The following is a 57671-nucleotide window of genomic DNA, read 5'->3' as shown; positions in this document are numbered from 1 at the left end:
TACGAAAAAAGAAGAGAAAGATTATAGCAAATACTTTGAAAGTGTATATCAACCACCTTCCTTAAAGTTGGCGAAAAAGCGCGGGAAAGAAGAAGTTAAAATTGAACGGGATTTTGGCTTACCTGAAGAGTTTCGTAATTTTGGTGAGGGAAGAAAGTTTTATATTCGTACATACGGTTGTCAAATGAATGAGCATGATACTGAAGTAATGGCAGGTATTTTCACAGCACTTGGATATGAACCGACATTTTCAACTGAGGAAGCAGATGTCATTTTATTAAATACTTGTGCCATTCGTGAAAATGCCGAAAATAAAGTGTTTGGTGAACTAGGTCATTTAAAGTCACTAAAACGCAGAAATCCGGACCTTTTAATTGGTGTATGTGGTTGTATGTCTCAAGAGGAATCTGTTGTAAATAAAATTATGCAAAAAAATCAGCATGTAGATATGGTATTTGGCACGCATAATATTCATAGATTACCGTACATTCTGAAAGATGCAATGTTCTCGAAGGAGACGGTAGTTGAAGTGTGGTCAAAAGAAGGAGATGTAATTGAAAACCTTCCGAAAGTACGTCGTGGTGATATTAAAGCTTGGGTAAATATTATGTATGGCTGTGATAAGTTCTGTACGTATTGTATTGTACCGTATACACGCGGAAAAGAGCGAAGCAGACGTCCAGAAGATATTATCCAAGAGATTCGTCATTTAGCTGCGAGTGGTTATAAAGAAATTACGTTACTCGGACAGAACGTAAATGCATATGGTAAAGACTTTGAAGATTTTGAATACGGTCTTGGCGATTTAATGGACGAACTCCGTAAAGTTGATATTGCCCGTATTCGTTTCACAACGAGCCATCCACGTGATTTCGATGATCACTTAATTGAAGTGCTTGGAAAAGGTGGAAACCTAGTGGAACATATCCATTTGCCAGTTCAATCTGGAAGTACAGAGATGCTGAAAATTATGGCGCGTAAATATTCACGTGAGCATTATTTAGAGCTTGTAAGAAAAATTAAAGAAGCAATTCCAAACGCAGTATTAACAACTGATATTATCGTCGGTTTCCCAAATGAAACAGATGAACAATTTGAAGAAACGATGTCGTTATATCGTGAAGTAGGATTTGATACGGCTTTTACCTTTATTTATTCTCCGCGCGAAGGTACACCAGCTGCGAAAATGAAAGATAACGTACCGATGGAAGTGAAGAAAGAACGTCTTCAACGCCTAAATACACTAGTAAATACGTTGGCAATTGAAAAGAATAATCGTTATAAAGGTCAAATTGTAGAAGTGTTAGTTGATGGGGAAAGTAAAAATAACGCGGAAGTACTTGCCGGTTATACTCGTACGAATAAACTTGTAAACTTTGTTGCTCCAAAATCTTTGATTGGTCAGCTTGTGAAAGTAAAAGTAACGGATGCAAAAACTTGGTCTCTTAACGGAGAATTAGTTGAAGAGCCGATTGAGGTGGAATAATAGATGAAAGTATATACGAAAGATGAAATTGTTGAGCAAGCGAAAGAATTAGCAAAAATGATTTCTGAAACAGAAGAAGTTGATTTCTTTAAGCGAGCAGAGGCACAAATTCATAAAAATGAAAATGTAAAGCGCGCAATTGATGAAATTAAAGCACTTCAAAAACAAGCAGTAAACTTGCAACATTATGGGAAATGGGAAGCTTTGAAAAAAGTAGAAGCTGAAATTGATGCCTTGCAAGATAAGCTAGATAATATCCCAGTTGTCCAAGAATTTAAATCTTCACAAACATACGTAAACGACTTATTACAGTTAGTTGCTAGTACGATTTCTAACAACGTAACAGATGAAATATTAATTTCGACTGGTGGCGATGTATTGAAGGGTGAAACGGGAGCAGCAGTAGACAGTAAAAAAGGAAATTGTGGTTGTTAAAGAGATGTCATGTTGACATCTCTTTTTTTTAGTAGGTTAAACGTAAGTTCTTCTCAAAAAAAGAATGACACATTCCGCTATTGTCACGCATATGATTAAGTGAATAGTGATTGAGGAGGGTTACGAATGTCCGAATTTAGAGAGATTATTACAAAAGCAGTGGTTGGAAAAGGACGTAAGTATACAAAGTCAACGCATACATGTGAATCGAATAATGAGCCAACAAGTATTTTAGGGTGCTGGGTAATTAACCACTCGTACGAAGCAAGAAAGAATGGAAAGCATGTGGAAATTGAAGGTTTCTATGATGTGAACACTTGGTATTCATTTGATGGGAATACAAAGACTGAAGTTGTAACAGAACGTGTGAACTACACGGATGAAGTAAGTATTGGGTATCGTGATAAAAACTTTTCTGGTGACGATTTAGAAATTATTGCTCGTGTTATTCAGCCACCAAACTGTTTAGAAGCTCTTGTATCGCCAAATGGTAATAAAATTGTTGTAACTGTAGAACGTGAATTTGTAACGGAAGTAGTTGGCGAAACGAAAATTTGTGTAAGTGTAAATCCTGAAGGATGCGTGGAATCAGATGATGATTTCCAAATTGACGATGATGAGTTTGAAGAATTAGATCCGAACTTTATCGTTGATGCAGAAGAAGAGTAATAGAAAGCTAGGGAGAAGTTCTTCCTAGCTTTTTACTTTACATAAGTCACGCTTGAATAAACATGATTCCTTATGAAATGTGCTATAATGAGGACAGACTCCTGAAATAGGAGATATGGATGTCCGTGAAATGTGACATAAATGAATATAGATTATTCTGTAAGAATTATGGAGGAGAAGTATGACGCAATATACGCCTATGATACAGCAATATTTAAAGGTTAAGGCAGACTATCAAGATGCCTTTTTATTTTTTCGCTTAGGTGATTTTTATGAAATGTTCTTTGAAGATGCTGTTAAGGCAGCTCACGAACTTGAAATTACATTAACGAGCCGAGATGGTGGGAGTAGTGAGCGTATCCCGATGTGCGGTGTACCATACCATGCGGCTAAAAATTATATTGAACAACTTGTTGAAAAAGGATATAAAGTAGCTGTTTGTGAGCAAGTGGAAGATCCTAAAACGGCTAAAGGTGTAGTACGTCGTGAAGTAGTGCAATTAATTACGCCAGGAACGATGATGGAAGGGCGTACAATAGATGAGAAAGAGAATAATTTCTTAGCAGCATTAACACATTTTGAAGATGGATCGTATGCTTTAGCTTGTAATGATTTAACGACTGGACAAAATACAGTAACGTTATTGACAGGTTCAGTAGAAGATATTTTATTAGAAGTGTATGCAACTGGTTCAAAAGAAATTGTTGTAGATTCTACATTTTCAAAAGATGAATTAAATAAATTAACAGAAACATTAAAGATGACGATTTCGTATGAAGATACAACAACAATTCCTGAAGGATTAGAACACCTTGTGAAAAATGTTTCACAAGCAAAGTTAATTAAAGCAGTTGGGCGCTTATTTAACTATGTAATAAGAACGCAAAAACGTTCATTAGATCATTTACAACCAGTGGAAATTTATTATACGAATCAATTTATGAAAATTGATGTGCATTCAAAGCGCAATTTAGAACTGACAGAAACACTTCGAACGAAAGAAAAAACAGGATCATTATTATGGCTATTAGATAAGACGAAAACAGCTATGGGTGGTCGTATGTTAAAACAGTGGATGGAACGTCCACTTATACAGAAAGAACGAATTGAAGAACGTTTAGAAATGGTTGAAACGTTTGTAAATGATTACTTCTTACGTGAAGATTTAAAAGAAAAGTTAAAAGAAGTATATGATTTAGAACGTTTAGCAGGGAAAGTTGCATTTGGTAATGTAAATGCACGAGACTTATTACAATTAAGACGTTCATTACTTCAAGTACCAGCTATTTTAGAAGCGATTAGTTTGTTAGATAATGCTTATGCATCAAGGTTAATTCAAGGTGCAGATCCATGTGAAAGCTTAACAGAGTTATTAGGAAGAAGTATTCAAGAAAACCCACCGCTTTCGATTAAAGATGGCGATATTATTAAAGACGGTTATAATGACAAGCTTGATCAATACCGCTACGTGAGCAAAAACGGAAAAACGTGGATTGCTGAGCTTGAAAAACGAGAACGTGATATTACAGGTATTAAATCGTTAAAAATTGGTTACAATCGTATTTTCGGTTATTACATTGAAGTAACGAAAGCCAATCTTGCGGCACTTCCAGAAGGACGCTATGAGCGTAAACAAACGCTTGCTAATGCTGAACGTTTCATTACAGATGAACTGAAAGAAAAAGAAACGTTAATTCTAGAAGCAGAAGAAAAAATTGTACAACTAGAATACGATTTATTTACAGCACTTCGTGAAGAAGTAAAAGTATTCATTCCGAAATTACAGCATTTAGCGAAAGTAATTAGTGAATTAGATGTACTGCAAAGTTTTGCGACGGTTAGTGAAGAAGAACAGTTTGTAAAACCGGTTTTAACAACGCAGCGCGAAATCTTTATTAAAGATGGTCGTCATCCGGTCGTTGAAAAAGTATTGAACGGGAAATTGTATGTACCAAATGATTGTATTATGCCAGAGAGTATGGACGTCTTTTTAATTACAGGACCGAACATGTCTGGTAAAAGTACGTATATGAGACAGTTAGCACTTGTAACGGTTATGTCACAAATCGGTTGTTTCGTACCAGCGACAGAGGCAGTATTGCCTGTATTTGACCAAATTTTTACGAGAATTGGTGCAGCAGATGATTTAATTTCAGGTCAAAGTACATTTATGGTCGAAATGTTAGAAGCGAAAAATGCCATTGCAAACGCATCAGAAAGAAGTTTAATTTTATTCGATGAAATTGGGCGCGGTACATCTACGTATGATGGTATGGCCCTTGCACAAGCAATCATTGAACATATTCATGACCAAATTGGTGCGAAAACATTATTCTCTACACATTATCATGAATTAACGGTGTTAGAAGAAAGTTTAGACCAACTGAAAAATGTACACGTTTCAGCAATTGAAGAGAACGGAAAAGTAGTATTCCTTCATAAAATTCAAGATGGTGCAGCAGATAAAAGTTACGGAATTCACGTTGCGCAACTCGCGGAGCTTCCAGATAGCTTAATCGCTCGCGCGAAAGAAGTGCTAGCGCAGCTAGAAGGACAAGAAGAAATCATTATTCCAAAGCGTGCAGAAGTGAAAGTACAAGAAGTTGCTCCTGAACCAGTAGTTATAAAAGAAGAACCGGTAGAAGTGCAAGAAGAGAAAGAAGTGACTGAAGAAGAATCACAACTATCTTTCTTTAGTGCAGAACAGTCTTCGAAAAAACAAGACAAGCCAGTGTTAGATGCAAAAGAAACGGCAGTACTTGCGCAAATTAAAAAAATTGATTTACTTGATATGACACCTTTAGAAGCGATGAACGAACTGTATCGCTTGCAGAAAAAGTTAAAGAAAGGATGAGTAAGTAGATGGGGAAAATTCGCAAACTCGATGACCAGCTCTCTAACTTAATTGCGGCAGGGGAAGTAGTAGAACGCCCTGCCTCAGTCGTAAAGGAACTTGTGGAAAATTCTATCGATGCGAATAGTACATCTATTGAAATCCACTTAGAAGAAGCTGGATTATCGAAAATTCGCATCATTGATAATGGAGATGGTATTGCCGAAGAAGATTGCGTCGTTGCATTTGAACGCCATGCGACGAGTAAAATTAAAGATGAAAACGATTTGTTCCGTATAAGAACGCTCGGATTCAGGGGCGAGGCATTGCCGAGTATCGCTTCAGTTAGTGAATTAGAATTAATCACGAGCACGGGTGATGCACCTGGTACACACCTTATTATTAAAGGTGGAGACATTATAAAACAAGAGAAAACAGCGAGCCGAAAAGGAACAGATATTACAGTACAAAACTTATTTTTTAATACACCAGCGCGTCTTAAATATATGAAAACCATTCATACAGAACTTGGGAATATTACAGATATCGTGTATCGTATTGCAATGTCACATCCAGAAGTATCGCTAAAACTGTTTCATAATGAAAAGAAATTGCTTCATACGTCAGGAAATGGTGATGTAAGACAAGTACTTGCAGCCATTTACAGCATTCAAGTTGCGAAGAAGCTTATTCCAATTGAAGCCGAGTCTTTAGACTTCACAATTAAAGGTTATGTAACATTACCAGAAGTAACGAGAGCATCTCGTAATTATATGTCAACGATTGTAAATGGCCGTTACGTTCGAAATTTCGTATTAATGAAAGCCATTCAGCAAGGATACCATACGTTACTGCCAGTTGGACGATATCCAATCGGCTTCTTATCGATTGAAATGGATCCAATGCTTGTTGATGTTAACGTACATCCAGCGAAATTAGAAGTTCGTTTTAGTAAAGAACAAGAATTGCTAAAGCTTATTGAAGAAACGTTGCAAGCAGCATTCAAAAAAATACAGCTCATTCCAGATGCAGGGGTAACAACGAAGAAAAAAGAAAAAGATGAAAGTGTGCAAGGACAGTTCCAGTTTGAGCATACGAAGCCGAAAGAACCACTGATGCCGGACATCATTTTACCGACTGGTATGGATGAAAAACAAGAAGAACCACTGGCTGTGAAACAGCCAACGCAACTGTGGCAACCACCGAAGCAAGAATGGCAACCACCACAGTCGCTCGTAAGAGAAGAACAAAGTTGGCAGCCATCTACTAAACCGGTAATGGAAGAACCGATTCGAGAAGAGAAATCGTGGGATAGTAATGAAGAGGATTTTGAACTAGAAGAATTGGAAGAAGAAGTTCAGGAAATAAAAGAGATTGAAATGAACGGTAATGACTTACCGCCGCTTTATCCAATTGGACAAATGCATGGAACATATATTTTCGCTCAAAATGATAAAGGTTTATATATGATTGACCAGCATGCCGCGCAGGAACGTATTAACTATGAATACTTCCGTGATAAAGTAGGACGGGTAGCGCAAGAAGTACAAGAACTACTTGTACCGTACCGTATTGACTTATCTCTTACTGAATTTTTACGTGTCGAAGAGCAGCTAGAAGAACTAAAAAAAGTCGGCCTATTTTTAGAACAATTCGGCCATCAATCCTTTATCGTCCGCTCGCATCCAACGTGGTTTCCAAAAGGTCAAGAAACAGAAATTATCGACGAAATGATGGAGCAAGTTGTTAAACTAAAAAAAGTAGATATAAAAAAACTACGAGAAGAAGCAGCCATCATGATGAGCTGTAAAGCATCCATTAAAGCAAATCAATATTTAACGAACGATCAAATATTTGCTTTACTTGAAGAACTTCGTACAACAACAAACCCATACACATGCCCGCACGGAAGGCCGATTCTTGTACATCATTCTACCTATGAGTTGGAGAAGATGTTTAAGAGGGTTATGTAGGGGTACTGTCCAAAGGGAAAAAAGTCCGCTACTGAACATATAATAGAGAGTGGACCATCTTGTACTATTGAGATTATAGTATATAAAAGGGGAATTAATGCTTTAGTGCTTTATTATGTAAAAAAATAAAAGAGAAATCAAAAAGGAGCGATTGTAAAAATATGCTCCTTTTTGATTTCTCTAGGAATTTAAAGATGGTGTTGCTTTTAAGTTAACTGAATAATAAACCCTTCTTTGAAGAAGTTAGAACAATGTGTCGCTTTTAATTAAAGTCATGGTGTTTATAAAAAAGACGCGATGTTTTGAATAAAGTTGCGACGTTTTGCCACTTTGGATCTGTTTATCTAAAGGGGAGTTTTTATAGTGAAAAGAAAATCTGAACTGAAAGGCGGATTAAGGAACCGTTGAGTAGCAATAAAGTTACTCAACAGGTATCATCTTACTGTTAACAAAATAATGCCAGATTGACAGTGCTTCCATTTGAACAAATTTTCCTTCTCCTTACCAATCACGCCTTTTTTTAAAGTACTAGTATCAGTATGTCTAAGTTTACTAGATTTCCTGCACCAGAACCAAATAATTGACAATAAATTATCAAAGGGGCTATATTAGAATTAATTTTAAAAATTCAGTAATTTATTATAAGTAACAAGCCAAGAGGTGTTTTTTTATGGCAAGACTAAAAGATATTGCGGAATATGTAGGCGTTTCGATCGCTACTGTTTCGAGAGTCATTCAAAATGACAAAACACGAAATGTTAATCAGGAAACAAAGAATAAAATATGGAAGGCTGTGAAGGAGTTAGGATATGTCCCTAATCAGCATGCCCGAAATCTGGCGAATAATAGGCAGAAGAGAAGTGAAACAAGAACTATGAAAATTGGCTGGGTAGCCAACCCAAGGCAATCAGAAACAAACCCATATTTTGGTTGTATCTATACTGGTATTCGTGATACCTTGATGAAACATGATTACACGTTAATTACTATTACAAAGGATGAAATTGAAAACGAGGCGCTGTTGCTTAAGACAATCCATGACCTTGGTGTTGAAGGGCTTATTCTTATTGACAGGATTGAGGATAGCTTAATTGAGTATATTCAGCAAACGATTCCTCTTGTTGGATTAGACTTTTACTATACTGATAAGCACCTGACTATTGTCGATTACAATCGTGAGGTAGCAATTAAAACGGTGGTTCACCATTTAGTCGATCAAGGACATCGAGACATCGGATTTATCGGTGGAGGTGTTGGTGAAACCTTTGAAGATTTAGATGCGGAACATCGATTCAAAGGGTATCAAGCTGCTATGGAAGAAGCAGGACTTGATATTTACCCGGATTGGGTCATCAATGCAAAGTGGGAAATGAAAAATAGTTACGAGGAAATGAAGCAGCTCATTAAAAGAGACACGGCTTATTTGCCAACAGCCATGGTATGTGCTAGTGACGGGATGGCTATCCCTGCCATGAGGGCTGTGATTGAAAGTAATCTTAAAATTCCAGAAGACATCGCTTTCTTTGGTGTTGATAATATGGAAATGGGTAAATATTTTACACCGCCGCTTTCAACAGTGGAAACTCCTAAGTACGAAATGGGAAAGATGGCAGCCAAAAACATCATGGAAATGGTGGAAGGGAAAATTACTCTTCCTATCAAGATGATTTTGCCATTTGAATTAGTCATTCGTGAATCATCATCAATAAAACGGAACTAATCGGTTCTTTTTATCACCACTCGGAAAACGTTGATAAATATCGGAAAAATTCTAAGGAGACAACAAACGAATCATAATTAAGACTTCAGTGGGAGGAGAGCGTATTCACCATATGCTTTGCAATATCCCAATAAATTAATGATCGTTGGCGTACCAGAGCATTTTAAGCAATCTTGCTTATGCTCATCCTGCTTTTCAAAAGATAATTAATATGAGGTTACGGAATACAAACCTTAACCTCAGTTTTTATTGTTTGTTAATTTCTCCACGCTATTACTTGGAGTATAAAACAAGTAATTAGATAATGTGCTCAATAGACCCTAGGACTAACTGAAAATAGTTTAAGTTGATGGGTTGACAGAACGAAATACGAGTGTTATATTCTGATTAATCTAAAAATTAAATCTATGAATAAAATCCTTTATAACACTCTTGTACTAGCACCCGTTAACGACTCAAAGAAATGTGCTACTTCTACAAAACGAAAATTCCTCCCTCTTAGAAAACAAAAAAATCATAGAATATTTTTTAAATAGATTGAGATTGTGTCATGTGAATTAGACCTTCGTGAATGGTTGGATATAAAACGAACCAAAGTGGTTCTTTTTTAATCATCATTTGGAAAACGCTTTCCTTAAAATAGGGAAATTAACAAAATTACTAGTATATTTTGGGAGGTGAATCCGAAATAGCACTCTTGTATCACCACCACGTTAACGACTCAAAGAAATGTACTACTTCTACAAAACGAAAATTCCTCCCTCTTAAACAAAAAAATCATAGAATATTTCTTAAATAGATCGAGATTGTGTCATGTGAATTAGACCTTCGTGAATGGTTGGATATAAAACGAACCAAAGTGGTTCTTTTTTAATCATTATTCGGAAAGCGTTTTCCTTAAAGTAGGAAAACTAGTAAGTTTACCAGTATATTTGGGGAGGTGAATCTCAAGAGAGTTATTAATAAATTAAATTTTACTATAGGAGTGAACTACAAGTGGAAATGGTGAAAATTGGTATTATAGGTGCAGGACTTCGAAGTGGTATTGCAAAGTACGAGCATAATCCCAGTGAAAAGTTTTAGAAGTCAGTCAAGGACTGAGTATAGATAGCTTTCAATTTGAAAAGGAGGAGATCCAATGCGAATGAAAACCCCTTTAATTATTACATCGATAGCATTAATGGCACTAACGGCATGTACAAACAATGTTGAAAACGTAGATAGTAAAGCAGACAAAAAGGCACTGACAAATCTTAATGAAAAATCAGCTATGCCTATTGTTAAAGAACCTATTACTCTTAAATTTTTTGCTGGAAGAACAGCTCAATCCGCAAAAGACTGGAATAATGTATTGATCTTTAATAAGTATGAAAAAATGACCAATGTCGATATTAAGTGGGAAATGGTGCCGGATACATCACTAGAAGAAAAGAGAAATCTCGCCTTAGTGGGTGGAAATTTACCTGATGCCTTTCACACCGCCTCATTTCCAGCGACAGAAATACTGAAATATGGAGAACAGGGTGTCTTTATTAAGCTCAATGATTTGATTGATAAATACGCACCGAATTTAAAGAAAATTATGAAAGAAAACCCAGAAGTGAAAAATGCCATCACTTTTCCAAATGGTAACATCTATTCGTTTCCAACCATTATTTCAGAGGACTTTACTTCCATGCTACTTGGACCACGTCCTTGGATAAATAAAGAATGGCTTGAGAAATTAGGAATGAAAATGCCTGAGACAATTGAAGAGTATTATGAATATCTCAAAGCGGTAAAGGAAAAAGATCCGAATGGTAATGGTAAAGCAGACGAGATTCCTTTTGGTAGTTACTCAATCGGTATGTTGACTAGATGGTTAAATGGCTCCTTTGGATTGGTAAATAGAGGCTATGCCTCACCGTTCGTAGATATGAATCCAAAAGAGAATAAATTACGTTTTATTCAGACCTCTAAGGAGTATAAAGAAATGCTCCAATATGTGCATAAATTATACAAAGAAGGGCTTATTGAGAAAAATATTTTCTCAAAGGATACGAGTCAATTCCTTGCCAATGCTACACAAGGTTTATACGGAAGTACTGTTTCACATAGTCCGAAAGAATTATTTGGTGCAGATAAATATACCGGTGGTTCAGCTTTGGAAGGTCCGTTTGGAGATAAATTAATTACAGGAAGAATTCCTTCAGTAGCAAGTATGGATGGATTTGTTATTACAAGTGCAAATAAAAATCCTGAAGCTACAGTCAAATGGATGGATTATTTTTATAGCGATGAAGGTTCAAAATTATTTTTAATGGGTGTTGAAGGGGAAACGTTCGAAAAAGCTCCAAACGGCGAACTTCGGTATTTGGAAAAAATCACTCATAGTTCAGAAGGATTATCTTTTGAGCAAGAACTTGCAAAATATTTAACATGGCCTGGCGGCGGCTATCCAGGTATTGTAAAGGAAGAATTTTTTAAAGGACTTGAAAACGCACCTGATGCTAGAGAAGCGGCTAGGAAATTAGAACCTAATATAATAAAAGAAGTATGGCCACAATTTACTTATACTGTTGAAGAAAATAAGACGTTGACCACTGTTGGTGCTGATATTGAAAAGTATGTTACTGAAATGCGCGATAAATTTATTACAGGTGTTGTACCATTTTCAGAATGGGATAAATATGTAAAAACGATAGAAAAAATGGGCTTAAAAGATTATATGAAAGTAAAAGCAGAAGCTTTAAAGAGATATCAGAAAAATTAAACGACCCAATGAAAAAAACGTAACTAATTTTACAATGCTATTTATCTATTAAGTTCTTTAGGGAAACTATAAAATGGTTTCCCTAAAGAAACATTTACGAGGTAGGGGTGAGTCTGAAATGGATTTGAAAAGGAGTGAGGTTAGTACTTCTTTTACAACGAATAAAGGATTTAAATTAGTAAAAAAAGATATCTTAAAAAATTGGCAGCTTTATGTCTTTTTACTTCCAGCACTACTTTATTTTTTTATTTTCAATTATATTCCAATGTACGGAGTCCAAATTGCTTTTAAGGAATTTTATGCGAATCTAGGTATTTGGGGAAGTCCATGGGTGGGATTTGAACATTTCCAACGTTTCTTTGATTCTTATTATTTTTGGAGATTATTAAAAAATACATTGATTCTTAGCTTCTATCAGCTCATCTTGTTCCCACTGCCAATCATTTTTGCTCTTGCTTTAAATGAAGTAAAGGATGGAGCCTTTAAAAAGTTTTCTCAGACGTTTACCTATGCTCCTCATTTTATTTCGGTTGTTGTACTTGTTGGGATGGTTTTTGCTTTTCTAGATCCAATAACTGGCTTGGTGAATATTGCTATAGAAAAGCTGGGAGGGGAACCAATATCATTTTTAACTAGTCCCGGATGGTTTCGTCATATTTATGTCTGGTCAGGCCAATGGCAGTCACTAGGATGGGGAACAATCATCTATTTAGCCGCATTAGCGGGAGTAAACCCAGAACTGCATGAAGCGGCTAAAGTAGACGGAGCTTCAAGATTTCAACGGATTATTCATATCAATATTCCGACCATTCTGCCTACTGTTGTTGTTTTATTTATATTAAATATTGGTAGTTTTATGGCCGTTGGATTTGAAAAAGTATTACTTCTACAAAATACATTAAATTCTGAAACATCAGATGTTATTCAAACATTTGTTTATAACACGGGGTTATTGCAAGGTCAATATAGTTTCGCATCAGCTATTGGCTTATTCGAATCAGTAATCAATATCATTCTTTTAGTTACGGTTAATCATATTGCAAGAAAAACTAGTGACAACAGTTTATGGTAAGGAGTGTCAGACTATGAAGAGGACTGGTTTATCTGATAGAGTCTTTAATATTATAAATAACATCTTTGTATCTATTATTGTTCTGCTCATTTTATATCCCATCATTTTTGTGTTAAGTGCCTCTATAAGTGATCCATTAGCAGTTAGTTCGGGTAAAATGTGGCTTTGGCCAGTTGATATAACTTTTAAAGGGTTTAAAATGGTCTTTCAAAATGATGCAATTTGGCTGGGGTATCGTAATACCATCATATACACCGTGCTAGGAACATTACTTCATTTACTAGTTTTACTGCCTTGTTCCTATGCATTATCCAGGACAGAATTAAAAGGTAAAAAGATAATCTTGTGGTTTATTCTGTTCACAATGCTCTTTAACGGTGGTTTGGTTCCCACGTATTTAGTAGTTAAATCATTGGGGATGCTAAATACAGTGTGGGCAATGGTCATACCGGGTGTTGTTGGAGCGTGGTCTATTCTAGTGGCACGTACCTTTTTTCAACAAAATATACCAGTACAATTAGTTGAGGCATCAAAAATGGATGGAGCTTCTGATTTCACAATCTTTTGGCGAGTTGTACTTCCCCTATCCATACCAATCATTACTGTTATGGCGCTATTTCATGCTGTTGGATTATGGAATCAGTACTTTTCAGCATTAATTTATCTATCAGATGAAAAACTTTATCCATTACAATTGATCTTAAGAGAGATTCTTATTGTAAATGATGTTGGTAACGGTGGTGGAGAAGGGATGACTTCAGGACTCAGTGAAAACTTTATGGATCAAGTGAAAATTGCTGCGCAATTGAAATATGCAGTCATTATTGTTTCAGCTTTACCACTACTTATTATCTACCCCTTTATTCAAAAGTATTTGATTAAAGGTATGTTAATAGGATCTGTGAAGGAATAAACTAGTTTAACCAACTAACTACTATTATCTATATATGAATCTATCCTAGTAGGTGGAGGAATAGTTATGACGGGAATTACAAATGGAATCTATCGTGTATGTGAGTGGGTTTTTCGATTTGCCTATGTCAACTTATTATGGGCTGTGTTTACGTTAGTTGGATTGGGATTGTTTGGTTTCATGCCTGCCACAACCGCAATGTTTGTTGTTATAAGGAAATGGGTCCTGGGTGATAATGAAGTACCGATTTTTAGTACTTTTTGGGCATCTTATCGGAGGGAATTCGTTAAGGCAAATTTACTTGGAATAATATTATTTATTATTGGATATTTGATTACGATCGAATTTCAAATATTAATTAAAGCAACCGGTCCCTTTTATTATATTGCTAGGTTTGGAGTAATTGCTCAATTCATTTTATATATCATGGTTTTAATGTACTTCTTTCCTGTTTTTGTCCATTTTAAAATTAAAATAGGATATTACTTTAATTTACCATTTATGATGTGCTTCTTATACCCGGTCTTAACAATGTTTTTACTCGTTACCATTTTTTTAATACATTATTTAACTTTTATAATAATGCCTGGATTAATCTTCTTTTTTGGAGGAAGTGTGACAGCCTTTTTGTTAATGTGGGGATCTTGTAAAGTATTTCCACATTTTCAAATTAAAAGTTCACAGGCAATTGAAATGTAAAGGGGGGGCTATTTTGCAAAGAGCTTATATTGACTTGATGATCCGAGAATGTAAAACAGTAATTGATGTGACGGATTTCGGGGCGGATCCTTCGGGTCAAACAGATAGTACCAACGCCATTTGGGAGGCATTCGAATCAGCCAAGACGACCGAGGGACAGGTAGTGATAGACTTTCCGATGGGGACCTATCAACTCCATAAAGGTACAGCACAAAAAAGAGTTTATCATACATCCAACACAAATAGTATCGAATACCCTGAAAAACATGTGGCTTTATTACTAGAAGCACAGAATCAAGTAATTGTAAATGGTAATGGTTCTCTATTTATGATACACGGTGATTGTATGGCCATTGCGGTCATACAATCGAAAGAAATCTATCTTCACAATTTTTCTTGGGACTTTGTAGATCCTACAACCATTGAGATGACAGTAGTTGACATTGGGGAATGGGAAGGTGGAGAATTTACCGATTTCTATATTCCCGCTTGCTTTCATTTTTCCATAAGTGAAAATGAAAATGATGTTATCTGGTACAGTGAAATTAATCCAATTAGTGGGGAACATTATTGGATTGATAAAAATCACAAGGATGCATGGACACTTGTCGCTTACCATCCAGATATAAACATCACAAGGCGATATTCACTTGACTTAGGGCCTTTCGCCTCAAATAGAGCGAAGATTCTGCGAACTGGAAAATCAACGATTCGAGTTTTTTATGATAAAAAAAGACCATTTCTTCATAAAAAGGGCTTGGTATTTGAATTCTGTTCAACACCTAGAAGAGAAACAGCAGGCGCTTTTATTTGGGAAAGCGCAGATACAGTTGTTGATAAGGTAAATGTCCATTATATGCACGCATTTGGCTGGTTAACACAAATGTCGCATAATGTGTCTTATTACGATTGTACATTTAAAACAAGAGAAGAGAGTAACCGCTATACCTCTAGTTATGCCGATTTGATTCATGTGTCGGGTGCTAGTGGTCATATCCATATTGAAGGGTGTACGTTCAATCATGCTCACGATGACCCTATTAATGTTCACGGAACATTTACACAGGTCGAGAAAAAAATAGACAACTATACTTTATTACTTCGTTATATCCAAAGGCAGCAAGGTGGCTTTCCTCAATACTATTTAGGGGATGAAGTAGTATTTTATCTTAGAGAATCCTTAACTCACGGAAGGGATCAAGGAAGAAAGTATACAGTAGCAAATGTGGTGAATCCTGGTGAAAATAATACTGATCTAAGATCAATGATTGTTAAATTTGACCAACCTATTCCTTTTGAGCAATTAACAAATGATAGAGGAGAACCGCTATTTGTAGCTGAGAATGTTACCTATACACCATCGGTACATATTAAGAATAATCATTTTGAAACGATATCAACCAGAGGCATACTATGTACAACCAATAAAAAGATCATCATAGAACATAATACTTTCAAACATATGGCAATGGATTCTATCTATTTATCTAATGATTCCCAGTATTGGTATGAATCTGGCCCGATTTGTGACATGACTATCCGTTCGAATAAGTTTTATGTTATTAATCCGGGCAATGCTAACTGGCGAAATGCCGCAATACGCATAGATCCAATCACTCTAGGAGAAACGATGCCTCATTTTACAAATACTATTCACAGGAACATTAGAATTGAAGATAATGAATTTTTTATGGAACATGAGTCAGTATTAGCTGTAAATAGTGTGGATCAGCTTATCTTTACTAATAATAAAATTTTCAAGTACCAACCAAAAAGAGATAATACCCTTCATAGAACGGTAGTCGGGGAGAGAAAAAATTCAAATAGAATAACAAAAACATTTGAGTTTACTGCATGTAACAATGTCATCATTGAAAAAAATACCTTTGAAGAAGATTTTTATCCTGAACTATCATACTCTCAGATGCCTTTTACGAATATTCAAGTAACTGGAGTAGATAAATTAAACAAATATTAAATGAAAAGAACGGTTCTGGTACAAAAACTTAAGGACAATTTATAAAAATTCTTATTTTATGGATATTTTAGTTTTAATGCAATCCTTTTGTGAATAAAAAAGGCACTGTATATCAGCACTTTTAAAAAGGAAAGTTTGATAGTAAACTCTCCTTTTTAAAGGGGATATGAGCTGAATAATAAGAATTAATACTTAAAACGTAACTATGCATGGTTAAAATGAAGAACTATAGGATTATTTATTTTTATTATTATTAGTATTAATTTTTTCAGTATATAAAACTTGCTCTTTATAATGCTTTTTAATTGGAAAGTTATGTGTGCCTGTGCCGTTCTTGAATTTTTTATCAATGGGGTTTGTTAGGGGAACTGTTGTAGTTTCAGTAAATTCATATGGATAATTTATTTTAGATTTATCTTCAAACATGAAAGTGCCTCCTTTTAGGATTTCCTGAATTCTTTACTATAACATGATATGCATATAGATTTTTTTTGGACTAGTTATTTATATAGGTTAGAACAATTTAATTGCATAACTACTGAAAAATTTTAAAGGAAAACAATTCGAGAAAGATATTGTATGAATAGCTGTTGATTACTATTGTTGTTTTTTAGTTGTTTTGATGTATGGGCATATAGTTTCATCTAACAACGAATATGTGAGTTTTTTGTTTGTCAGTGAAGGTAGAAACGCATATATATTCGTTATAAGTTGTTTTTATAATATGATTTATATAGAGTTTTCCTGATAATATAATGTGGAATATTATAGTGTTATTAGGTTATTAGGAACATTTAATGCTGTTTCACAACTGAAAGGGAATTGAAAAAAAACTGAAACTTTTCTCATGAAAATTCAATCTTACTTGAAAAATGAAAGGAAAATGAAATTTTCCAAAAGATATTCTTTGTTAAGATAAAAAGCATACATAAAAAAAGTATTGACATATCTTAAAAGTGTGTTTTCAAGATATAGTGGGGGAAAAGATGAGATTAGAAAAACAATTAATAAAAAAGATGTATTATGAAACATTCCTAATGGAGAATGAGACACAACCACCTCTTCAAGTACTTGGAGAAGCTTATGTAAACGAAGAAAAAGATGAGGTTTCCGATGGATCTTATATTCGTTTTGCACAGGGTGAATATTATTACCATCATCAAGATTTTGAAGCAGCTATTTTTAAATGGGAGCAAGTTAGTAATGAACTAGCACCATGGGCACAAAAAAATATTGCGGATGCTTACTTTGAACTTAACCGACTATCAGTTGCTGAAAATGTATATACTTCCATTATTACTGATAACAAAATATTGATGACCGAAATTGGACTGCAATTACTTTCTCTTTACATCGAGCAAAATAATTTTGAAGCAGCTTTCACTGTTATTAAAGAAGCAGTTTCTTTAAATCCCGATTATCCAAATGTCACAATAATTGCCCGTTCCTTCTATGAGGAACAGCAAGATTTTGATAGTGCAGTAGAGCTTGCTGTGAATGAGCTAATTCGAATAGAATCTTATCCGTGGTTCGAGGTTCTAAAAGGATATATTGATAAAGGATTTACTAAACATATTTCACCAGACTATTTTTATAAAGTATTAGTTACATTAAATAATGTAGATCAAGTGCAATTTACGCAAATGGTTTCATCACTTTGGAGCAGTTATAAAAATGAACAAAATTACTTATTATGGCTTAACACAATAAATGAATTTTTCTTACATATCGAAATACATGCGTCCGATATATGGGACAAAATTTCTTCTCTTTATGAAGAAACGTACCTTGAATTAATTCAAGGTCAATATATGCTTAGACAATTGAATGATATCATTCCTAATCTGTTAACAAATTGGTTAAAGGTAGTTAATCCGTCTCAGGCTGTATTTCCATCTGCAGCGGTATTAGCATGGGATGAAATTTTCCCTTCCAAAATAGATTCAGTAAATATAGAACATGCGGAAAACTTACTGTTATATTCTATTAATCATGTGAATGGCTTAGAGGATAGTTTACATCTTTTTGAATCTATTACACAGTGGGCACAAAAGCATGATATAGAAATGGGTCACCGACTTAGATGGTTAGTGGGTGAGCTTGCAGATTTAAGAACAAATCGTATTTTAGTAACGGGAACTTCAGGAAACGGAAAAACTGCATTTATTAACTCTATATTAGGAGAGAATATATTAGAAAATTCAATCTCAAATGTAGTGGTTTTAAAAAATGATGCTCATACAGAAATTAATGCTATAACAGAATCGGCCATTACGACAACTGAAAATTTCTTTGAGTATCATGATATGATGTCTTTACACCGTCAAACATATAGAGATAGAGCATGTGTGGAGTTTAAATTACCATGTAGGTTTTTAAGTAAAAATAAACTTGCATTTGTAGTAACACCTGGCTTTAATAGGAATAACGACAAGAGAGATGAAATATTAGAATACTTAAATTCTGTAGATGAATTATTGTTCGTATTGAATGCGGATTCACCTTTTACTGACAAAGAACGTGACATTTTATTAAGTATTCAAGAACAAACACCAAATTTACAAATTCATTTCTTATTAAATAAAATCGATAACATTTATAGTGAAGCAGAAGTAAAAAGGGTATTACATGATACGCAAGCGAGAATAAACGCATATTTCCCGTATGCGAAAATTTTCCCTTACTCTTCGTTATATACAAGTAGTCAACAACTAAATGATTTGACGGAGTTTATTCGTTTTAACTTTAACCATAAAAATATCGATGCAGAACGTACTGAAAAGCTATTATTTTTCATTCGAAAAACAATTACATATCTTTTGGATAAACGCGTTGAGAAGGAAAATAATTTAGTGGATTCTATTAATTGGAATGAAGATATGTTAGTTAAATTAAATGGTTGTATGAATAACCTTACTGCTTTTGAGAAAGAAAAAATTCATTTCATTACAGAATCATATCGTACAATGAAAGCTGAAATTACGAATGATCTTACTGAACATATTCCGAAGCTATTACAGAGCTGTTCGGATTTAATTAGTGAAGAAAGCGATTTCGGGCACATTGATGTTGAACTAAATAAAGCGATGAACGAAAGAGTGCACAAATATTTAGAGCAAACTGTATTACCTAATCTTGCGCGTTCTATGCAAAATTGGATTGCAACTTCTAATAATGAGCTCCTTCAAAGCCAATCCTACTTAGAGGAACTTAGTGAAGGACTTAATTCTTTATTTGGAGAAAATAGAATACAGTTAGAATGTGATTTTAAAGTGCTTGATGATTGGCGTAGAGATACTGATAGAATGACGACTGGAATACAAATGGAAGAGGTAAATATTTTACGCCGATTTACGCCAGCACAATTTTTACTGAAAAGTGCCGGGAAATTATTTGGGGTTCTTCCAAAGAATAGAGCTATGCTATATAACAAATATAAACAGTATTTAGAAAACGAAGATTATACTGAGGCAACGGCTTCTATTATGAAGAAATTTTTCTTGCAATTTGAGCTGTTTGAAAACACGCAAGAGCGGGATATTAATATGTTCTTTAGGAATCCATTTAGCTCCTTAAAACAAGCTGTAGAAAATACTCATTTAGAAATACAAGACAAACAAGAGATATTACATAAAATGAAATCAAATCCTGAAGTATATCAGGACTCAATAAAGCTCTTTGAATTGAGATTACGTCAATGCGAAGTAATCTTACATATAGGTGAGGATCATGCTTATACAGATTTAACTTTAGAAACAACTATAGAATAAACGTAAAACAACTCCAAAATATACACTAAAAGTGGATTTTGGAGTTGTTTTTTGTTTACATTAATATAATATGTCATGTTTTTTATATAAATTATTTTTCAGTTTCTTTAATTTTAGTTTGTACTTCTCTGGTCTTAATTTTATTAATTTCTGAGAAACGTAATAAATCGACTTCAATAATTTTGTCAGATAAGTATTTTCCAACATACAGGCCACTTGCCGCTGCTTGAGATAAGGAATGAGTGACGCCAGAACAATCTCCAACTAAAAATAGCCCACTTATACTTGTTTCAAAATGGTTATTGATTTTTATCGTAGGGGCATAGAACTTGCCATCAATTCCATATAACAAAGTATCTTGATCGATAGGTTCTTGTATAAATTGTTCTAAACGTAATAAAAATTGTTTGAGGCCTTCAATATATAATGGAGGGATTTCTTTATTCAAATCTCCATAATCTCCGTACAGTGTAGGTTGTATACGATTATGCTTCATACTGTTTTCCGCTGTAGGTTGTTTCTTAATTAAGTCCTCTAAGCGCTGTAAAACAATTCGATCGCGTCCTTGGTTAATGCCTTTAATAATTGAGCTTGCGTATACATTTGCTTCTTTGAGAGTTGGAAAATAGCATGGTATAAATAAAGTGAAATTTAAGTTGGAAGTGTCAGTTGCTCGCTCTCGAAAATTTTGACCGTCAGGCATAACTAAACCTTCTTCGTACTTTCGAATAATTCGTCCTTTTGGATTCATACAGTAAGTAGTTGCTGTAAAATTTTCGCCTTGATAAGAAAGTTTCGTTTCAAAAGTATCTTTTAATATCGAACGTAATTGATGTTCTTTCATTTCTACTCTAATACCTAAATCTACACGTGTTTGCTCTTGAGAAATATGTAGAGAAGTGCACATTTCTTTTAACCAATCTGCCCCAGAGCGCCCGGTTGCAAATACTAGTTGCTTAGAATGTATGCTTCCTTGGTTTGTTTCTATTTTAAAATGATCGTTCTGTTTCATAATGTGTTGTACATCTATTTGAAATTTGATATTTATTTTCGTAAGTAAAAATTCATAAAGCTGCTGAAAAATGTTACTAGAAAGTGCGGTGCCAAGATGCCTTACTTCCGTCGATAGCATTTGTAAACCACACGCTTCAGCTCTCTTAGTGAGATTCAGATTTTCTGTAGAATATTTTGAAACAGAACCTCCGCCAAACTGACATAGAATTTCATCTACTTCAGTCATGAGTTGCATAAAACGTTCTTTACCGACTTTTTGTTCAAGTTCACCTCCAAATCCATTTGTATAATTAAATTTCCCCTCAGATTTTCCTAAACCACCAAAGCCGAAATATTTATCACATGTGTAACAGTTACATGTTTGTCCTTGGTCTAAAGGACAATTCCGATGTTCTAGCGGTTTACCTTTATCAAGAATTAAAACCTTTTTGTTACTTTTAGCTAGTGAATAAGCCATAAAAATGCTACTTACTCCAGCACCGATAATTGTAACATCATACATATTCTTTCACCTGCTAACGAATAGTTTGTTTGTTATTTTCTTAGTGTATAACAAATTATGAAAGGGAGGAACTAGCTATATTGATAGAGAGGGAAAATGGGTTTGTTTTCGTAAAGTACGTAATATTCAAGGGAGTAGTCTTTAAGGAATTACTGACTCACATAATGAGCGAAGGTTTAGTTGCATGCATAAAGTGGATGAGCAAAAAAACACAAAAGTGGTTGGTCCGTTTTTGACAAACATCAATTATGATAAGAGAAGAAAGGTAGTATTTTATCGAAATTTTAAAAAGGAAGCTCTTTATGAAAATAGACTGGCCTTAGAGAGGTGAAAAGACAATGAGTTTTGCAATTTCACTAGTGGTTATTATTGTAATTGTATCGCTATTTGGGACCGTACTAGTTGCGCGAAATGTGGAGGAGAATTATGGTAAGTCTACAAAAAAGAATGTGAAAAATTTATCCGCTATTTATATTCTCCTTCTTTTTGTTCTACTGGTGGGGGTAACATGGTATGCGGTAGTGATTTGATAGTATTCAGTGGTTAGAAAGAGAACCGTTTTGGATATATCCATTTAAGGATAAGAAAATGTGACTGATTAATCCTATTATTACAGTAAATACTGTTATAAGCGAAGGAAGAATCATTCGTTTTGAGAGGAGGGGACAGGGTGGAATGGAAACCAAATCGTGCAGATAAGACGCCATTATATAAGCAAATCGCTGATTATATTGAAAGAGGTATTTCTTCGGGTGAATTTCCTTCTGATAGTAAGTTACCTTCTGAGCGCGTATTAGCAAAGGAATTACAAGTAAACCGGAGTACAATAGTAGCTGCGTATGAAGAATTAAAATCACTTGGAGTAGTAGAACGGCAAAAAGGAAGCGGGACAAGAGTGAACACAGATATATGGGGTGTTTCACATAAACGAATACCGAACTGGGGTAGGTACGTTGAGGATGGATCGTTCTTACCTAATGTCCCACTCGTTCAACAAATTCGAATAGAAACGCAAAAAGATGACTTAATTAATTTAGCGAGTGGTGAATTGTCACCTGAATTAATTCCAAGTGATAGGTTTCGAACGATTATGTCAGAGAAAACATTTATGGAAAATCTCGGTTATGACCATCCGCTTGGAAATGAAATGTTGAGAAAAACAATCGCAGCACATGTTAAGCAATATAAACAAATTGAAGCGGAGTCAAGCTCTATCCTTATTACATCAGGAGCACAACAGGCACTTAATCTAATCGTGCAGTGCTTGTTAAAGCCTGGAGATGCAATTGCAATCGAGGATCCATCCTATTGTTTTTCACTTCCAATGTTTAAATCTGCCGGCTTAAAAATATTCCATTTACCTGTTGATCAGCACGGAATGAATCCAGATGACTTAATTGACTTGCATAAAAAACATCGCATACGCATGGTGTTTTTAAATCCAGATTATCAAAATCCGACTGGAACAGTGCTTTCATTAGCAAGGCGTAAAAGGATTTTAGAATTATCTTCTGAATATGGTATACCAATTGTAGAAGATGATCCGTATAGTTTAACGTCTTTTAATGGAGAAGTGAATCCGACATTAAAATCGATGGACCAAAATGGAAATGTTCTTTATATAAGTTCACTATCAAAAATTGTTGCATCAGGATTACGTATCGGCTGGGTAATTGGCCCTACGCGGGTAATAGAGCGTTTAGCAGATGCAAAGCAGCAAGTTGATTTTGGCCATAGCGTATTTACGCAGTGGGTAGCAAATCAATTTTTAGAATCAGAAGATTTCCATGCGCATATTACGATGCTTCGTGGACAATTGAAGCAAAGAAGAGATGTATTAATTGCAGAGCTTGAAGGCACATTGGGAGACCGAGTTGAATGTTTCGTTCCAGAGGGTGGAATACATGTATGGTGCAAGGTGCAAGGAACGTTTGATGAATACCACTTATTAGGTGAATCTATACGAAATGGTGTTGCATTTGTTCCGGGCAGTGTTTTAGGCTCTAAAAATGAATATATACGATTTACGTTTGGGAGAGCGAATATAGAACAAATCAAGCTTGGAATTACCCGGTTTGCTGACACGTTAAATGAGACTTCATAATATGGATGTGTGATAGTGAAATGAGGGAAAGAAATGAAGTACGTGACGCTTTTACTTCAAGTAGGCGTGCTATATGTATTTAGCTTAGTTGGTACGTGGATTCAGGGAATACTCCATCTATCAATGCCAGGAAGTTTAATAGGGATGTTAATACTGTTCTTGCTCCTTTCTACTCGGATTTTACCATTAAAATGGTTTGAGATGGGTGCGGAGAAGCTAATCGTATTTTTACCGTTATTTTTAATCCCTTCGACAACAGGGCTGATGGAATACGGGTCTTTCCTTTTAAGTAAGGGAAGTATGATATTCCTTTTAGTAGTTGCAAGTACGGTAGTAACTTTGATTGTTTCAGGGTATATAAGTCAATTAGTAGTAACATCGAAAAAATAAAATCGACAAGGTGCACGATTCAAATGTTCTTAATTATGATTACTGTAGTAATTTATTTATTGGCGACAAAGTTATATAAAAAATTTACACTTCCATTTACGTTACCGGTGTTAACAGTTACTGCAATTATGATTTGTTTATTTTTGATTTTTGGTATTTCTCATCATGAGTATAGGGTAAATGGGGGAGACATTCTTTCAAGCTTATTGAGCCCTGCAATCGTAGCGTTAGCGATACCTTTATTTAAAGAGCGCAAAATACTGATGAAAAACTTTTTATCGATACTAATCGGTGTATTGATAGGTATAGTAGCTTTAACGATTATGAATGTAGCACTCGGCAGAATTTTAAATATAGATAAGGAACTTATACTAACAACTCTCCTGCAATTAGCAACAATGCCAATTGCCATTTCATTAGCGGATCAAATTGGTGGTATTCCATCTATGACTGCTAGTTTTGTAGTTGTTGCAGGAATAACTGGTGCTATTATTGGACCGACAGTACTTAAGCTTTGCGGTATAACAAGTACAATTGGAAAAGGTGTTGGAATGGGCTGTGCATCACATATTATCGGTGTGAGTCGTCTAGTGAAAGAAGGCGAGAAAGAAGCCACTATTGGTTCAGTAACGATGATTGTAACAGGAATACTTATTAGTATATTAATACCTTATGGAATGAAATTTGTATTTTAAAATGTATGGAGATGATAAAAGTGACAACATGGTTTATAGTTACATTATTTATTTTTGGCGCTCTTAAAGTACTAGTTTCTAGTATGCCGACTTCTGTTGTAGAATCTATTATTAGTAGATTTGAATTACATCAAAAACTTGATGAAGAACATACGACTGTATCGCTAGATGGAAAGAATATAGAAGGGGAAAAGAAAACGCAAGTTATTCACGAATTTAACGAGGCTTTATTTTTAGATAAACATTATTTTCCACCACGCGGTGAGGGGATACCGATAATCATTGAAACGAAGAAAGGGAAAAGAACAATTACATTATCAATATATAGCTATGAGGAACATGTTGATGTAATAAAACAATACAAGAAGAACGTTGTTGCCTATCGTTTACGTTCTAAAAGTCTTCAAACTGTGGCACCATTAGCAATAACTGAAGATTATGCTTAAGGAGAGACCAATAATGGTCTCTTTATTTTTGTATCCATTTGTATACTATCCAGATGAAAGAAAGGAAAATCATATACCCAAACAAAGAATAAGTATGATACCAATCTGAACTATGAATAAATAAGCCTAGTTTCTCAGCGACTTGTTCAAACATACTAGCACAAATACCTATTGAGATAATCAATAGAGTTCTAGAAATTGCAGATAATGTTTTTGAAATTTGTATGAAAGTGGCTGTTAAAATTGGTAGTACAAGCAACGTGAAGCCTATGTTAATTGAGAATATGGATGGGAACGGTCTAACTGGAAAGGAATATATTTGTTTCGTGACAAAGAAAGCATCTAAGCACGTTCCGATAACAGTAGAGAGAAAGATTGTAACTGCTAATGCTAGAAAATCATTCTTCTTCTCTAAGGAGGACATTTTTCTTTGCGAGAATTGCCAATTCAATTTTTTCGAGTGTTTTGCAGTAGTCTTCTGTAATTTGCCCAAGTATATGTTCCTCCTTATCAGTTAAATAATGTATCACTTGCCAGTCATTAAACCAATCTTCATGTTTTGTTTCTTCGTTTTTTACATTTTTCCATGCGTACATAAGTGCAGGACTATATATACGATAGGAATCATTTCTTAATTGGCAATTTTTTATTCTTCGTTTATAAAACTCTCTTGAAAAAGATTCGTTTACACTTGAAAATAAATGTGGCCAGTAATCTTTTCTTGAGCCTGTATGAGGGGTATTGTCTGCCCAATGTTTAACTTGAGATAAAATATGTTCATTATGAAATAACAATGTGTATAATCTTTTTCCAAGTAAAATTCGTTCATGTAGTGAAGTGAAGTGCTTCATTGTATCACCAATGAGTAATGTTTTCGCATTCATTTTACTTTCGTAAAAAGGGAAGAGGATATGATTGAACTGAAAGAAATCAAATAGTTTAAATCCAATACTGTTCAGAACATTTTTTTTGAAGTGTTCATTTTGAATGACTCTTTTTTCTAAGTAATTTTGCTCATTAATAATAGTTGCGATTGCTAATGTTTTTTTGTCGCCAGTTTTCCAAAAGGAATTCCATATCGTTTCCATAAAGGTGGAAACATGGAGGTGAGAGAGAAGATGGAAAAGGTTTGTAGATTTTTTTACACTTTGTTCATATAGTAAAAATTGTGGATATACATCTTGAAAAATAAGCCAATTTCCGCGCTCTAAAAAAGAAAAGAAAGTAAATTGATCTTTTTCAGATAATAACTTTGTATATAAATCTCCTTTTAAATCAGTCATGTTCCAACCACCGTTACGTGACACCATATGTCCGAGCAGTGCCCACTGTATTTCAGGATACTTTTTGTGAAACTGAAAGTAAGCACGAGTCCTTGTTACATTATTTTGATTTAATAATTTTGTTTGTTCTTTAATTGTATGTATTAATATTTCTTCCTCTTTCGAAAGAGTGTAAAGGGGGCTATTTGTAGTGGTACATTTTTGTTTTAGCTCATTTTTTATAGAGAAGAGGGAAAGAGGGGTATTTTTGTAACGTTTATTATGTGGATTGTCGTGGTGCATATAAATCCCCCCTATTCAAGTCTGTTATCATAAATGTATTAGTAACTACTTAAATAAATGATATGTGAAGGAAATGAAAAGTTGCAACATATAGAAAAAGGAAAGAGGAGAATGATTCTTCTTTCCTTTTTTAAAATTATTACATAAACCTATAAAGAATGAGTACCCTTTTCCAGCAGAGTAGAAAATGAATCGGCATGGATAGGTTTACTGTAATAGTAACCTTGAATAAACTGACATTTATTTTTTTGAAGGAAATTCACGTGTTCTTTCGTTTCGACACCTTCAGCAATAATAGACATCTCTAATGTATGTGCTAATGTGATGATTGTTTTAATGATTTCCTTTCCATCTTCACACGTTTCGGACATTGTAATAAATTCTCTCGGGATTTTTAAAGTATCGATTGGATATAAGGGTAAGTATGCTAATGAAGAATAGCCTGTACCGAAGTCATCGATTGATATGTGAATCCCTAAACCCTTGAGTGTTCGCAGCTTTAATAATGTTTCTTTCTCATCCATCATTGCAATGCGTTCCGTTAATTCTAGGTCAAGAGAACTTGCTGGTAAGCCAGTCGTTGCTAAAGTAGAGGAAACGGATTGTATAAAATCTTCTTGCTCAAATTCTTTAGCCGATAAATTGACGCCTATTTTTAAATGAGAGTATCCTAGTGTGTGCCAACGTTTCATTTGCTGACATGCTTGTTGTAAAGTCCATTTTCCAATTGAAATGATTTGCATTGTTTCCTCAGCGATTGATATAAATTCATTTGGAGAAATGATCCCTAGATCTGGATGATTCCAGCGAATTAAAGCTTCAGCTCCAACAATTTTATTACAATTGCTATCAACTTGAGGTTGATATAAAAGGAACAATTCTTCATTTTGAATTGCGTTCGGTAAATCTTTCTCTAATCGTAATCGTCTCTCAATCTTTCTAGCAATTATATCATCATAAATAGAGACAGAGTTAAGCTCTTTTTCCTTTGCGTCATACATTGCAACATTCGCGTTTTTCAATAGTGTAGTGATATCGATTCCATAATGTGGATAAATAGCAATCCCGATGCTAAGAGATAAAGTCAGCTTATGTTCGTGTATGACAAACGGTTTTTTCATGCTTTTAAATAATTGGTTACATAACGATAATAAGGAATCTTGGTCAGTATAGTTTTCAATTAAGATTGTAAACTCATCCCCACCAATTCTTGAAACATAAGTATGTGATGAAAGGCATGATTGAAAACGTTTTGCTACTTCTTCTAATATGTAATCACCTGTAGAGTGTCCAAGTGTATCGTTAATAACTTTAAAGCGGTCTAAATCTAAATATAACAGTGCAAATTCACTTTGTTTTGCTTGTGCATTTCTTATAACTGTTCTCAATTTTTTTTGGAAAAAGGCCCGATTCCCAATTTTTGTTACAGTATCATGGAATGCTAAATATTTTATTTCTTCTTGCTGTTTTTTAAAGGCGGTAATATCTTTCACCAAAATGTAGCTTCCTGAAATTTGTTCATCTACCATAATAGGAACGATAGTAACGTATAAAAAATAAGTAAAGCCGTTCTTATATTGAGAGCGTAGTTGTAAAGAAGTAGATTTTTGTTTTTTTGCTTTTTCTAATGCAGACATAAGTTTATGCTTATCTTCGTCTAAAATAACAGAAAGACAAGTCTCACCAAGTAATTCACTAGAGGCGGCTCCAAGTAGAATGTTTCCTGCTTTATTTACATTTAAGAACGTCCCGTTTAAATCAATCGTAAAAATAGGATCTGGATGATATTCATATAACGATTTGAATGTTTGCTGCTTTTGAGATAAAGCTATTGATTTTTTGACTAAATCAGTAGTCCGTAAAGTAACTTTTTCTTCTAATTGAGTATTAAATAGTTGTAAGCGTTGTGTTAATTTTTTATTTTGCATATGTACAATGGAATGACGAATCAATACGAATACAAAAGTAATACAATTTCCTGTAATAAGGGTTGATGATGATGTTTGCTCTTTGAGTGTAAATCCGATTAAGATTGCAACAGCAAGATAGGGAAATACGACTAAAACTTTTTCACCTAGAATAGGATTTATAATAAAATAGCTTGTAGCGCTATTTTGAGATTTTGGAATAGAACCAGCTATCGCAATAAGTAATATAGGTATTCTATATAAAAGACGTAATAATGTGATCGTCTCCGGTGATAAATGGCTGTTTAAGTAAAAATAAATATAATTAAAAGTTGCAGAACTTATTAATACAAAAATAAAAATATACATTTTCCGCTTGGAATTAAAAATTGTTGGGCGGAAAAAGATACTAACACCTAGTAGAAGAAATAATAAATCTGCAATTGGATATAGAAATGAAAGGAAAATTTCTCCCAGTGAAAGAGAGAATATATTTAAATCTGGCTCATTAAATAAATACCATTCTAATGTGAATATAGAAGTAAGTACGATGCATATATCACAAATAAAGAACAATTTTCCCCATTTATTGCACTCTTTTAAGATTTTATAGCAGAAAGCGATAAGGAAGAAAAGTAGAAAAAACATGTAAAACACATCAGAAATAGTAAAACGATGTATTGTAGGTTCAAAAAAGGTATTTTGATATGTATATACAACTTTTCCTAATAGAAAATTTCCAATGGCAATGGTGATACATATCCAAAACGGATTTGAACGGACTTTTTTTGAATATATAGAGTAAATGAGTGATACAAATGTTATGGCTTCAATGATGAGTGAAGCGAAGCGTACGCTGAAATTTGAAAAATGAGTAGGGAAAAGAAAGAAAAACATTGAATAGATGGAATAGCCTATTAATGTTGTGATTAATATACATATTTGCAAATTTTTATTTGGCTTCAATTAAATCACCTTCTTTAAGTATGTACTATATTCGTAATATCTAAACGTAATAATATTACTTAAGGATTGTATCAGATTTCCTTATAAAAATCATGTTTATAAGGAAAGAATTAAAGAGTGTAATACTTCTTAAAATTGAAAAAGTATTACACTTGATAGCTTGTACTGTATTAAAATTTTAGATGGGAATTGTATATTTAGTCATCCTTTGAATTTTAAAGTTTTTTTAGTGATTTGTAAGTAAATATGTAAGGTTGCATATAAAATGATGAGAACTTTCTTTCTAGATGAGTTTTTGGTCGTTATAGGTTGCTTTAAGTAAGACGTTTGTATGTATCTATCCTCATACTAATGAGGGATTTCAAAAATGTTTTACGTATATACAATAATACGTAATCATGTATGAAATTTTTAGTATGGGAGGAAGAACATGAAAAACTGGGTGAAGTTTCGAATAGCACGTCCAACAGATAAGTTTGAAGAGGTTACATCTTTTTATGAAAAAGGGTTAGGATTAAAACGTATAGGTGAGTTCTATGATCATGAAGGCTATGATGGAGTTATGCTTGGTCTACCTGATGAAGAATATCATCTGGAGTTTACAAGACATGAAAATGGAAGTCCCTGTCCAGCACCAACGAAAGATAATTTATTAGTATTTTATATGCAAGAAGATAGTGAAATGAAAAAAGTGAGCAAAAGGCTGCATGCAATGGGATACGATGAAGTAGAACCAGAGAATCCATATTGGAAAGAAAAAGGGATAACGATAGAAGATCCAGATGGTTGGAGAATTGTATTGATGAAAATATAAGAACAAGGTTTCAAATTATGATAGGGTAAAAATAAATTAGCTTCCTTCTAGGAAATAAAAATAGAAGGAAGTTAATTCATTTGTAGTCTGAAAATTTTAATTTGACAATCAATTGTAGAGGGATGTAAATTGAGAACGTGTATTCTTATAAGTTTGATAGTGTTGCCATTCAAAAGGAATGTATAAATAGGGAGGGCTTTTTATGTTATTTCGAATTGAAGATGCAGAAATATACTATGAAATCGTTGGAGAAGGAAAACCAGTCATTATCATACATGGCTGCGCTCCTGATCATAGGTTAATGATGAAATGTATGGAAGGAGTATTTCAGAAATATGAAGGGTATAAGCGAATATATATTGATTTACCTGGAATGGGAAAATCGAATGCTCCAGATGGGATAAATAGTTCAGATCGTATAGTAGAAGTGCTTATCACATTTATTGAGAAAATCATTTCTACTGAAGAATTTTTATTGGTAGGAGAGTCATACGGAGGCTATTTAGCTAGAGGAATACTCACAAAGCTGTTTGAAAGAGTTAACGGATTACTATTAGTATGTCCTGTTGTTGTAGCGGATCCAGAAAAAAGGACTCTTCCAGATAAACAGGTAATTTTACAAGATGATGAATTTTTAAATAAGCTCACTTCTACGGAAAGAGAGGGTTTTTGTGAGTTAGCGGTGGTAGCAAATGAATATACATATAAGCGATTTAATGAAGAAATTAAGCCAGGACTAGATATTGCTAATTATGAATTTATTGAAAGGTTGCAAAATAATTACTCTCTTACTATGGATTTTCATCATAAAAAATATGAGAAACCTGTTCTTTTATTAGCCGGAAGACAAGATATATCGGTAGGGTATCAAGATATTATAGAAATTATTGAAGATTATCCAAGAGCAACATTATCAGTTTTGGATATGGCAGGGCATAATTTACAAATTGAACAGCCTGAATTATTCGAGAGCTTAGTAGGAGAATGGATTAGACGAACAAATCAGCAAAGTTTATAAAAGACGAATGAACAATTTCAAGGAGGAAGTATGAATACATATATCTATATGGTTAGGCATGGTGAATCGCCAAAATTAGAAGGGAATGAAAGAACACGTGGATTAACTGAAAAGGGAAGTTTAGACGCTCATAGAGTAACGGACATATTAAAAACAGAGGAAATTGATACTTTCATTTCAAGTCCGTATAACAGGGCTGTGTTAACGATAGAAAAAACAGCGGATTTCTATGAAAAAGAAATATTAATATATGAAAATCTCAAAGAGTGTATGTTTTTAAGTGAGGATCAGATTATATCAGATAAAGAGGTGTATCCACTTGTAAAGAAGATGTTTTCTAATCCGGATTTTGCACTAACGGAAGGGGAGTCATATAAGGATTGTCAGAGAAGGGTAGTGAAAGTGTTAAAGGAAATATTAATGGATTTTCAAAATGTACAAATATTATGACTCCTGTTGATTTGTTTTAAATCTTTAAAAATGTAAATGGAATATATACTTTCACAGTCAAAAAAGTTAAAAAATTTTGTCTTAAGGATTATAATGAAGAAAGAAATATAAAAGGAGTGAACGAATTTGAAACAAGAACTTATTGAAAGATTTACGAGATATGTAAAAATTGATACACAATCAAATGAAGAAAGTCATACAGTACCAACAACACCTGGACAAATCGAATTTGGTAAGTTATTAGTGGAAGAGCTAAAAGAAATTGGGTTAACAGAAGTGACGATGGATGAGAATGGATATGTAATGGCAACACTTCCTGCTAATACGGATAAGGATGTTCCTGTAATTGGCTTTTTAGCACACTTAGATACAGCAACAGACTTTACGGGGAAAAACGTAAAGCCACAAATTCATGAAAACTTTGATGGTAATGCGATTACGTTAAATGAAGAGCTAAATGTTGTGTTAACGCCGGAACAGTTTCCAGAATTACCATCTTATAAAGGGCATACGATTATTACAACTGATGGTACAACACTGCTAGGAGCAGATGATAAAGCTGGTCTTACAGAAATTATGGTTGCAATGAATTATTTAATACATAATCCGCAAATTAAGCATGGGAAAATTAGAGTGGCATTTACGCCAGATGAAGAAATCGGCCGTGGACCATCGCATTTTGATGTAGAAGCGTTTGGTGCATCATTTGCTTATACGATGGATGGAGGCCCATTAGGTGGTTTGGAATATGAAAGCTTTAATGCTGCAGGTGCTAAGTTAACATTTAACGGAACAAATACACATCCTGGAACAGCGAAAAATAAAATGCGTAACGCAACTAAACTGGCTATGGAGTTTAACGGGCATTTACCAGTAGAAGAGGCACCGGAATATACAGAAGGATATGAAGGATTTTATCATTTACTTTCTTTAAATGGTGATGTTGAGCAAAGTAAAGCGTATTATATTATTCGAGATTTTGATCGTGAAAATTTTGAAGAGCGTAAACATAACGTTGAAAATATTGTGAAGCAAATGCAAGAGAAATATGGACAAGATGCAGTCGTTTTAGAAATGAATGATCAATACTATAACATGCTTGAAAAGATTGAACCAGTGAGGGAAATTGTTGATATTGCATATGAGGCAATGAAAAGTTTAAATATCGAACCGAATATCCATCCAATTCGCGGTGGAACAGATGGATCACAGTTATCATATATGGGATTACCGACGCCGAACATTTTCACTGGTGGTGAAAACTATCACGGAAAATTTGAGTATGTTTCGGTAGATACGATGGAAAAAGCTGTTCAAGTTATTGTAGAAATTGCAAGAAGATTTGAAGAGCAAGCTTAAAAAAGAACCAAGTAGTGATGTGCTACTTGGTTTTTTAGTATAGTACTCGCCATAAATAAAAAGTGGCGTAAGACTCCCAATTGATCCAATTTGCTGCAAAATCTTTTATTTCATGTTTAGTCGGTTTACTTTCGGAATCTGTTATACATTTAATTGCATTGTGCAAACCAACATCATCAATTGGAAAAGCGGAAGGAAATCGTAAACAGCGCATTAAAACATAGTTGGCAGTCCACGGTCCTATACCATGGATAGCAGTTAATTGTTTTTCAGCAAGCTTTACATCTTTTGTTTGTAATAACACTTCTTTTGATAGTTTTCCGTCTGTAATAAGCTTGGCAATACCGATTAAATATTCACATTTTCTCGTCGTCATTTTTAAGTCTTTAAGATCCTCTACATGTAAATTTGCAATTATTTCAGGTGAGGGGAATATCCAATGTTTTCTATCGTTCCATTCTACATAACTTCCAAATGTCTCAACTAATCTTCTTTTTAGCGTATAGGCATATGTGAGATTAATTTGCTGACCGATAATTCCCCAGGAAAGTGCTTCAAATAAATCTGGAATACCTAAAGTTCGAAGACCATAAAACTTTTGAATAGGACCTTGAAGGAGCGGATCCAGTTTAGCTAATTTATAAAAGGGAGCTAAATCAGTAGTTAAATCCAACCACTCTGTTACATAGTTAGCTACAGCATCGCATATCCATTTCTCAGAGATATATGATTCTCCTACAAAACGTATTTCCAAATTGCCATCAGTGTTCATACTAATTTCAACCAAAGGGTTTATATGTTGAATAGGGATAACTTTATAAATTTTGTTATCTTCAATGTGAAACATACATTCATTGTTAGAACGGGATAGATAGCGTAAGTTTTCTTTGAAACTAAATTCTGTTGGAACTATTAAAGTTAATGCGCTAGTATATTCTGCTGTCATATGCATTCTACCTGCGACTTTTCTAATATAAGCAATTCTTTCTTCATTTCTAATCCACCTCTAAAGCCGGTTAGTTTCCCATTCTTTCCAATAACACGATGGCAAGGAATTGTAATGAGAAGAGGGTTGGCAGCGATAGCAGAAGCAACGGCACGCACAGCCTTAGGTTTTTGTATTCTTTCTGCAATTTCTGAATAAGAATATGTCTTCCCATAAGGAATTTCACGTACCGTATTCCAAATAGATAATTGAAAGGCGGTACCGTAAGCATCGATAGGGAATGTAAAAGTTTCCCGCTTGTTTTCTAAATACTCGATAACTTCTTTCGTATATGTGTACAAGTAATCTGGATTGCGGGTCAATTTATATTGCGGCAGTTTTTTTCTAGCCCATATAGTTAGTTCTTCGAAGTTTTCGTCTTGTGATCCAATGAAACATAGTCCATTTTCAGTTGCGGCAATATGAAAGCGCCAATTTCCATGTGTAAGGAGCGTCCAATATATAGATTTATTTTTGTAGGAATTCATTATTGTATCCCTCTTTCATTTCATTCTTTTTTCGATATTCAGTCGGAGTAAAGCCGGTTTTCTTTTTAAATAAAGTTGCGAAATACTCTGGGTTTTCTATCCCGACAGCAGTACTAATTTCTTTAATAGATTGATTTGTATGTGAAAGATATTCTGCAGCTTTAACAATCCTGAATTGCTGTATATATTCTATTGGACTTATTCCTAGCAGTCTTTTGAAAGTACGTTGTAAATGAAATAGGCTACCATGGCACATTTCTGCGAGTATGTCGAGAGTTAATTCTTCGTCATAATGCTTTTCAATATAGTCTTTAATTTGTTCTACCCACTCTTCGTTAGGTAAAGTAATCCCATTTGGTTTACAACGTTTGCACGGACGAAAGTTTTCATGCAATGCTTGCTCTGCATCTAGAAAAATTCGTACGTTGTTTTTATTCGGTATTCTCGATTTGCACGATGGGCGGCAAAAGATCCCAGTCGATTTCACAGCATAAAAGAATTTTGTATCATAAGAAGAATCATTATGAATAATGGCTTGCCAATGCTCATTTGTTAACGTAACTCCTTCATTGTGCAAAGAACATCACCTCTGAAATTAGTATAACCTGAATCATGTGCATATGTACGTATTCACAAATGTAAGAGCAAGATTACAAAGATGAAAATATGATTGTTTTTCTATTTTGTGATAGCATGAACTTTGAAAATGAACAGCAAGAGGAGGACGAAATGTGAAGTTAATTTCATGGAATGTAAATGGTTTACGTGCAGTTATCGCAAAAGGTGGGTTTTTAGAATATCTTGAAGAATCCGATGCGGATATATTTTGTTTACAAGAAATTAAATTACAAGATGGGCAAATTGATTTAAATCTAGAGGGATATTATACATACTGGAATTATGCTGTAAAAAAAGGATATTCAGGGACGGCTATTTTTTCGAAAAAAGAACCGCTTTCTGTTACATACGGTTTAGGAATTGAAGAGCATGATCAAGAAGGACGAGTTGTTACTTTAGAGTTCGAAGATTTTTACATGATAACGTTATATACACCAAATTCAAAACGTGGATTAGAACGATTAGATTACAGAATGAAATGGGAAGATGATTTCAGAGCGTATATTAAACGATTAGATGAGAAGAAACCAGTTGTTTTTTGCGGAGATTTAAACGTTGCTCATAAAGAAATCGATTTAAAAAATCCAAAAAGTAATCGTAAAAACCCTGGATTCTCTGATGAGGAACGAGAGAAGTTTACATGTATTTTAGAAGAAGGATTTATAGATACGTATCGTTATCTATATCCTTATCAGGAAGGTGCATATTCGTGGTGGTCGTATCGTATGGGAGCGAGAGCGAAAAATATTGGATGGCGTTTAGATTATTTCGTTGTTTCTGAAAGAGTGAAAGGCCAAATAAAGGATGCAAAAATTAACAGTGAAGTAATGGGATCAGACCATTGCCCAGTTGAATTACATATAAATTTATAAAAAAGAAGTATCTTCCTGAGTATAGGGGATACTTCTTTTTTTAGTCAGTTTGTTAAAGTTTTTCAGATCATTCTTGAAATAATCTGACATTAACTATATACTTAATAACGATAATCATTATCAATGAGAATGATTATTAATTGATGGAGTCATAAAAGAATTATAGTTTAGGGGAAGTGAACGAGCATGCGTTTTGGATAGAATTATTAATCTAATGAAATATATATAGAATAAGTTTCACATAGTTAATTTTTGTTGTGAATATAATTCTAAACAATTCGAGAGGAGAAATATAAAGATGAACAAGAAATTATTTACATTAGGGATGGTTACTGTTTTAAGTGTAGGTTTAGCAGCATGTAATAGTGCGGATAAGACTTCAGGGGAGCAAAAGCAACAGACAAAAGCTGCGGAAACGAAAAAAGATGAAAAACGAAAAATTACATATTTAGGTAAAGAATATACAGTGCCAACAAAAGTAGATAAAATTGCGACAGCTAGTTTAGAGTCAATGGAAGATGCGGCAGTACTTGGAATTAAACCAGTTGGTGCAATTACTGTAGGCGGTAAATTACCAAAGTATCTTGAAAAAGAGTTAGAGGGTGCAAAATCTGTAGGTGAAAAAATGCAACCAAATTTCGAAACATTACTTCAATTAAAACCAGATGTTATTACATCGAGTACGAAGTTCCCAGCAGAAACAGCTGAAAAGTTTACGAAAATAGCACCAACATTCCCTGTATCACACGTTTCAACAAATTGGGAAGATAACTTGAAATTGATGGGAGAACTAACTGATAAAAAAGATAAAGCAGAAAAAATTATTAAAGATTACAATACGGACGCTGAGAAAGCAAAAGCAAAACTAGGAGATAAGTTAAAAGACAAAAAGGTTCTTGTAATTAGACTAAGAGCAAACGAATTATTCCTATATCCAGAAGGAGTATACTTTAACCCTGTCATTTATAAAGATCTTGGATTAACAGCTCCAGAACAATTGAAAACTGTAAAAGCACAAGAGAAAATTTCATTTGAAAAACTTGCTGAACTTAACCCGGATTATATTTTCTTACAATATGAGGCAAGTGAAAATAAAAACCCGAAAGCACTAGAAGAAATTAAAAGCAATCCAATTTGGCAAAGTATGAATGCTGCGAAGGAAAAGAAAGTATTTGTAAACGTTGTAGATCCAATGGCGCAAGGTGGTACAGCTTGGAGTAAAACAGCATTCTTAAAAGAAGCAGTGAAAAATTTATCTAAATAATACGATAAGTAAGGTGCGTTGAATGATATGCAGAAAACAAATGCAGTGCCAGTAACCATTTTATGTATAGCACCCATATTGATTTTATTTACAGTCATACTTTCTGTTTTATATGGTGCGAAAAACATTGATGCTGAAACAGTGTGGAATGCATTATTTCATTTTGATTCAAGCGATGTAAATCATAATATTATTATTACTTCACGTTTACCAAGGGTGGTTGCAGCTCTTTTAGTCGGAGCATTTCTAGCCATATCAGGAGCACTTATGCAGGGGATGACAAGAAACTATCTTGCATCCCCTTCTATTATGGGTGTGACGGATGGGGCAGCTTTTGTTATTACACTTTGCATGATTTTTCTTCCGGGAATGTCATCGATCGGTATGGTTTTATGTTCAATGATTGGTTCTGCGCTAGGAGCCAGTATCGTGTTTGGTTTTGGTTCACTCCTTCAAAATGGCTTATCCCCAGTTAGGTTAGCGATTATAGGAACAGTTATTGGAACATTTTTAAGTAGTGTATCGGCAGCGATGGCTTCGTATTTCCAAATCTCTCAAAATGTTAGTTTTTGGTTTAATGCAAAGTTAGATCAAGTGGATCCTAATATCATTAAAATCACGATACCCTTTGGGATAATTGGGATAATTTTAGCACTGTTCATATCAAAATCGATTACAATTCTTTCCTTAGGAGAAGAAGTTTCTATTAATCTAGGACAGCGTACAAAACTAGTTAAAGCGATGGCAATTTTATCAGTTATTTTTTTGACAGGAACAGCAGTTGCTTTAGTAGGTAAAGTAGGTTTTGTAGGTTTAATTATTCCACACATTACTCGCTTTTTAATTGGGGTAGATTATAAGTGGATCTTGCCATGTGCAGGTGTTATTGGTGGAGTTTTTTTAGCACTATGTGATGTTTTAAGTAGGTTTGTAAATTATCCATTTGAAACGCCAATTGGGGTCGTTACATCTTTAATTGGAATTCCTTTCTTCCTTTATTTAATCCGTACAAGAGGAGGAGAGAGACATGCTTAAAAGTTCAAGTCAACGTTTTGGAATGACGATGGGGATTATTATATTTCTAATACTATGTGCTATTTATATTAGTTTAACGAATGGTACGTTTGATATTACGATTACAGATGTATTTAAAACACTCTTTAGAATTGATCCAGTACCAGATCATGATTTAGTTATATTTGAATTTCGTCTTCCGCGCATTGTAATTGCTGGATTAGTAGGATTAGGTCTCGGCGTTGCGGGTGCTGTAATTCAAGGAATTACGAGAAATGGATTGGCGGACCCAGGTATTTTAGGAGTAAATGCAGGGGCAGGAACAGCAATTGTAATTTTTATGTTTTTCTTTCAAGGGCAATTAAAGAGCACAGATTGGGTTTCTATAATGATGATGCCGATGTTTGGTTTAGTCGGTGGACTAGGAGCGGCTATCATCATTTATCTGTTTTCTTGGAAAAACGGTAAGTTAGATTCGCAGCGACTTTTATTAACAGGGATTGCAATTGGATCAGGATTTGGGGCCTTTTCTATGTACTTATCACTCAAAATGAAGTCAACTGATTTTGAAATGGCTGCAGTTTGGGTATCTGGAAGTATATATAGCGCGAACTGGAAGTATATTGTGGCAATGTTACCGTGGCTGATTATATTAATTCCTCTTATACAAAAGAAAGCTTATTTATTAGATTTATTTCAATTGGAAGAAACAAGTATTACAAGTTTAGGTGTTTCGGTAGAAAGAGAGAAATCTATTTTACTATTAAGTAGTATCGGACTTGTAAGTGCGTGCGTGGCTGTTTCAGGAAGTATTGGTTTTATCGGATTAATGGCGCCGCACATAGCGAAAAGACTTGTCGGTATTCAGCATAAGCATATCATTCCTACTTGCGGAGTAATAGGAATGTTTCTTGTGATTACCTCAGACTTTATTGCAAAAACAGTTTTCACACCTGTAGAGTTACCAGTTGGAATCGTTATTTCTATTGTCGGTGTACCGTATTTCTTATATTTACTTTATAAGGCGAAAGCGTAAGAGGAGGAATAGAAATGAGTATTTTAAGTGCAAAAAATTTAGAAACAAGTTATGAAAAGCTTACAGTGTTTCGCGATTTAAATGTGGAGATACAAGAAGGGAAAGTAACGACAATTATAGGTCCGAATGGGTGCGGAAAATCAACGTTGTTAAAGACAATGGGACGAATGTTAAAACAAAAAAGCGGTAAAGTGTATTTGCAAGGACAAGATTTAAACACAATTCCAACGAAAGAAATTGCTAAGCAGTTAGCTTTACTTCCACAAACTCCGATTGCACCAGGAGAGCTGAAAGTAGAAGAATTAATTTCTTATGGACGCTATCCGCATCGAAATAACGTAAATAAGTTAACTTCAAAAGATAAAGAGATGATTGATTGGGCACTAGATATAACGAAAACATCTGCATTTCGAACGAGACAAATTGCAAACTTATCAGGTGGTCAAAGACAAAAGGTATGGCTAGCGATGGCTTTAGCACAAGAGACAGAAGTGTTGCTATTAGATGAACCGACTACATACCTTGATATGTCTCACCAATTAGATGTATTGCAAATTGTGGAGAAGTTAAATAAAGAACATAATTGTACAGTCGTAATGGTACTACATGATATTAACCATGCAGCGAGGTTTTCAGATGAAATTATTGCAATGAAGGAAGGGGAAATTGTAACAACGGGTAGCCCAGAAGAAATCATTACAAATGAAGTGTTAAAAGAAGTATTTCATATTGATGCGCGTGTCATGATTGATCCGTATAACGGGTCTCCTGTTTGTTTCGGTTATGATAGCGTTATATCGCAAGAAGAAAAAGTAGAAATGTATGTAACAAGTTAAAAAGGGGGGATTTACAATGAATGCTACTATTGAAAAACGGCAAATTATTACATCTAATACAGAACAGTGGAAAATTTATTCAAAATTAGAAGGTAAGGAATATCAAATTCATATTTCAAAGCCGAAGCAGCTAGCACCAGAGTCAGGATATCCAGTCATATACGTCTTAGATGGTAATGCCTTTTTTCAAACATTCCACGAAGCGATTAAAATACAATCGGTTAGAGCGGAAAAAACAGGTGTTTCACCAGCCATTATAGTTGGTATTGGTTATCCAATTGAAGGGGCATTTTCTGGTGAAGAAAGATGCTATGATTTTACGCCTAGCGTAATTTCAAAAGATGCGCCTTTAAAGCCAGACGGCAAACCGTGGTCTAAAACAGGTGGAGCACATAGCTTCTTTACTTTTATTGAAGAAGAATTGAAACCACAAATTGAAAATAAATTTGAAATTGATAAAGGAAAGCAAACGTTATTTGGACATTCTTTAGGTGGTCTGTTTGCTTTACATATATTATTCACAAACATAAAGGCCTTTCAAAATTATTTTATTAGTAGTCCATCTATTTGGTGGAATAACGAGTCCGTGCTTGAAAAAGAAGAGAATCTTATAAATGAATTAAACAATGCTCAGTTTGAAACAGGTGTATTTCTTACAGTGGGGTCATTAGAACGAGAGCATATGGTTGTAGGTGCAAATGAATTATCAGAACGCCTTCTCCAAGTCAACCACGACAAATTTAAATTTAAGTTTTATGAAGCTGAAGGAGAAAATCATGCATCTGTTGTGCCGACTTCTTTAAGTAAGGGATTAAGATTTATTAGTCAAGTGTAGCAGGAGTCTAGAAAAAGGTAAGCGAATAGCTTACTTTTTTTATTGTTTTTTCAACCAAGTACTAATAGAGAAAGAGTTCAATTTATTCCGTCTTGATGTTCGGCTTACTTACATAATTACTATTATTGGTAGTTGTATTTAAGAAGACAGGTTGTCCATTATGGGGATAAGACAGTAGACCCTCTTGTCACGTTAGTCTCATGGAAAACGAGCACGAATGCACTAACCTTCGTCAATGGAGACGTCACACGGACGAGGAGAGTCTTGTCTTCTAGAGATATGCTTACTAAACTGTGGGTTCTAATCTTTCAATTAACAATAGTGATACAAAAATTACATCTTCTACACCAGGTTCCTTAAACACAGCTACACCATCCCAGACGTCAATCACCTTTACCCGGGTTATCGATTGTAAGCCAACTGAATAAACATTTAATAATTGGTTATTTTCCTTGTGTAATTTTAAGCGTTTGCGTATGGATATTATACAGGAATCTACTATACAACGACAATTATTGCATGTTGGCGGAACACATGTTGACGGAACGCATGTTGAAGAATTTACTAATGGTCTATAGGAAAAAATAAAACATATTGCAAAATCTAATTGTCCACCATCATTAGGAAGATTTGCTGTAACACTTCCACAGGAAACGTTTGAAAAATTCAACACACTATTGCTTCTATTAATAAATTGAATGTTACCAGGTGAATTTCTAAAATTATATAAGACTTCCCTCATGTCCCTAATACTAATATTTTCTCTACACTCGCAATCTTGTTTTTTGTTCATGGCCTCACTCATCCTTTCGATTATCTTTAATATCATATGCATAAATACTAGATTGTGAAAGGGAAGATGACCTAAGCCATTAACCGAAATTCGAAAGCGGAATTTGCCTCACGCTTGTAATCTAATTATTTGTTTTATACTAATCTAAACACAAACAACTTTAACCAAATGGTATGATTTGAATAACCATCCTTTTTCATTTCAATTACTTTCCACTTTATTTCTTCAGGGTAATGAACTCTTGTTTTCAAACGAAAACCACCTCCTGAATTTTCATACTTAGTATGCGAATTCAGGAGGTGGTTTTTATGTATCATTATTCGGATTCATTTCAATTTCTCCATAGCCTTTTATTTTTGTAAGTAGAATTGTCCTTTTTGAAAGTTTTGTTTCAACTTTTCGTCTAAAGAGACAAAAAGTTGTCACAATTCAGTCACAATTAGCATAAACATAAAATAGACGAAATGAACTGATCCCTATAAAGATTCGATTGAATCAAGTATTAGTAGGGGAAAGAAACTTATTAAAAGTTCATATTATTATCAAGGAGGTATATCGTATGAAAGCAATTCTCGCTATCGCTGGGCTTATTTGGGTTTTATCACATGGTATTCCAATTTATGAAGGAGAACAAATTCGCAGTGCTCTGAATAAAAATTTTAACGAATATCATATCATTGATCGGCAAGATAATGTTGTGACAGTTCGAGTAAATGACTGTTTTCATACGGTAACCGTTGAAGGAACTTCAGTAGTGAATGATACAAAAGTATGTGATCAGCAATAATTATATATAGGAAGAAAAAAGTCTCGATTTACATATTTGAAAATTGAGACTTTTATATTTTGGGACGAACAATAAGTGGGGAAGGACAATCCCCACTTATTGATGTTTTTTTGAAAAAAGGAAAGGGTATAATGGAAATTGAGACCGAGAAACTAATAATTTGTTATGAATAATCATAGCGTGTAAATATACTCATATGGGGTATCATACATAGATATTTAATGCTATAATTGGTATACTCGTAAAAGTAATTGTTTTATTGGATGAAGAGAAACTTTGAGAAGGTGATAATATGGATCATAAAGAGCATGAAGCAACTACACATAGATCAGAAAAAGAAAAAGAACAAATTATAAATAGATTAAAGAGAATTGAAGGACAAGTCCGTGGTATTCAAAATATGATTGAAAATGATCGTTATTGCGTTGATATTTTAGTGCAAATTTCAGCGATTAATGCAGCTATGAAAAAAGTAGGAATGGGTGTCTTAAAAAATCATACGAGTCATTGTGTTTCAGGAGCTATTAAAGATGGAAATGGTGACGAAGCAATTGAGGAATTAATGACAGTATTTGAGCGTTTTTCAAAAGCGTAAAAACCAAGCTAGCTTTAGACTAGCTTGGTTTTTTGTTTATATAGGAAAGACATTACAAATTCATAATTGAGGCAAAGAAATAAAGATTTTAGAAAAAATTTAAAATCATGATATAAAACCATTGATTACCTTAGGGGGGTATGGTAAGATGTAGTTGTGATTAACAAACAATGAAGAAACAAGAGGAGGATTTTAAATGGAACAGTTAACATTAAAAGTTGAAGGTATGTCTTGTGGACATTGTGTAAATGCTATCGAAAGCAGTGTGAAAGAGCTAAACGGTATTGAACAAGTGAAAGTTCAATTAGCAGAAGGAACTGTTGAAGTTACTATTGATTCATCAGTCGTAACGTTAAAAGATATCGTTGCTGTAATCGAAGATCAAGGATACGATGTTCAATAATTATTTTTAAATACGGAAATAAATCGTACTTTAAATGAAGTACGATTTATTTTGCTAATAATTATACCTCATAAGGGTATATAGAGGTGAGAGACATGAATGAACAAAAAGAGGCCAATCTTCAAATATCAGGAATGACATGTGCAGCATGTGCAAATAGAATTGAAAAAGGTCTGAAAAAAGTAGAAGGTGTCCACGATGCAAATGTAAATTTTGCACTTGAAAAGACAAAAATAATGTACGATCCAGCGAAAACGAATCCACAACAATTTAAAGAAAAAGTTGAATCGTTAGGATATGGTATCGTAAGCGATAAAGCGGAGTTTACAGTTTCAGGAATGACATGTGCAGCATGTGCGAATAGAGTTGAAAAGCGTTTAAATAAGTTAGATGGTGTGAACAAAGCGACAGTTAACTTCGCTTTAGAGTCGGCAACGGTAGACTTTAATCCGGATCAAATTAATGTAAGTGAAATGAAGAGTATAATTACAAAGTTAGGATATAAATTAGAAGTAAAATCAGAAGAGCAAGAGGGAGTGGCAGATCATCGCTTACAAGAAATTGAGCGACAAAAGAAGAAGTTTATTATTTCATTTATTTTATCATTCCCGTTACTATGGGCAATGGTGAGCCATTTCTCATTTACATCGTTTATTTATTTACCTGATATGCTTATGAACCCTTGGATACAACTCGCTCTTGCAACGCCAGTTCAATTTATCATTGGTGGACAGTTTTATGTTGGAGCTTATAAAGCGTTACGTAATAAAAGTGCTAACATGGATGTTCTTGTGGCACTTGGAACGTCGGCCGCCTATTTCTATAGTGTATATTTAAGCATTCAATCTATCGGTTCTTCGGAACATATGACAGATTTATATTTTGAAACGAGCGCGGTACTTATTACACTCATTCTTTTAGGTAAATTATTTGAAGCAAAAGCAAAGGGACGTTCCTCAGAAGCAATTAAAAAGTTGATGGGTTTACAAGCAAAGACAGCGACAGTTGTGCGAGATGGAACGGAAATGAAAATTTTAATCGAAGAAGTAGTAGCAGGTGATATCGTTTATGTAAAACCGGGTGAAAAAATACCAGTTGATGGAGAAATTATAGAAGGAAAATCAGCAATTGATGAATCGATGTTAACGGGTGAAAGTATTCCAGTTGACAAAACAATTGGGGATGTAGTCATCGGTTCTACAATGAATAAAAATGGATTTTTAAAAGTTAAGGCAACTAAAGTAGGCAGAGATACTGCATTAGCTCAAATTATTAAAGTAGTAGAAGAAGCGCAAGGATCAAAAGCACCTATTCAAAGGGTAGCAGATCAAATTTCAGGTATTTTCGTACCGGTTGTAGTTGGAATTGCAATTATTACATTTGTTGTGTGGATGGTATTTGTTACACCTGGTGATTTTGGAGGAGCACTTGAGAAGATGATAGCAGTACTTGTTATCGCATGTCCATGTGCATTAGGTCTTGCAACGCCTACATCTATTATGGCTGGATCAGGAAGATCGGCTGAGTATGGTATTTTATTTAAAGGCGGGGAGCATTTAGAAGCAACGCATCGATTAGATACAGTTATTTTAGATAAAACAGGCACTGTGACAAATGGGAAGCCAGTGTTAACTGATGTAATTGTAGCAGATGGATTCCGCGAAGAAGAAATACTACGTTTAGTAGCTGCGGCAGAAAAGAATTCTGAACACCCACTTGCAGAAGCGATTGTAGAAGGAATTAAAGAAAAGAAAATTGGTATCCCAAGTTCAGAAACGTTTGAAGCGATTCCTGGATTTGGTATCGAATCAGTTGTAGAAGGGAAAACACTATTAATTGGTACACGTCGATTAATGAAGAAATTCGATATTGATATTGAAGAAGTTTCTAAATCGATGGAAGAGCTAGAACGAGAAGGTAAAACAGCAATGCTTATTGCGATTAATAAAGAATATGCTGGTATAGTAGCGGTTGCAGATACTGTAAAAGATACTTCAAAAGCGGCTATCGCAAGACTTAAGAAAATGGGTCTAGACGTTGTTATGATTACAGGAGATAATACCCAAACTGCTCAGGCAATTGCTAAGCAAGTTGGTATTGATCACATAATCGCAGAAGTATTACCAGAAGGAAAAGCAGAAGAAGTGAAAAAACTTCAAGCGCAAGGTAAGAAAGTAGCAATGGTTGGGGATGGAATAAATGATGCTCCGGCACTTGCTACGGCGGATATCGGTATGGCAATTGGAACAGGCACGGATGTAGCGATGGAAGCGGCAGATATTACGTTAATCCGTGGTGATTTAAATAGTATTGCTGATGCAATCTTTATGAGTAAAATGACGATAAGAAATATTAAGCAAAATTTATTCTGGGCATTAGCTTATAACGCCTTAGGAATACCAATTGCGGCATTAGGTTTCCTAGCACCTTGGGTAGCTGGAGCTGCGATGGCATTTAGTTCTGTTTCGGTTGTATTAAATGCATTACGATTACAAAGAGTGAAATTAAAGTAATAAAAATGTAAATCTATAGAGTAATTGCGTATGCTTTTAAAACAAAAAACAATACTTTAAAATAAGTATTGTTTTTTTGTTCGTATAGAAAGAAAAAAGATATAATAAAGCAGAAATATTGAATCGTAGATGGTAGAAAAGTTAAATAATAGTTTAGTAAGGAGGCTTTAATATGTTAAAAGATACGATTATTAGAACATTTCATAAAGAGGATTTAGAACAAGTATTACAGCTGTTCTATGAGACAGTTCATACAATTAATGCAAAAGATTATAACGAATTACAACTACAGGCATGGGCGCCAGATCGAATAGATAGAGAAAGCTGGTTAAAGTCTTTAGAGAAAAATATTAGTTATGTAGCGGAGCATAACGGTATGATAGTAGGATTTGGGGATTATAATGAGAATTATTGCGTAGATCGTTTATTTACACATAAAGATTATCAAGGGAAAAGAATAGCTTCATACATACTACAGAAGTTAGAAAAAGAAGCAGTGAACCTAGGACATAGGGATATATATACAGAGGCGAGTATTACAGCTAAACCTTTTTTTGAAAGTAAAGGTTATATTTGCATAAAGGAACAAAAGAAACAGCACAATGGTCAGGTATTTATTAATTATGTAATGAAAAAAATAGCCTTCTCATAAATGAGAAGGCTATTTTTCATTATTTTACAGCTTCTTTTAGTTCTTTACCAGCTTTGAAAGCAGGTACTTTAGAAGCGGCGATTTGCATTTCTTCACCAGTTTGTGGGTTACGGCCTGTACGAGCAGCTCTTTCGCGAACTTCGAATGTACCGAATCCGATAAGTTGTACTTTTTCACCAGCAGCTAAAGTGTTAGTGATTGATTCTACTACAGTTTGTACAACTACAGTAGCTTCTTTTTGAGAAATCTCAGCATTTTGTGCTACGTTTTTGATTAATTCTGTTTTATTCATGTTTTTCACCTCATATGTAAATAATGCTATTTAAGTTGTTATTATAACGTATAAAACATTCGAGAACAAGTGTACGTACATATATTCACGAAAAAAATGAAATTTGTAATATTTTTACAACCCCTCCGTACTATTGTGAATGAAGAATCTGTACAATAGTAATTTCATTTTTTGCGAAGAAAGTCAAATCCAATCATTACTAGAAAAGCTTCATATATAAGTAAAAGAAAGGATAATTACTATTGTCATAGTGGTTATAAACTTTTTTCTTGACTTTTTATATAAAGGCGAGCAAAATGGTAAAAAAGGAAGGGGGATGATGATGGAAGAGTACGTATTAGAGCTGTATAACCTGTTATATACGACAGAATGGCAAGATATTGTTTCGTTTCTAGGAATATTATTTTGCATGAAGATTGTAATCGTATATGTGGAAGAGCAAGGTATGTTCTATTCCTTCTCATCTCCGTTCGATTTGCAACGCGAGTCGTTGCTAAACTATGCCAATATAAATTACGAACAAATTCCTTTTGTTATCTTCTTTATGATTCGATTTATAACAGCGATTGTAAAGAGAAAAGAAAGTGATGATGAAGAGTGCCACTCAACTTGTAATATAGCCAATGCTTTTTAAGCTAAATACAAGGAGGAGATTTATATGTGGATTCGATTTTTTATGATTGGTTTCTTTTCATTAACAGCAATTTCATTAATGGGATATCAAGTGTCTGAAATATTTCAAGCATATAGCAGTACGTTTTTTAACAAAAACTAAGTACATTGCTATTTGAATAATAAAGCGATAAAATCCTTCTTAAGAGATTTCGTTAAGAGGGATTTTTTCTTTGCCTTGTCTTACTGTGTCAAACTATTGTCACATTTACACCGTGAATAATATGTTAAAATAGTGAGGTTACGTATACATATTTGAAGGAAGAGGGAGTGACCATTTTGGTGGATCAATCAACAAATCAGAAAAGCTATGCTCCTATTGTGATAACGCTTTCTGTAGTTGTAAATGCGATTATTTTATTTTTGTTCTTTGGACCTGTTGGCTATGAAGGAGAATTACATTTTGATGTAACAATTTTACCAATGTTAAATGCAATCTTTAATAGCTTTACGTTCGTATTCTTATTAGCAGCATTATTCTCTATTATTAAAAAGAATGTAAAAATGCATCGTGGTTTCATCCTCGCAGCATTTACAACGACTTTGCTATTTTGCGTTTCTTATTTATCGTATCATTACTTGGCGCCAGCAACACATTATGGCGGAGAAGGATTCATTAAATATGTGTATTTCATCATTTTAATTACACATATTATCCTTGCAGCAATTATTGTACCACTTGCATTGTTTGCACTTGTATTTGGTTTTACGAATCAATTAACACGTCACCGTAAAATTGTACGTTGGACGATGCCAATTTGGTTATATGTAAGTTTATCTGGTGTTATTGTTTACTTAATGATCTCACCTTATTATCAATAAAAAGTCTCAGCCTTTAGGGCTGGGATTTTTTTGTTAAGCAAATATTTTTGTGAAATGAAAAAAATATGGTATACAAAAGTATAGTTGCTTTTTATATAGAAGGGATGGTAAAGGAATATGCAAAATTTTGTATTTCGTAATCCGACGAAACTTATTTTTGGTAAAGGACAATTAGAACAGTTAAAAACTGAAATTCCACAGTTTGGTAAAAAAGTTCTTCTCGTATATGGAGGAGGCAGTATTAAAAGAAATGGTATTTATGATAATGTAATTTCTATGTTAAAGGATATAAATGCAGAAGTGTTTGAATTGACAGGTGTTGAACCGAATCCTCGTTTATCAACAGTAAAGAAAGGGATTCAAATTTGTAAAGACAATGGAGTCGAATTTATTTTAGCAGTGGGTGGAGGAAGTGTAATCGACTGTACGAAAGCGATTGCAGCTGGTAGTAAATATGATGGTGATGTATGGGATATTGTAACGAAAAAAGCATTTGCTAGCGAAGCATTACCATTTGGTACTGTACTCACTCTTGCAGCGACAGGTTCTGAAATGAATGCGGGATCTGTAATTACAAATTGGGAAACGAATGAAAAGTATGGATGGGGTAGTCCAGTTACTTTCCCGCAGTTTTCAATTCTAGATCCAGTTCATACTGCGTCTGTACCGAAAGATCAAACAATTTACGGTATGGTAGATATTATGTCACACGTATTAGAACAGTATTTCCATCATGGAACAAATACAGAACTACAAGATCGTTATTGTGAATCTGTCTTAAGAACGGTAATTGACACAGCTCCTAAGCTTTTAAATGATCTAGAAAATTATGCGCATAGAGAAACAATTTTGTATTGCGGCACGATGGCGTTAAATGGCATTTTAGCGATGGGAGTAAAAGGAGACTGGGCAACTCATAATATTGAGCATGCGGTTTCTGCTGTTCATGACATACCGCATGGAGGAGGCCTTGCGATATTATTCCCGAACTGGATGAATCATGTTGTTGATGAAAATGTAAGTCGTTTTAAACAGTTCGCTATTCGTGTGTTTGATGTAGAAACAGACGGCAAAACAGATAAAGAGGTGGCGTTAGAAGGGATTGAGTCATTACGTCAATTTTGGACTTCAATTGAAGCGCCAGTAACATTAGCTGATTATGCTATTGGTGAAAATGAGATTAACTTAATGGCTGATAAAGCGATGGCTTATGGTGAATTTGGCAACTTTAAAAAATTAAATAAAGATGATGTTCTAAATATATATAAAGCTTCTTTATAAATGAATCGAGAGAAGAAACCTATTTGATTGTAGTATCAAATAGGTTTCTTTTTTGTTATTTTTAATCGTTTTTGATTGTTACTGGCTATTTTTGATTGTTTGTGATTGATTTTTGTGATCGTTTTCATTATACTGTAATCAAAGAAGAGGTGAAGAAAATGTTAACTCCTGAACGTCATCAAATGATATTGCAACTTGTAAAAGAACAGAAAGTTGTTAAATTACAGCAGTTAGTTGAAAGAACAGAAAGCTCTGAATCAACAATTCGTCGTGATTTAGCACAATTGGAAAAACAAAGGTTATTAAAAAGAGTTCATGGTGGTGCCTCTGTTTTAACAGGAAAAGGGCAGGAGCCGACGATGATTGAAAAATCATCCAAAAACATTCAAATAAAACAACAAATTGCCAAGTATGCAGCTAGTATTGTTGAACAAGGTGATTGTATTTATTTAGATGCAGGGAGTACAACATTTGAAATGATTCCATTTTTAATAAATAAAGATGTTACTGTCGTTACGAATGGACTTATGCATATTGAAGCTTTAGTTGAAAGTAATATTCGTGCGTATTTACTAGGTGGGATGATGAAGAGTAGGACGAAAGCTTTAATTGGTGCGATGGCGCAGGAAAGTATGCAGAAATATCGCTTTGATAAATGTTTCTTAGGAGCGAATGGTGTACATGAACAGTTAGGGTATACAACACCAGATCCAGAGGAGGCACTTTTGAAACAAATGGCATTAACGTTAGCGAACGAAGGATATTTCTTAATCGATGAAAGTAAGTTTTCGGAAGTTGCGTTTGCGAAAATTGCAGATGTTGAAGATGCAAACATTATTACAAATTATCTAGAAATTGATTTAGAAAAATATAAAAAACAAACCAATGTAATTGAGGTTGATAAACAATGATTTATACAGTTACTTTAAACCCATCTATTGATTATGTAGTACAAGTTCATTCTTTCGATTTAGGAACAGTAAATCGTGCGGAGAAAGATATGAAGTTTCCTGGAGGAAAAGGCATTAATGTTTCTCGTGTTCTTCATCGTTTAGGTGTTGCCAATATAGCGCTCGGATTTACTGGTGGATTTACCGGCCAATTTATTAAAGAGGTATTACACGATGAAGGTATGACAACAAACTTCGTACAAGTAGACGGAGATTCACGAATTAATGTGAAAATAAAAGGGCAAGAAGAAACAGAGTTAAATGGACAAGGTCCTAGTGTGACAAATGAGCAATTTGAAAAATTAATGAAACAAATTGAAAGTATGCAACATGGGGATTGTGTTGTTCTAGCTGGAAGTGTACCAGCGTCTATACCAACTACCTTTTACGAAAAAATCGCAGCATTTGGAGCAGAAAAAGGAATTCGTGTAGTAGTAGATGCAAGTGGAAGTGCGCTGCAGCATGTAATTAAAAATAAGCCATTTTTAATAAAACCAAATCATCATGAACTTGGCGAATTGTTCGGAGTAGAACTTTCAACAGTAGAAGACATTTTACCATATGGAAGGAAATTAATCGAACAAGGTGTAGAGCACGTTATCGTATCAATGGCTGAAGATGGAGCTTTATTATTTACGGCAGAAGGAATATATGAAGCAACTGTTCCAAAAGGTGTTGTTATTAATTCGGTTGGGGCCGGAGATTCTCTTGTTGCAGGATTTGTAGGTAAATATGAACAGACAAAAGATATTGAAAAGGCATTTCAATATGGCGTTGCAACAGGGAGTGCAACAGCATTTTCGGCAGATTTGTGTACAAAGGAAAATGTAGAAGAATTATTGTCGCAAGTAATTGTAGCTAAGCGATAGGGGGAAGTAACATATGAAAATTACAGAACTATTAAAAAGGGATACAGTCATTATGAATTTGACAGCTTCAAATAAAGAAGCTGTCATAGATGAATTAGTTGAGAAATTAAACAGGGCAAATCGTTTGAATAGTACAGCTGAATTTAAAGAAGCTATTTTAAAGCGGGAGTCCCAAAGTACGACTGGAATTGGGGAAGGTATTGCAATACCTCATGCGAAGACGAAGGCTGTTAAACAACCATCGATTTGTTTTGGTAGAAGTGTAAGCGGTATCAACTATGAATCACTCGACGGGCAGTCTGCACATTTATTCTTTATGATTGCTGCAAGTGAAGGGGCGAATAATACTCATTTAGAAACGTTATCACGCCTATCTACACTATTAATGGATGAAGGGTTTCGTAAGCAATTATTAGAAGCAAAGGATGAAGAGGAACTTCTTCGTTTATTTGATGAAAAAGAAAATGAAAAAGAAGAAGAAGCTGGCATTGAGGTTGCGAAACCAGAAGGAAATGAACCGTACGTATTAGCTGTTACGGCTTGCCCGACTGGAATCGCTCACACATATATGGCTGCGGATAGCTTAAAAGCAAAAGCAGCAGAGCTAGGAATAGCGATTAAAGTTGAAACGAACGGATCAACAGGTATAAAAAACGGTTTAACGAAAGAGGATATTGAACGTGCTACTGCTATTATCGTTGCCGCAGATAAACAAGTAGAAATGAACCGTTTTGCTGGGAAACATGTTATTCAAGTGCCGGTTGCTGATGGGATTAGAAAAACTGAAAATCTTCTGAATCGAGCTGTAAAACAAGATGCACCAATCTTTAAAGGAATAAAAGAAGATGGGAAGACAGAAAGTGCAGAGAAAGAAAAAGGGTTAGGAATTTATAAGCATTTAATGAGCGGTGTAAGTAATATGCTTCCATTCGTTGTTGGTGGCGGGATTTTAATCGCATTAGCATTTATGTTCGGTGGAATTAAGGCGGAAGGTCCTATTGCTGAAATGTTAATGACCATTGGTGGTGGAGAAAAAGGAGCCTTTTTATTCCTTGTACCAATTTTAGCTGGATTTATTGCAAGTTCTATTGCTGATCGACCTGGTTTTATGCCTGGTGTTGTTGGAGGATTTTTGGCGGCACAAGCAAACGCTGGCTTTTTAGGTGGATTAATTGCTGGTTTCTTAGCGGGATATGTTGTTGTTGGGTTGAAAAAGTTATTTTCTAGTTTACCAGCGCAGTTAGAAGGGATTAAACCAGTCTTGCTTTACCCAGTATTGGGGTTATTAATTACAGGTGTTATCATGTTAAAAGTAGTTAATCCACCTGTAGTTGCGTTAAACGAAATGTTAACGAGTTGGTTAAATAGTTTAGGTGGTACAAATGCTATACTATTAGGTTTAATTTTAGGTGGTATGATGGCAATCGATATGGGGGGGCCAATTAATAAAGCAGCATTTACATTTGGGATCGCTGCAATCTCAGCAGGGAACTTTGGTGTTCACTCAGCAGTTATGGCTGGTGGTATGGTACCACCATTAGCAATTGCATTCGCAACTACCTTCTTTAAATCGAAGTTTACTGAGGCAGAACGTAAATCTGGTTTCACAAATTATATTATGGGAGCGTCGTTTATTACAGAAGGTGCGATTCCATTTGCAGCTGCAGATCCGGTTCGAGTAATAGTAAGTTGCGTTGTTGGTTCAAGTATTGCGGGTGCATTATCTATGTTATTCCAAATTACATTACCAGCACCGCATGGTGGATTGTTTGTTATCGCATTAGTAAATAAACCATTACTATATATTTTCTCTATATTAATAGGGACAGTTGTTTCTGCCCTTATGATGGGGATTTGGAAAAAGAAAGTTAAATAACACATGTAAAGGGAGTAGCTTTTATTAGCTGCTCCTTTTTATTACAAAAAAGGAGGTTAATAATTGAAGAATGATGAATTTTGGTAAAAGATGTAATGAAATATGAATTTTTTGTAACAAAAAAGTAATACTGTAATTTTTTTTGGAAAAAAATTCTGGAGCTTGTATGTGGAAAATATATGAAAACTATTGGGAATTCTATTGGAAATGGAATTCATTAATATGGAAATTTATGTTACAGCTCATTAATCGTGTATTACGAATGGTTTGTAATTGTGTGATTTCTAAAAATACTAAAAATCTGTTGCTATAATGAAAATACGAAAACAAAGCAAATGGAGGCTATTCATGAAAAAATTATTAGGTATAGCAACGGCGGCAGTTTTTGGTCTTGGGATTTTTGCAAGTTCTGCGAAAGCAGAAACGATTGTAACAACAGATGTATTAAATGTTAGAGAAAACCCAACTGTAGAGTCAAAGCTTGTAGGTAAAATGTTAAATGGGAATAAATTAGATGTTATAAATACAGAAAATGGATGGACAAAAATTAAATTAAATGGTAAAGAAGCGTTTGTAAGCGCTGAATTTACAAAAAGTACATATTATGTAACGGCGGGCGTGTTAAACGTTCGTGCTGGGGCGAATACCGACTCTGAAGTTCTTGGTAAACTTAATAAAGATGATGTAATTGAAACGACAAATCAAGTTCAAAATGAATGGTTACAATTCGACTATAATGGAAAAGTAGGATATGTTCACGTGCCATTTTTAACAGGAACGGCACCTGTGATTGAAAAGAAAGAAGTTGTAACGCAAGAAGAGACACCGGTAAGAGTAAATACGCCGGTTAAAAATAATACAGCAGTTAAGAGTAAGGAATCTGTTAAGAATGTAGAATCAAGTAAACCTGTAGGAAAAGCAAAGCCAGTTGCGAAACCAGTTGCGAAATCTACTGAAACTAGTGCGCCTGCCGGTGGTCGTGAAATAACTGTAGAAGCGACAGCATATACAGCAGATCCAAGTGAGAATGGTTCATATGGTGGTCGTGTACTAACTGCAATGGGGCATGATTTAACAGCAAACCCAAATATGAAAGTAATTGCTGTTGATCCGAAGGTAATTCCACTTGGGTCGAAAGTATGGGTAGAAGGATATGGGGAAGCGATTGCTGGAGATACTGGTGGTGCAATTAAAGGAAACCGTATCGATGTATTAGTTGGTTCAGATGGTAGTGCCAATAGCTGGGGGCGTAAATCTGTAAAAGTGAAAGTTATACAATAGTTTACCTTTATTAATGTAAAAAAGCGGTTGCTCGAAAATATGTAAGCAACCGCTTTTTATCTTTTTATGATAGAACGCTTTTGTCTTAAAAATGATTATTGAAATGGATAAATGCTTTTACCTGTAATAATTTTATATGCGCTGCAAAATTGAGTTTGCATATACTCTGTATGTGTACTTTCCGAATGTAAGGTTGTTTCTTGAAGAGTAGAATAAAAGGAACGTAGTAAACAATTTAAGGCGAAGTATAATTCTTCTTGTGAACAATTTTGTTCTTTTGTAGCGGTAGCCAAAATGAGGTCATTTGTTAGTGCTGCAAAATTGATAGTGGATTGTTTCATAGTCAACGCATCCTTTCCGAGCGGTTTTTATCATGTATATGCAGATTTGGACAAACTATGTTCTTTTTTATGAAATTTCATGTACCGAATTGAAAGAACTTGCAATAATGCCGTTAAAATTGTTAAGATTGGGTATAATCAATAGATGGAGTACATTACATAAAGAGAGTTGAATGATATGGGAGAAATGCAACGTGAAAAAGTTGCTGTTATCATTGGGCCAACTGCTGTTGGGAAGACGAAGTTAAGCATCGATCTTGCAAAAGCGTTGAACGGTGAGGTTATTAGTGGTGATTCCATGCAAATCTATCGCACGATGGATATTGGAACTGCAAAGGTGACGAAAGAAGAGATGGATGGAATTCCACATTATATGGTCGATATAAAAGATCCGGAAGATTCATTTTCCGTCGCAGAATTTCAAGAACGTGTTCGTAAGCATATTCGAGAGATTACAGAGCGTGGTAAATTACCAATTATAGTTGGTGGAACCGGTCTTTATATACAATCTGTGTTATTCGATTATCAGTTTACAGATGATGCTGGTGATGTGATATACCGAGAACAAATGGAAAAGTTAGCTTTAGATCGTGGTGTGGAATATGTACATAAAAAATTGCAAGAAGTAGATCCAGAAAGTGCGGAGCGTATTCATGCAAATAATGTGCGACGTGTCATTCGGGCGTTAGAAATTTTCTACACGACGGGCGAAAAAATGAGTGATCAAATTGAGAAACAAGAAAAAGAGTTACTCTATGATGTGTCATTAATTGGCTTGACAATGGATCGAGAAATGCTATACGATCGCATTAACTTACGAGTTGATTTGATGATGGAACAAGGTCTGTTAGAGGAAGTAGAGGGGCTGTATAATAGAGGAATACGAGATTGTCAATCTATTCAAGCGATTGGGTATAAAGAAATCTATGATTATTTTGAGAATCGTGTCTCTTTAGAAGAAGGGGTATCACAATTAAAGACGAACTCACGCCGTTATGCAAAGCGCCAATTAACGTGGTTCCGTAATAAAATGGATGTCACTTGGTTTGATGTTACAGATGGTGAAAAAACGTCAGAAATTTTACGATACATAGAAGGAAAGTTACAATTAAAGTCGAATAATAGTAAGTAGAGAAAAAGAGGAGGATTCGACATGAAGCAATCAATCAATATTCAAGATCAGTTTTTAAATCAACTCCGTAAAGAAAATACGTTTGTTACGCTGTACTTATTAAACGGTTTCCAGCTTCGTGGATTAATTAAAGGATTTGATAATTTTACAGTCCTACTGGAAACAGAAGGTAAGCAACAGCTTATTTATAAACATGCAATTTCTACCTTTGTACCTCAAAAAAATGTTTCAATTGAATTAGAGTAGTAATGAATTATTGTACATAACAAAAAAAGAGCGAATTTCTCGCTCTTTTTTTATTTGTCATAAACAATACATAGTGAAATTTAAGCGATTCTAAATACAGTAAGACGAATGTTAGTGTTTCCTGTTGCAGGGATCGTAATCTCGTTAAGAGTAGATTGGACAGAAATGCTTGCTCCAGCAGCTAATGTTTCTATTGTAGTAAATGAAAGTGAGTCGCCTATTAGATTTGAAGAGAAGTTGTCAGTAGCACCTGCTCCATTAATTGAAATTCCTACTCCAAATGGAGCGCATCCTGGCGCAGTTGTAGAAATAGATACGCTAATTACATAAATACCAGCGTTAATAACAGTAACTGTATTTGTGCCGTTAAAAATAATATTGTTTACGTTAATTGCGGTTTTAAAAATAAAGTTATTAAATTGTAGTACTGTTTGTTGGATGTTGTTTGTTACAACGATTGTCGCTACTGGGAAGCTAGGTCCAGTAGGTCCGGTAACTCCTATACCAGTAGCACCTGTTGGCCCTTGAACACCTTGAGGCCCGGTAGCACCTGTGTTGCCTTGAGTACCTTGAGGTCCAGTGGCCCCAGTAGCGCCAGTGTTACCTTGAGTACCTTGAGGACCAGTAGCACCCGTGTTACCTTGAGTACCTTGAGGTCCAGTAGCGCCCGTGTTGCCTTGCGCACCTT

51 protein-coding genes and 2 pseudogenes (1 of these 53 running past the window's edge) are annotated in these 57671 nt (G+C 34.5%); 41 read left to right on the top strand and 12 right to left on the bottom strand.

Annotated features, from left to right (window positions below; genetic code table 11):
• From miaB to COE49_RS21090, 11 genes are all read left to right on the top strand, one after another.
• Positions 1-1486: the 3' portion of a tRNA (N6-isopentenyl adenosine(37)-C2)-methylthiotransferase MiaB gene (gene miaB / locus COE49_RS21145; RefSeq protein WP_098841217.1), read on the top strand. It extends 44 nt beyond the left edge of the window; only the last 1486 of its 1530 coding nucleotides appear in the window; its start codon lies off the left edge, out of view; the stop codon is at positions 1484-1486.
• Positions 1487-1489: 3 nt separating this feature from the next.
• Positions 1490-1921 carry a YlbF/YmcA family competence regulator gene (locus COE49_RS21140; protein WP_088230067.1) on the top strand — a complete coding sequence of 144 codons (432 nt, stop codon included), beginning with the start codon at positions 1490-1492 and terminating at the stop codon, positions 1919-1921.
• 126 nt (positions 1922-2047) lie between these two features.
• Positions 2048-2590 (top strand): outer spore coat protein CotE, encoded by a 543-nt coding sequence (gene cotE, locus COE49_RS21135; RefSeq protein ID WP_088230066.1) that lies wholly within the window; start codon positions 2048-2050, stop codon positions 2588-2590.
• 181 nt (positions 2591-2771) lie between these two features.
• A complete protein-coding gene (mutS, locus tag COE49_RS21130; RefSeq protein WP_088230065.1) occupies positions 2772-5444 on the top strand; it encodes a DNA mismatch repair protein MutS in 2673 nt (890 codons plus the stop codon).
• Positions 5445-5452: 8 nt separating this feature from the next.
• Complete coding sequence (gene mutL / locus COE49_RS21125; protein ID WP_098253067.1) at positions 5453-7396, top strand: DNA mismatch repair endonuclease MutL; 1944 nt, start codon at positions 5453-5455, stop codon at positions 7394-7396.
• Between the two features lie 670 nt (positions 7397-8066).
• Positions 8067-9116 carry a LacI family DNA-binding transcriptional regulator gene (locus COE49_RS21115; RefSeq protein WP_098253066.1) on the top strand — a complete coding sequence of 350 codons (1050 nt, stop codon included), beginning with the start codon at positions 8067-8069 and terminating at the stop codon, positions 9114-9116.
• A 1144-nt stretch (positions 9117-10260) separates the two neighbouring features.
• Positions 10261-11868: an extracellular solute-binding protein gene (locus tag COE49_RS21110; protein WP_255294757.1), complete on the top strand. Its 1608-nt coding sequence runs from the start codon at positions 10261-10263 to the stop codon at positions 11866-11868.
• A 118-nt stretch (positions 11869-11986) separates the two neighbouring features.
• Positions 11987-12940 carry an ABC transporter permease gene (locus COE49_RS21105; protein ID WP_088230296.1) on the top strand — a complete coding sequence of 318 codons (954 nt, stop codon included), beginning with the start codon at positions 11987-11989 and terminating at the stop codon, positions 12938-12940.
• 13 nt (positions 12941-12953) lie between these two features.
• Positions 12954-13853, top strand: coding sequence for a carbohydrate ABC transporter permease (locus COE49_RS21100; protein ID WP_098253064.1), 900 nt, complete (start codon positions 12954-12956; stop codon positions 13851-13853).
• 66 nt (positions 13854-13919) lie between these two features.
• Positions 13920-14552: a YesL family protein gene (locus tag COE49_RS21095; protein WP_098253063.1), complete on the top strand. Its 633-nt coding sequence runs from the start codon at positions 13920-13922 to the stop codon at positions 14550-14552.
• Positions 14553-14565: 13 nt separating this feature from the next.
• Positions 14566-16530, top strand: coding sequence for a glycosyl hydrolase family 28-related protein (locus COE49_RS21090; protein WP_098253062.1), 1965 nt, complete (start codon positions 14566-14568; stop codon positions 16528-16530).
• Between the two features lie 234 nt (positions 16531-16764).
• On the opposite strand, the gene COE49_RS21085 is transcribed toward COE49_RS21090, so the two are convergent.
• Positions 16765-16956: a hypothetical protein gene (locus COE49_RS21085; protein WP_098356867.1), complete on the bottom strand. Its 192-nt coding sequence runs from the start codon at positions 16954-16956 to the stop codon at positions 16765-16767.
• Between the two features lie 560 nt (positions 16957-17516).
• Here COE49_RS21085 and COE49_RS21080 point away from each other — a divergent pair.
• Positions 17517-20300, top strand: a complete 2784-nt coding sequence (locus COE49_RS21080; RefSeq protein ID WP_098253060.1) for a dynamin family protein — start codon at positions 17517-17519, stop codon at positions 20298-20300.
• Positions 20301-20484: 184 nt separating this feature from the next.
• Here the strand turns inward: COE49_RS21080 and COE49_RS21075 are convergent.
• A pseudogene (locus tag COE49_RS21075) lies at positions 20485-21816 on the bottom strand (NAD(P)-binding protein); the annotation flags it as partial.
• A gap of 338 nt (positions 21817-22154) precedes the next feature.
• Here COE49_RS21075 and COE49_RS21070 point away from each other — a divergent pair.
• The 5 genes from COE49_RS21070 (at position 22155) to COE49_RS21050 (ending at position 25451) form a co-directional block, all read left to right on the top strand.
• Positions 22155-22346: a hypothetical protein gene (locus COE49_RS21070; RefSeq protein ID WP_088230056.1), complete on the top strand. Its 192-nt coding sequence runs from the start codon at positions 22155-22157 to the stop codon at positions 22344-22346.
• A 140-nt stretch (positions 22347-22486) separates the two neighbouring features.
• Positions 22487-23920 (top strand): MocR-like pyridoxine biosynthesis transcription factor PdxR, encoded by a 1434-nt coding sequence (gene pdxR / locus COE49_RS21065; protein ID WP_098253059.1) that lies wholly within the window; start codon positions 22487-22489, stop codon positions 23918-23920.
• Between the two features lie 33 nt (positions 23921-23953).
• A complete protein-coding gene (locus COE49_RS21060) occupies positions 23954-24310 on the top strand; it encodes a CidA/LrgA family holin-like protein (RefSeq protein WP_088230054.1) in 357 nt (118 codons plus the stop codon).
• Positions 24311-24333: 23 nt separating this feature from the next.
• Entirely contained in the window at positions 24334-25005 is a 672-nt protein-coding gene (locus COE49_RS21055; RefSeq protein ID WP_098253058.1) for an LrgB family protein, read from the top strand.
• Positions 25006-25025: 20 nt separating this feature from the next.
• Positions 25026-25451 carry a YfmQ family protein gene (locus COE49_RS21050; protein ID WP_276307235.1) on the top strand — a complete coding sequence of 142 codons (426 nt, stop codon included), beginning with the start codon at positions 25026-25028 and terminating at the stop codon, positions 25449-25451.
• Between the two features lie 22 nt (positions 25452-25473).
• On the opposite strand, the gene COE49_RS28140 is transcribed toward COE49_RS21050, so the two are convergent.
• The 3 genes from COE49_RS28140 to COE49_RS21035 all read right to left on the bottom strand — a co-directional run bounded on the left by COE49_RS28140 (position 25474) and on the right by COE49_RS21035 (position 29889).
• Positions 25474-25875 carry a CBO0543 family protein gene (locus tag COE49_RS28140; RefSeq protein WP_098253056.1) on the bottom strand — a complete coding sequence of 134 codons (402 nt, stop codon included), beginning with the start codon at positions 25873-25875 and terminating at the stop codon, positions 25474-25476.
• Positions 25850-27016 (bottom strand): DUF2515 domain-containing protein, encoded by a 1167-nt coding sequence (locus tag COE49_RS21040; RefSeq protein ID WP_088230050.1) that lies wholly within the window; start codon positions 27014-27016, stop codon positions 25850-25852. Before COE49_RS21040 ends, COE49_RS28140 begins: the two co-directional genes overlap by 26 nt.
• A 149-nt stretch (positions 27017-27165) precedes the next feature.
• Positions 27166-29889 carry a bifunctional diguanylate cyclase/phosphodiesterase gene (locus COE49_RS21035; RefSeq protein WP_098946059.1) on the bottom strand — a complete coding sequence of 908 codons (2724 nt, stop codon included), beginning with the start codon at positions 29887-29889 and terminating at the stop codon, positions 27166-27168.
• Positions 29890-30319: 430 nt separating this feature from the next.
• Here COE49_RS21035 and COE49_RS21030 point away from each other — a divergent pair, with 430 nt between their 5' ends.
• The 4 genes and pseudogenes from COE49_RS21030 (at position 30320) to pepT (ending at position 33530) form a co-directional block, all read left to right on the top strand.
• The gene (locus tag COE49_RS21030) at positions 30320-30703 is read left to right on the top strand and encodes a VOC family protein (protein ID WP_088230048.1); all 384 of its coding nucleotides are present in this window, start codon (positions 30320-30322) and stop codon (positions 30701-30703) included.
• A gap of 202 nt (positions 30704-30905) precedes the next feature.
• Positions 30906-31721 (top strand): alpha/beta fold hydrolase, encoded by an 816-nt coding sequence (locus tag COE49_RS21025; RefSeq protein ID WP_098253054.1) that lies wholly within the window; start codon positions 30906-30908, stop codon positions 31719-31721.
• A gap of 30 nt (positions 31722-31751) precedes the next feature.
• Positions 31752-32168, top strand: a pseudogene (locus tag COE49_RS21020) (histidine phosphatase family protein); the annotation flags it as partial.
• Between the two features lie 129 nt (positions 32169-32297).
• Complete coding sequence (pepT, locus tag COE49_RS21015) at positions 32298-33530, top strand: peptidase T (protein ID WP_088230046.1); 1233 nt, start codon at positions 32298-32300, stop codon at positions 33528-33530.
• 34 nt (positions 33531-33564) lie between these two features.
• Here pepT and COE49_RS21010 read toward each other — a convergent pair whose 3' ends face one another.
• From COE49_RS21010 to COE49_RS21000, 3 genes are read right to left on the bottom strand one after another with little or no spacing between them, the layout of a single operon-like run.
• The gene (locus tag COE49_RS21010; protein ID WP_098253053.1) at positions 33565-34476 is read right to left on the bottom strand and encodes a DNA-3-methyladenine glycosylase 2; all 912 of its coding nucleotides are present in this window, start codon (positions 34474-34476) and stop codon (positions 33565-33567) included.
• Entirely contained in the window at positions 34473-35003 is a 531-nt protein-coding gene (locus COE49_RS21005) for a methylated-DNA--[protein]-cysteine S-methyltransferase (protein ID WP_088230044.1), read from the bottom strand. Before COE49_RS21005 ends, COE49_RS21010 begins: the two co-directional genes overlap by 4 nt.
• Positions 34984-35580 carry a bifunctional transcriptional activator/DNA repair enzyme AdaA gene (locus COE49_RS21000; protein ID WP_088230043.1) on the bottom strand — a complete coding sequence of 199 codons (597 nt, stop codon included), beginning with the start codon at positions 35578-35580 and terminating at the stop codon, positions 34984-34986. The genes COE49_RS21005 and COE49_RS21000 overlap by 20 nt, the downstream gene beginning before the upstream one ends.
• A gap of 154 nt (positions 35581-35734) precedes the next feature.
• Between COE49_RS21000 and COE49_RS20995 the strand changes: the two genes are divergently transcribed.
• From COE49_RS20995 to COE49_RS20965, 6 genes are all read left to right on the top strand, one after another.
• Positions 35735-36493 carry an exodeoxyribonuclease III gene (locus COE49_RS20995; protein ID WP_088230042.1) on the top strand — a complete coding sequence of 253 codons (759 nt, stop codon included), beginning with the start codon at positions 35735-35737 and terminating at the stop codon, positions 36491-36493.
• Between the two features lie 298 nt (positions 36494-36791).
• A complete protein-coding gene (locus tag COE49_RS20985; protein ID WP_098253052.1) occupies positions 36792-37757 on the top strand; it encodes an iron-hydroxamate ABC transporter substrate-binding protein in 966 nt (321 codons plus the stop codon).
• A 27-nt stretch (positions 37758-37784) separates the two neighbouring features.
• Positions 37785-38792, top strand: coding sequence for a FecCD family ABC transporter permease (locus tag COE49_RS20980; RefSeq protein WP_088230040.1), 1008 nt, complete (start codon positions 37785-37787; stop codon positions 38790-38792).
• Positions 38785-39807, top strand: a complete 1023-nt coding sequence (locus tag COE49_RS20975) for a FecCD family ABC transporter permease (protein ID WP_088230039.1) — start codon at positions 38785-38787, stop codon at positions 39805-39807. The genes COE49_RS20980 and COE49_RS20975 overlap by 8 nt, the downstream gene beginning before the upstream one ends.
• A gap of 14 nt (positions 39808-39821) precedes the next feature.
• Positions 39822-40643 carry an ABC transporter ATP-binding protein gene (locus COE49_RS20970; RefSeq protein WP_088230038.1) on the top strand — a complete coding sequence of 274 codons (822 nt, stop codon included), beginning with the start codon at positions 39822-39824 and terminating at the stop codon, positions 40641-40643.
• A gap of 16 nt (positions 40644-40659) precedes the next feature.
• The gene (locus COE49_RS20965) at positions 40660-41478 is read left to right on the top strand and encodes an alpha/beta hydrolase (RefSeq protein ID WP_098253051.1); all 819 of its coding nucleotides are present in this window, start codon (positions 40660-40662) and stop codon (positions 41476-41478) included.
• Positions 41479-41764: 286 nt separating this feature from the next.
• On the opposite strand, the gene COE49_RS20960 is transcribed toward COE49_RS20965, so the two are convergent.
• Positions 41765-42271, bottom strand: coding sequence for a hypothetical protein (locus COE49_RS20960; protein WP_088230036.1), 507 nt, complete (start codon positions 42269-42271; stop codon positions 41765-41767).
• A 559-nt stretch (positions 42272-42830) separates the two neighbouring features.
• On the opposite strand from COE49_RS20960, the gene COE49_RS20955 reads away from it, so the two are divergent.
• The 5 genes from COE49_RS20955 (at position 42831) to COE49_RS20935 (ending at position 47221) form a co-directional block, all read left to right on the top strand.
• A complete protein-coding gene (locus COE49_RS20955; protein ID WP_000644301.1) occupies positions 42831-43058 on the top strand; it encodes a hypothetical protein in 228 nt (75 codons plus the stop codon).
• Between the two features lie 292 nt (positions 43059-43350).
• Positions 43351-43653 carry a metal-sensing transcriptional repressor gene (locus tag COE49_RS20950; RefSeq protein WP_070144516.1) on the top strand — a complete coding sequence of 101 codons (303 nt, stop codon included), beginning with the start codon at positions 43351-43353 and terminating at the stop codon, positions 43651-43653.
• A gap of 196 nt (positions 43654-43849) precedes the next feature.
• Positions 43850-44056 carry a copper chaperone CopZ gene (copZ, locus tag COE49_RS20945; protein WP_088230035.1) on the top strand — a complete coding sequence of 69 codons (207 nt, stop codon included), beginning with the start codon at positions 43850-43852 and terminating at the stop codon, positions 44054-44056.
• A 95-nt stretch (positions 44057-44151) separates the two neighbouring features.
• On the top strand, positions 44152-46569 hold the full coding sequence (locus COE49_RS20940; protein WP_098253050.1) for a heavy metal translocating P-type ATPase: 2418 nt from the start codon (positions 44152-44154) through the stop codon (positions 46567-46569).
• 172 nt (positions 46570-46741) lie between these two features.
• Positions 46742-47221 (top strand): GNAT family N-acetyltransferase, encoded by a 480-nt coding sequence (locus tag COE49_RS20935; protein WP_098253049.1) that lies wholly within the window; start codon positions 46742-46744, stop codon positions 47219-47221.
• A gap of 19 nt (positions 47222-47240) precedes the next feature.
• On the opposite strand, the gene COE49_RS20930 is transcribed toward COE49_RS20935, so the two are convergent.
• Positions 47241-47513: an HU family DNA-binding protein gene (locus tag COE49_RS20930; RefSeq protein ID WP_001043904.1), complete on the bottom strand. Its 273-nt coding sequence runs from the start codon at positions 47511-47513 to the stop codon at positions 47241-47243.
• A gap of 322 nt (positions 47514-47835) precedes the next feature.
• Between COE49_RS20930 and COE49_RS20925 the strand changes: the two genes are divergently transcribed.
• From COE49_RS20925 to entD, 7 genes are all read left to right on the top strand, one after another.
• The gene (locus tag COE49_RS20925; protein ID WP_440582419.1) at positions 47836-48147 is read left to right on the top strand and encodes a hypothetical protein; all 312 of its coding nucleotides are present in this window, start codon (positions 47836-47838) and stop codon (positions 48145-48147) included.
• Positions 48148-48464: 317 nt separating this feature from the next.
• Positions 48465-49007, top strand: a complete 543-nt coding sequence (locus tag COE49_RS20915) for a DUF420 domain-containing protein (RefSeq protein WP_088230030.1) — start codon at positions 48465-48467, stop codon at positions 49005-49007.
• Positions 49008-49124: 117 nt separating this feature from the next.
• A complete protein-coding gene (locus COE49_RS20910) occupies positions 49125-50288 on the top strand; it encodes an iron-containing alcohol dehydrogenase (protein WP_088230029.1) in 1164 nt (387 codons plus the stop codon).
• 158 nt (positions 50289-50446) lie between these two features.
• Complete coding sequence (locus COE49_RS20905) at positions 50447-51199, top strand: DeoR/GlpR family DNA-binding transcription regulator (RefSeq protein WP_088230028.1); 753 nt, start codon at positions 50447-50449, stop codon at positions 51197-51199.
• Positions 51196-52107 (top strand): 1-phosphofructokinase, encoded by a 912-nt coding sequence (pfkB, locus tag COE49_RS20900; RefSeq protein WP_098253048.1) that lies wholly within the window; start codon positions 51196-51198, stop codon positions 52105-52107. Before COE49_RS20905 ends, pfkB begins: the two co-directional genes overlap by 4 nt.
• Before the next feature lie 13 nt (positions 52108-52120).
• On the top strand, positions 52121-53983 hold the full coding sequence (locus COE49_RS20895) for a PTS fructose transporter subunit IIABC (RefSeq protein ID WP_098946058.1): 1863 nt from the start codon (positions 52121-52123) through the stop codon (positions 53981-53983).
• Positions 53984-54331: 348 nt separating this feature from the next.
• Entirely contained in the window at positions 54332-55264 is a 933-nt protein-coding gene (gene entD, locus COE49_RS20885; RefSeq protein ID WP_098946057.1) for a cell wall-binding protein EntD, read from the top strand.
• A 95-nt stretch (positions 55265-55359) separates the two neighbouring features.
• On the opposite strand, the gene COE49_RS20880 is transcribed toward entD, so the two are convergent.
• A complete protein-coding gene (locus COE49_RS20880; protein ID WP_098253045.1) occupies positions 55360-55605 on the bottom strand; it encodes a hypothetical protein in 246 nt (81 codons plus the stop codon).
• A 178-nt stretch (positions 55606-55783) separates the two neighbouring features.
• On the opposite strand from COE49_RS20880, the gene miaA reads away from it, so the two are divergent.
• Positions 55784-56737: a tRNA (adenosine(37)-N6)-dimethylallyltransferase MiaA gene (gene miaA / locus COE49_RS20875; protein WP_098253044.1), complete on the top strand. Its 954-nt coding sequence runs from the start codon at positions 55784-55786 to the stop codon at positions 56735-56737.
• A 21-nt stretch (positions 56738-56758) separates the two neighbouring features.
• Positions 56759-56983, top strand: a complete 225-nt coding sequence (gene hfq, locus COE49_RS20870; protein WP_000813896.1) for an RNA chaperone Hfq — start codon at positions 56759-56761, stop codon at positions 56981-56983.
• Between the two features lie 80 nt (positions 56984-57063).
• On the opposite strand, the gene COE49_RS20865 is transcribed toward hfq, so the two are convergent.
• On the bottom strand, positions 57064-57671 hold a 608-nt coding region (locus COE49_RS20865; RefSeq protein WP_141556639.1), incomplete at its 5' end, for a Gly-Xaa-Xaa repeat protein.

It is taken from the genome of Bacillus sp. AFS029637, assembly GCF_002584985.1.
Lineage (GTDB): Bacteria > Bacillota > Bacilli > Bacillales > Bacillaceae_G > Bacillus_A.
This window is presented reverse-complemented; position numbering and strand designations above follow the sequence as displayed.

Coding starts and splice junctions, on each gene's coding strand:
- COE49_RS21140 (WP_088230067.1), top strand. CDS start 1,490: ATGAAAGTATATACGAAAGATGAAATTGTTGAGCAAGCGAAAGAATTA.
- cotE (WP_088230066.1), top strand. CDS start 2,048: ATGTCCGAATTTAGAGAGATTATTACAAAAGCAGTGGTTGGAAAAGGA.
- mutS (WP_088230065.1), top strand. CDS start 2,772: ATGACGCAATATACGCCTATGATACAGCAATATTTAAAGGTTAAGGCA.
- mutL (WP_098253067.1), top strand. CDS start 5,453: ATGGGGAAAATTCGCAAACTCGATGACCAGCTCTCTAACTTAATTGCG.
- COE49_RS21115 (WP_098253066.1), top strand. CDS start 8,067: ATGGCAAGACTAAAAGATATTGCGGAATATGTAGGCGTTTCGATCGCT.
- COE49_RS21110 (WP_255294757.1), top strand. CDS start 10,261: ATGAAAACCCCTTTAATTATTACATCGATAGCATTAATGGCACTAACG.
- COE49_RS21105 (WP_088230296.1), top strand. CDS start 11,987: ATGGATTTGAAAAGGAGTGAGGTTAGTACTTCTTTTACAACGAATAAA.
- COE49_RS21100 (WP_098253064.1), top strand. CDS start 12,954: ATGAAGAGGACTGGTTTATCTGATAGAGTCTTTAATATTATAAATAAC.
- COE49_RS21095 (WP_098253063.1), top strand. CDS start 13,920: ATGACGGGAATTACAAATGGAATCTATCGTGTATGTGAGTGGGTTTTT.
- COE49_RS21085 (WP_098356867.1), bottom strand. CDS start 16,956: ATGTTTGAAGATAAATCTAAAATAAATTATCCATATGAATTTACTGAA.
- COE49_RS21080 (WP_098253060.1), top strand. CDS start 17,517: ATGAGATTAGAAAAACAATTAATAAAAAAGATGTATTATGAAACATTC.
- COE49_RS21070 (WP_088230056.1), top strand. CDS start 22,155: ATGAGTTTTGCAATTTCACTAGTGGTTATTATTGTAATTGTATCGCTA.
- COE49_RS21060 (WP_088230054.1), top strand. CDS start 23,954: ATGAAGTACGTGACGCTTTTACTTCAAGTAGGCGTGCTATATGTATTT.
- COE49_RS21055 (WP_098253058.1), top strand. CDS start 24,334: ATGTTCTTAATTATGATTACTGTAGTAATTTATTTATTGGCGACAAAG.
- COE49_RS28140 (WP_098253056.1), bottom strand. CDS start 25,875: ATGTCCTCCTTAGAGAAGAAGAATGATTTTCTAGCATTAGCAGTTACA.
- COE49_RS21040 (WP_088230050.1), bottom strand. CDS start 27,016: ATGCACCACGACAATCCACATAATAAACGTTACAAAAATACCCCTCTT.
- COE49_RS21030 (WP_088230048.1), top strand. CDS start 30,320: ATGAAAAACTGGGTGAAGTTTCGAATAGCACGTCCAACAGATAAGTTT.
- COE49_RS21025 (WP_098253054.1), top strand. CDS start 30,906: ATGTTATTTCGAATTGAAGATGCAGAAATATACTATGAAATCGTTGGA.
- COE49_RS21010 (WP_098253053.1), bottom strand. CDS start 34,476: ATGACAGCAGAATATACTAGCGCATTAACTTTAATAGTTCCAACAGAA.
- COE49_RS21005 (WP_088230044.1), bottom strand. CDS start 35,003: ATGAATTCCTACAAAAATAAATCTATATATTGGACGCTCCTTACACAT.
- COE49_RS20985 (WP_098253052.1), top strand. CDS start 36,792: ATGAACAAGAAATTATTTACATTAGGGATGGTTACTGTTTTAAGTGTA.
- COE49_RS20980 (WP_088230040.1), top strand. CDS start 37,785: ATGCAGAAAACAAATGCAGTGCCAGTAACCATTTTATGTATAGCACCC.
- COE49_RS20975 (WP_088230039.1), top strand. CDS start 38,785: ATGCTTAAAAGTTCAAGTCAACGTTTTGGAATGACGATGGGGATTATT.
- COE49_RS20970 (WP_088230038.1), top strand. CDS start 39,822: ATGAGTATTTTAAGTGCAAAAAATTTAGAAACAAGTTATGAAAAGCTT.
- COE49_RS20965 (WP_098253051.1), top strand. CDS start 40,660: ATGAATGCTACTATTGAAAAACGGCAAATTATTACATCTAATACAGAA.
- COE49_RS20960 (WP_088230036.1), bottom strand. CDS start 42,271: ATGAACAAAAAACAAGATTGCGAGTGTAGAGAAAATATTAGTATTAGG.
- COE49_RS20955 (WP_000644301.1), top strand. CDS start 42,831: ATGAAAGCAATTCTCGCTATCGCTGGGCTTATTTGGGTTTTATCACAT.
- COE49_RS20950 (WP_070144516.1), top strand. CDS start 43,351: ATGGATCATAAAGAGCATGAAGCAACTACACATAGATCAGAAAAAGAA.
- copZ (WP_088230035.1), top strand. CDS start 43,850: ATGGAACAGTTAACATTAAAAGTTGAAGGTATGTCTTGTGGACATTGT.
- COE49_RS20940 (WP_098253050.1), top strand. CDS start 44,152: ATGAATGAACAAAAAGAGGCCAATCTTCAAATATCAGGAATGACATGT.
- COE49_RS20935 (WP_098253049.1), top strand. CDS start 46,742: ATGTTAAAAGATACGATTATTAGAACATTTCATAAAGAGGATTTAGAA.
- COE49_RS20930 (WP_001043904.1), bottom strand. CDS start 47,513: ATGAATAAAACAGAATTAATCAAAAACGTAGCACAAAATGCTGAGATT.
- COE49_RS20925 (WP_440582419.1), top strand. CDS start 47,836: ATGGAAGAGTACGTATTAGAGCTGTATAACCTGTTATATACGACAGAA.
- COE49_RS20910 (WP_088230029.1), top strand. CDS start 49,125: ATGCAAAATTTTGTATTTCGTAATCCGACGAAACTTATTTTTGGTAAA.
- COE49_RS20905 (WP_088230028.1), top strand. CDS start 50,447: ATGTTAACTCCTGAACGTCATCAAATGATATTGCAACTTGTAAAAGAA.
- pfkB (WP_098253048.1), top strand. CDS start 51,196: ATGATTTATACAGTTACTTTAAACCCATCTATTGATTATGTAGTACAA.
- COE49_RS20895 (WP_098946058.1), top strand. CDS start 52,121: ATGAAAATTACAGAACTATTAAAAAGGGATACAGTCATTATGAATTTG.
- entD (WP_098946057.1), top strand. CDS start 54,332: ATGAAAAAATTATTAGGTATAGCAACGGCGGCAGTTTTTGGTCTTGGG.
- COE49_RS20880 (WP_098253045.1), bottom strand. CDS start 55,605: ATGAAACAATCCACTATCAATTTTGCAGCACTAACAAATGACCTCATT.
- miaA (WP_098253044.1), top strand. CDS start 55,784: ATGGGAGAAATGCAACGTGAAAAAGTTGCTGTTATCATTGGGCCAACT.
- hfq (WP_000813896.1), top strand. CDS start 56,759: ATGAAGCAATCAATCAATATTCAAGATCAGTTTTTAAATCAACTCCGT.